The organism is Neorhizobium turbinariae, assembly GCF_023223505.1.
Classification (GTDB): Bacteria; Pseudomonadota; Alphaproteobacteria; order Rhizobiales; family Rhizobiaceae; genus Neorhizobium; species Neorhizobium turbinariae.
Window position 1 is genome coordinate 54,594 of record NZ_JALPRY010000015.1, and the last position, 54,967, is coordinate 109,560.

Here is a 54,967-nt window from a genome sequence, read left to right on the forward strand (position 1 = left end):
ATGCTGACGGCTTCGCCAGCGCGACGGATGGCGCTCGTGCCGATATTCTTGTCGCGCAGTACACGACGCGCATCCTGAAGCAGGCTCTGGACCCGCTCGTTGATCAGGTCGGTGCGGTCGACTTCAAGTACCAGATGCGAGCCGCCGCGAAGATCGAGACCAAGCGACACACGGCTATGCGGCAGCCAGGAAGGCAGGCGGTCGAGCGTCGACTGCGGGATGACGTTCGGCAGCGCCACCAGGATGCCGAACAGGATGACGATAAGATAGGTCGTCACCAGCCAGGGGGAGTTTCTCATGGATTTGTCCTGCTATGCCCGCACAAGTCTCAAACTGAGCGGCAGGCGGAAATTCTGTCAGATGCGAAAAGGCTTACGCTTGCACTGGCGGAGCGCGCGGAAGGGCTGCGTGCCAGTAGGAGGGAGCGAACGGAAGCGTCCGCCGCGGTCCCGTAACCGATCTATCGCCATAAAGTGTCGCCAGTTCATACCAGGCCGGCGCCAGAAGCGCGCCATTGCCAGATCCGTAAGGGCTGGAGGCGTCTTTGCGATCAGCCGCCGCAACAGCGCGAATCGGATCGCGCTTCGTCAGGTGAGGGACGTCTGTCCCTTTGTCCGATGCCTGCGCACCGCGGGACCAGTAGCCGTCCTTGACGACATTGGGGAGGAGGCCGAAGAACGCCGCGATCAGGATGGTCGCGGCAAGAATGGGCAATCGCGAGAGCGGCCAGGCCCTTTCGCGCTTCAACACTATCCGCTGCTTGCGCGGAAATGGCGCCATCCAGTCGAGCTCCGAAGCTTACCCATCCCGGATCGGTTGCCGAGGATGGAATGGCGCCTTCTAAAGGAGAGGGCCATCATGGTCAATCTGGAGGCGCTTTGTGCCACAAACACGGCGCCTCCAGTGAGGGCGTTAGCCGATGTTGCCCTGCAGGAGCGGCAGGACCTCGATCGCGCCGTGGTAGAGCATGTTCGCCGCGACATAAACGATAACGGCAAGACCCACATAGGCGATCCAGCGGAAGCGGTGCAGCATGTTGGCCACCAGGTTGGCGGCAATGCCCATCAGCGCGATCGACAGCATCAGGCCAATGATGAGGACGCTCGTGTGTTCGCGTGCCGCGCCGGCAACCGCCAGGACGTTGTCGAGCGACATGGAAACGTCGGCGATGACGATCTGCATGGCAGCCTGGGCGAATGTCTTCTGCTTGACGTTGAGCTCTGCAGCTTTTTCCTCAGTCGGGGCATGTTCCGCGGTGTTTTCGGCCGAGCGCAGCTCCTGCCACATCTTCCAGCAGACCCATGCGAGCAGCAGGCCGCCCACCAGCTGAAGCCCGACAATCCCGAGCAGATAGGCGGTGCCGGTCGCAAATCCGATACGGAGCACCGTTGCTGCCAAGATACCGACAAGGATCGCCTTTTTGCGAAGATCCGCAGGAAGTCCGGCGGCTGCCATGCCGATGACGATCGCGTTGTCGCCTGCCAGCACGAGATCGATGGCAATGACTTGAAGAAGCGCCGCGAAGCCGGCGGCGGTGAAAATTTCCATTTTTGATGGCCTGAATTGCTTACAAAGTTGAGATGACCTCTCTTAGCCCCAAGGTCTGCGGAAAGGTATATAAAATTTTACGACATCCGGTGACGGATGCTGATCTGCGCGGGTCGGATCTTCGTTTGGTCATGTCTCCGGCTAAAGTCTGCTTGCCGCGACTAGCGATGGTCCTATATGCGCGGCGTCGAAACTACCGACCAGCCAGGAGCACAAAATGCCTCAGAAGGCCGTCGTCCTTATTGTCGAAGATGAGCCGCTGATCCGCTTCGACACACTTGATGCCCTCGAAAACGTTGGCCACTCCGCTCTTGAGGCGGCCAATGCCGACGAGGCAATGGTGCTGTTTCGAAACCACAGCGACATCGACATCGTGGTAACCGACGTGAACATGGCAGGTTCCATGGACGGTATCCAACTGGCGCAGCGGATCCGCGCCATGCGGCCGAGCGTGCGGATCATCATCACCTCCGGCGTGGTTCACCTCGATCCGATGCTTCTTCCGGCCAATACGATCTTCATCCGCAAGCCCTACACCCATGAGGCCTTGCTCGCCTCGATCCACGAATTCCTCGCCTGACCTTCCCTGGTGGAACTGAAGCCCGGTCTCGTGACTTCTTCCGGAAATGAAGGAGGAGTTCGTCATGTTGAGCAAGTTGATCGCAATCGTGGGAATCGTTGCAGCCACTGCAACACCTGTGCTGGCCCAGGCACCGACCACAGTTGCACCCGGCACGGAAATGCAAGTGCCTGCAACAGACCCGGCGGGAAGCGCCGTGACACCGCCGCCTGGTGTTTCCGATCCGATGGCGACGAACAGCACCACAGGCACGGTGGATCATGAGGATCACTGCCAGCCGCCCGGCACGACGGCAAACAGCAACCCGAGCGCCGACAACCTGACCCTGCCGAGGCCGGACGCCGCTTGTAACTAACCTGCCGGAGACAGGCAGCACCTGAGTTGCTTTACTTGGCGTCCAATTGCCGCCATCAATGCCGGCTTGATTAGCCCGGAAGGAGAGAGCATGGCGGCGGCAGAGGAACGCGATATCGCGAAGATCCAGGAACAGGAACAGGCGTTGGTATTCGACAAGTTCGACCTGGGTACGGCCTTTGAGCTTGGCATGCTGTTGCGTGACATGGCGTTGGAAAAAGGTGTCGCGGTCGCGATTGACGTTCGCTTCCATTCAATGCCGGCCTTCTACCTAGCGATGCCCGGCACCACTGCCGATAACGAACATTGGGTGAGGCGCAAGCGCAACCTCGTGCTGCGCTTCTTCCAGTCCAGCTACGCGATTGGACGGAAGCTCGCCCACATGAATGACACGCTCGAGAACCGCTATGGTCTGTCGTCTGCAGACTACGCCAGCCATGGCGGAAGCTTTCCGTTGAAGGTGAATGGCGTAGGGTGCGTTGGCGCAGTGACGGTGTCGGGCCTGCCCCAGCGCGAGGATCACAACATGGTGGTGGAAGCGCTTTGCCGCATGCTTGGAAAAGACCTCGCCACGCTTCAACTGGAAAGGCAGTGACCATGGTTTCTGAAAGCAATGCCGCCGCGGAAGTCTACTCCTTCTGGTTCAAGGAACTGACGCGCAAGGACTGGTTCGTGAAGAACGAGGCTCTTGATGAGACGCTGCGAAGACGGTTTCTCGATACGCATCTGTCCCTGGCTCGCGGTGAAATCGAACCTTGGCGTAAGAAACCGCAGGATTGGCTTTCGGCGATTGTGGTACTGGACCAGTTTTCCCGAAACATGTTCCGCGGGACGCCACTCGCGTTTGCCGCCGACTGGATTGCCTTGCGGGAAGCGCGGCTTGCCGTGGAAGCCGGAGCTGACCGGCAGGTTTCAGCCGACGAGAGGGCGTTCTTTTACCTGCCGTTCGAGCATTCCGAAGACCTGGCGGATCAGGACCTTTGCGTTGAGCTGTTTGCGAAGCTTGGCGACGCGGAGTATCTGGACTATGCCGAGCGTCACCGGGCAGTGATCAGGGAATTCAGCCGCTTTCCGCACCGAAACGCGATCCTCGGTCGAGAATCGACAAACGCCGAGCTCGACTATCTAGCCAAGCCCGGCGCCGGTTTCTGAGGGAGATGCTTTATCGCCGGAACATTCGTGCCACGGCGATGAGGATGCAGGCACCAATAAAGCCAGCGATCAGGTAGCCGATCCAGCCGCCCAGCACGATGCCGAAGACGCCGAGAATCGCGTTCGCAATGATCGCGCCAACGATACCGAGAATGACGTTCATGATGACGCCCATGTCGCTCTTCATGAACTTCTCTGCGAGCCAACCCGCGATGCCGCCGATGATGATGGCGGCGATCCAACCGATACCAGCTTCTTCCATGGTCCTTACCTCCGTTGCTGTCTTTCGCTCAGAGAACGCGACGGAATGTTCCAGGTTCCGCAAATTGTTCCAATTCTGTTTGTGGGTCCTTGGCGCCTCCTTCTCTTCGCCCAGAAGTCGCTCTAGTTTCTGCCCGTCGATTCCGAACAAAGGACGAGCTTGACCTTGGGTAGATTCCATCTCGACCAGAACTCCCGCAGCCGCTGGCACCAGCGAGCCGTCATTCTCGCACTGCTTCTCGCGGTCCTGCACTCGTCTCTGCTTCCGGCCGCCCCGGCATTCGCTCAAGCGCTGCAGCAGGTCGAGGCACAGGAGACGGTGGACTCGATCAATGCGGAGATGCGTGACAAGGTCGATGCCATCCGCACCCAGCTTGAAGCCTTCCGCAACCGCATCGATAGCGATCCGAGGGACGACGCGCGTCTGGCGGAACTGCGCGTCGAGGTCGACAACATCGTCAGCCAGATGCGGGCGGCATCTGACGCGATGCGGGCGCGCGTCGAGCAGATCCAGGCACGGCTGCAGCAAATCGGCGAGGCGCCAAAGGAAGGCCAGCCCGAAGAAGCGCCAGCTGTCGTGCAGGAACGGCAGAAGCTGATTGCGGAGCAATCGCAGCTCAATCTCATCAGCGACGACGCGGCAGCGCTGGCAAACAATGCAACACAGCTTGCGACCTACATTACCAATCTCCGGCGTTCGCTGTTCACCCAGACCCTGTTTCGCCACACCGAGCTGACCGGCAGCCTGTTCACGGATGCCGGCAATGCCTTCGTCACGGAGGTGAAAAATTTCGGCTCAACCTTCGGCAGTTGGTTCACCTTCGTCTGGAAGTTCAAGAAGTGGCAGCTGCTGGGTGCAATCGCGCTGTCGATCGCCGCCGGCCTGCTCTTCCTCTCGGGAGGATACAGGCTGTTCGGTCGCTTCATCAGGCGCAATGGCAGCGGGGACCCGACCTATATCAAGCGCTTGTCGGTGACTTTCTGGTCGACGGTTATCCAGACGGCATCGATCGCCGCCTTTCTTCTGGCGTCGTACCTTTTCCTCGATGGCTTCAATGTCCTTCGTTCGGACGTTGCCTCCATCGTTGCGACCTTCTTTGGCTTCATCTGGTTGGTTTCCTTTGTCTGGAAACTCAGCAACGGCATTCTTTCTCCCAATGAGCCGCATTGGCGGCTTGTGCGCATCACCGATCGCGGCGCGCGGTTCCTGATAGTGGCCGTGCTGATGATGGCGATCGTCAACGGCCTCGACTACTTCCTCGCGGCAATCAGCGAGGCGCTGGGGTCGCCACTCGTCCTCACCATCGTCAAGAGTCTGATCGCATCGCTGGTCGTTGGTGCAATTCTCATCGCAATTTCCTTCATCAAGCCGCGCATTCGTGAAGGCGAAAGCGACGTGACCGATGTCGGTAATCCCTGGCCGCGGTTCTTCGCGATCCTGCTACGGGTCGTCGGTGGGCTGCTCATCCTCTCGGTACTGACGGGTTACGTGGGGCTGGCGCGGTTTGCATCGACGCAGGTCGTGCTCACCGGCGCCGTTTTCGTGCTCATCTATCTCGGCTTCCTGTCCGGCAAGGCGGTCTCCAAGCAGGGTGCCTTCCGCAATACCGGGGCCGGGCGAAGGCTTGCCGAGCGCTACCGGTTTGGCGAGGTTGCGCTTGATCAGGCAGGCCTTGCCGCCGGCCTCAGCTTCTATGCCTTCGCGCTGATCCTCGGTGTGCCCCTGATCCTGCTGACATGGGGCTTCCAGTTCGCCGATATCGAGGCGTGGATCTACCGCTTCTTTACCGAGATCCGCATCGGCAATGTATCGATTTCGCTCGTCGGCATCTTCGGAGGTATTGTCCTCTTCGGCATCGGCTTCGTCATCACCCGCTGGGTCCAGAAATGGGTGGATGGCAATGTGCTCGCCCGCAGCCAGGTCGATGTCGGTGTAAGAAATTCGGTCAAGACAGGCATTGGCTATCTCGGGATCTGCCTGGCGATCATCATCGGCGTGTCGGCAGCGGGCATCAATCTCTCGAGCTTCGCGCTGGTGGCCTCGGCCCTCTCGGTCGGTATCGGTTTTGGCCTGCAGAACATCGTATCGAACTTTGTGTCAGGGCTGATTCTGCTGGTCGAGCGACCGTTCAAGGTTGGCGACTACGTCGTCACCGGCACGACGGAAGGTACCGTGAAGCGAATCTCGGTGCGCGCAACGGAAATCGAAACCTCGCGCATGCAGTCGATCATCATGCCGAACTCGGAGCTGATCAACTCGCCGGTCGGCAACTGGACACATCGCAACCGCATGCAGCGCTCCGAGATCCCGGTGTCTGTCAGCTACGATTCGGCCCCGCAGAAGGTCATGGATGTGCTGCTGGAGCTTGTTGCCGAGATCCCGGAGGTCATGCGCAATCCGGAACCACACGTTGAGTTCCTGCGGTTCGGCGCCTCGTCGCTTGATTTCGAATTGCGATTCCACCTTGCGGACATGGGCGCGGGCATGCGGATCCGTAACGACCTGCGGATCGCCATCCTCAAGCGGTTCCGGCAGGAAGGCATCGAAATGCCGTTCCCGCAACAGGAGATCGTCATCCATAGGCCCAAGCCGGCACCGGTCGAGGACGATGACGTTCGGGGCGGCGCGTGACGCTGTGAAACGACACAGTCGCGTGGGAACGATCGGCATGTCGTAAACAGGCGTTTGAGCCGTCTCGAGGAATTGCATAGTCTGGCAAAGATTATGTGTGGCCGCAGGGCCAAGAGGGGTTCATTCGATGAAGACACATGCACGAGCCGTCGTGATCGGGGGCGGCGTCGTCGGCGTATCGACGCTTTACCATCTGGCAAAGAAGGGCTGGAGCGACGCCGTCCTGATCGAGCGCAAGGAACTGACATCCGGCTCGACCTGGCATGCCGCGGGTCTCCTGCCGCTCTTCAACCTGTCTTATTCGGTCGGCCAGCTTCATAAATATTCGGTGCGGTTTTATGAGGAGCTGCAGCAGGAAACCGGCATGAATGTCGGTTTTGCGAAAGTCTCCAACATCCGTCTCGCGCGCACCAAGGACCGCTGGGACGAATATATGTATTACGCCGGCATCGCCGAAACGATCGGTGTCAAGGTCAACATCCTGATGCCTGAGCAGGTGAAGGAGATCTGGCCGCTTTGTGAGACGGAAGGTCTGCTTGGCGCGATCCAGCATCCGGACGACGGCTACATCCAGCCTGCAGACCTCACCCAGGCGCTGGCCAAGGGTGCACGAGACCGCGGCGCTACGATCTACCGCAACACGACCGTGACGGCGATCGAACAGCAGCCTGACGGGCTCTGGAAGGTCACGACCGACAAGGGCGACATCACCGCGGAACACGTCATTTCCTGCACCGGAAACTTCGCACGCAAGACGGGCGAGATGGTCGGCATTAACGTGCCGGTCATTCCGGTCGAGCACCAGTACATCGTCACCGAGCCACACCCGGCAATTCAGGAGCGCCGCAAGCAGGGTCTGCCCGAGATGGGCGTGCTGCGCGAATCCGATAGCGCCTGGTACATGCGCGAAGAGGCAGGCGGCCTGATCCTTGGGCCATACGAAGTCGGCGCTCCCGTGTGCTACGTCGACGGACCCTCGGACGAAAGCGAATATGAGCTGTTCCAGGAGGAGCTGGACCGCTTGATGCCGCATATCGAGACAGCGATCGCGCGCGTGCCGGCCTTCGGCGAAGTGGGCATCAAGAAGGTGTATAATGGCGCGATCGCCTATACGCCGGACGGAAACCCGATTGTAGGACCCGCACCGGGTCTCAAGAACTTCTGGCTGAACGAAGGCCATTCCTTCGGCATCACGGCCGCCGGTGGGGCTGGCTGGCAGCTTGCCGAATGGATCGTTGATGGTGAGCCGACGGTCGATCTGATGGGCGTCGATCCGCGCCGCTTCGGCCCTTACGCGACGGAAGGCTACCTGATCGCCAAGAACGAAGAAGCCTATGCCAACGTCTTCACCATGCATTATCCGGATGAAGAGCGCGCGGCTGCCCGTCCGCTGAAGACGACACCGATCTACGACCGCCTGAAGAAGCTCGGCGGCGTGTTTGGCTCCGTTTATGGCTGGGAGCGGGCAAACTGGTTTGCGCCGGAAGGTTACGCGGTCCCGAAGGACCAACTCGGCGTTGGTGCGGATGTCATCACCAACCACAACTACGCGGCGGCGCTCGATGATGGACGCATCGTCGAAAAATGGTCGTTCCGCCGTTCGAACTATTTCGAACATGTCGGCAACGAAGTGAAGAACGTGCACGAGAATGTCGGCGTGCTCGACATGTCGCCGTTCGCCAAGATGGAAGTCTCCGGACCCGGCGCGCGTGCCTGGCTCGATTCGATCCTTGCCAATGCGGTGCCGAAGAAGCGTGGCCGCATCGCGCTGTGCCACGTGTTGACGCCGGTCGGTGGGGTGCGGGCAGAGTTTACCGTCTACGAATGGGCGCCCGGCCGTTTCTACCTCGTATCTGCCGGCGGACTTGAGGCCCACGACCACGACCTTCTCCACCGTCTCGCACCGACCAATGGCAGCGTCGTGCTTCAGCCGATCACTCAGAAATATGGCGTTCTCGTTCTTGCCGGACCGAAGTCCCGTGATGTGCTGAAGAAGCTCACCCGCACGAGCCTCGACAACAAGGACTTCCCGTGGCTGACGGCCAAGCCGATCTCCGTCGGTGTTGCCACCGCCCATGCACTGCGCGTCAACTTCGTCGGCGAGCTCGGCTGGGAACTGCATCATCCGATCGAGATGCAGGCCTACATCTTCGACAAGCTCATGGAGGCAGGGGCCGAGTACGGCATCAAGCCGTTCGGCATCCGGGCCATGGTTTCGATGGCGGCGGAAAAATCCTACCGCAACATGGGGCGTGAACTGTCGATCGAATACAATGCCTACGAGTCGGCGCTCGACCGCTTCATCCGCCCGGAGAAGTCGTTCATCGGCCGCGACGCGATGCTCGCCTATAAGGGAAAGGGCCTCAAGTGGAACTTCGTGACGCTGATCGTCTCTGGCAATGACGACGTCGATGCGCGTGGCTCCGAGGCGATCTACAATGAGGCAGGCGAACTTGTCGGTCGTGCCACGAGTGGCGGTTACGGATGGCGTATCGGCAAATCGGTGGCGCTGGCCATGGTCAAGCCGGACCATGCCGCCGAAGGCACCAAGCTCAAGATCAAGATCCTTGGCACCACCTATGATGCCGTGGTCGTGCCCGAAAGCCCGTTTGATCCGGAGAACGCGGTACTGCGGGCGTGAGATAAGCAGCCGCTAACCCATCGTTGACCTTAACGAGCGGTCGCAAGGCCGCTCGTCCTGTTTTGGGCCCGGGGCAGTTTCCGGATTAACTCATATTCAAACCGTCGGTCCTATTGCTGCTCCGGAAGGGGTCTTTCAAGCAATAGGGGCATCATGACTTTCCTCGGCATATCCGGGATGCAACATTCCGGCCAATCTCTGGCAAATTCCCGTATCCTGCTCGCGGAGGATTCGAACGTCTTCACCTCGATGATCGGTACGCGGCTCAAGGAGCTCTTCGGCATCGACATCGAGATCTGCCGCAATTTCGAGGAAATCCAGCTGGCCTACGACCGTTCCAGCGAACCGGTCACGCTCGCCATCTCCAACATCAACCTTCCCGGTGCCGAAAACGGCGAGGCGCTCGAATACCTGATCGATCTTTCGATCCCCACCATCGTCTTTACCGGCACCTTCCACGAAGAGACGCGCGACAAGCTGCTGACCAAGGAGATTGTCGATTACATCCTCAAGGACAATGTCTTTGCCGTGGAAATGCTCGCGGAATCGGTTTGCCGCTTCCTCACCAACCATCGCCATCACGTGCTCATCGTTGATGATAGCCCAACGGCGCGGGCGCTCCTCTCAAGCCGCCTGAAACGCTACAATTTCCGCGTCAGCCTGGCCGACAGCGGTGCAAAGGCGCTGGAGATCCTCAAGAAGAACCCCGATATCGGACTCGTCGTCACCGACTACAACATGCCGGACATTGACGGTTTCGAGCTGACGCGCCGAATCCGCTCGGTGCGCGGGTCGCACGAATTGCGCATCATCGGCGTTTCGTCTTCGTCCAACCGGCTGCTTTCGGCTAGGTTCCTGAAAGCCGGTGGTAACGACTTCATGCTGCGTCCGTTCATCGACGAGGAGTTCTATTGCCGCGTCAACCAGAACCTCGACACGCTGATCCAGATCCGCACAATGCAGGCGAAAAGCCAGGGCCGCCCGGTCAAGAACGTGGCCTGACACCGGAACTTTCGCATGCCGTATCTGCAAAGCCAGCACTTCCGTTCCGTGCAGCAACTGAATCAGTGGCTGAGCCCAAAGCCAATGGAAGGCGAGGGTGCCGCCGTCGACACCTTGACCGGACTGCCGACCTTGGGAGAGTTTTACCGGGCAGGCCCGGCACGTGTTGAAGATTGCCTCGCAAAGGGCATCGCCTGCGCCGTCGCAATCATCGATATCGATCATTTTCGAAGGCTGGTCGAAACGCATGGCGAGGAAGCCGCGGACAAGATTGTCCAAGCCATAGGTGCCCGTATTGGGGCGGCGATTGAGGGCACCTCGCATCTCCTGGCTCGGCTGGACGAGGAGGAGTTCGGGCTGCTTCTGATGGACATCGATACAATCGCGGCGACCGAGTTTTGCGACAATCTACGGGCGGAGATCGGTGAGGAGCCGATCCTGGTCGGCGATTGTGAGATTTCCGTTACGGTGTCCGTCGGGGTCGCAGAGGTTTGCGGGCCGGAGACCTTCGATAATTACCTGAATGGTGCCGAGCAGTTTCTTTTCATGGCAAAGAGCTACGGCCGCAACCAGGTTCTCTCGGATCACACCGTCGCTCTACAGGCCGCAAAATGATCCTCAGTTCCTGAGGCGAAGCTCATCCGTTTGCATCTGCAGTGAGCTGAGTGTCGACAGGAAGCTCATGCCCAGCAAGCTTTCACCGAGCCTGCCGTCTTCGGCGACCATGGCGCGAATATTCTTGCGTTCGATCGGGCCGATCGAGATACGCTCGAGACGAACCGGTGCCGCCTGGGCACGGCCATTTGCGGTCATGACCGTCACGCTGAAATCGAGCTTGCCCGGATCAATACCAATCGCACGGGCATCGTCATAAGACAGCACGACAGTGCTCGCGCCGGTATCCACCAGCATCGGGATCAGCTGGCCGTTGACGCGGACATTGGTCTGGAAGTGGCTGCCGCGTGTCTTGTGGATCACGACCTCGTTCTGGCCCTCGCTCGTTGTGACCACCACGGCGGTACCGGGTAATAGGCCCGCTGTCATACGGGCGGCGACATTGCGGGCATCATCGCGGTAGAGGTAGAGCGCCACAAGCGCGAGCGCGATGAGCAGCCAGATGGCGATGTTGCGCAGCACCTCTCCACCATTGCCGCGACGCCCGGCGAGAATGCCGACAGAGAGAAGGCCGAGGATAGGCAGCGAGTGAATCAGATGACCGAAGTCGTCATTGGCCATGCCGAACGTCTGGCCGTTGTCGTGGTTGAAGACCAGGAGCGCAAGGCCGGCGGACAGGAACAGAAGAACGAGGGTGAGACGGTTCATGCCGTGCCGCGCTCCTTTGCCAGTCGCTGACGCTTGGTTTCGCGTCGCGGACGCCGCTCCACCGTCTCGAGGCGCTGCGGCAGTCGCTCCATCAATTCGCGGCGCTCACCATCCGTGTAAGCCGTCCAGCTTGCGATCTCGTCGCGCGTGCGTCCACAGCCGAAGCAGTAGCCGGTTTTGTCATCGATGGCGCAGACTAGAATGCAGGGTGAAATCATAGACCTTATATCAAGGCTTCAGAGGGTGAGAGCAAGCGTGGCCAACATCACGATCTCGCTTATCTGCTGCGTGGCGCCGATCGTATCACCGGTATGGCCGCCGATTTTCGTGCGGACCCATCGGGTGAAACCGAGGGCCGTGATGCCAACGACGATCAACGAAAACAATGTCCTGGTCAGGCCGAAACACGGCACAAGGAGGAGCAGGGCAAGGACAATAGCGCTGAGAAGCGCCACATTGCGTGCACTTTCTTCCGGACTTCCGGCGCCGGCGGCGACACCGTTCACCCGTGCTGCGGCCAGGGCATGCCAGTGCGCCACCATGGCACCGCGGCTGACAACCGCAGCAGCGAGGAGGGCAAGCGCAGCAAAGCTCGAGTCAATCAGGATGATTGTCGAGAGGGCGGAAGCACGCAGGCCAAATGAGAGGATCAGTGCGACGACGCCGTACGCCCCGCTGCGGCTATCCTTCATGATCGAGAGCGCGTGCTCGCGATCGCGGCCGCCGCCAAGGCCGTCGGCGGTGTCTGCCAGGCCATCTTCGTGCAACGCGCCCGTCAGGACCGCCATCACCGCAAGAGCGACGAGACTGCTCAGCAATGCGGTTTCAGGACGGGCAATGAGCAGCAACACTAGGCCAGGCAGGGCGGCGATGACCAGGCCAGCCGCCGGGAAGGCGCGCACGGCACGCGACACGCTTCCGTCATATCCCTTGAAGAAACGGTTCGGCACGGGCAAGCGGCTCAGGAAACCAACGGAGCGGGCCAGTTCAGCAATGAATTCCGTCGCGTTTGGCAGTTGTCCCTCCTCGGCTACCCGACTATGAGAGGCACACAGAAGCGCGATTTGGCGCTGAACACAAGCGGCCATCAAGACGAAGCGGCCGGTGATGAGAGAGACTTTCCATGAGCGTGAGCGGCTTACCTTTCGATGACTTCCGAGTCCTGTTGCAGAACCTACCGGGCCCCGATCCGCATGCACTGGTTGCCGCCCGCGAGCGCGACTCGCAATTGACGAAGCCGCCGGGGGCGCTCGGCCGTCTAGAAGAAATTGCGTTCTGGCTGGCGGCCTGGACGGGCAGGGCTCCGGCGGTCAACCGTCCGCTCGTCGCCATCTTCGCTGGCAACCATGGCGTCACCCGCCACAACATCACGCCGTTTCCGTCGTCGGTCACGCAACAGATGGTGGAGAACTTTGCGGCCGGTGGTGCTGCGATCAACCAGATTTGCGTCACCCACGATCTCGGGCTGAAGATCTTCGACCTGGCGCTGGATTATCCGACCGGCGACATCGCAACCGAAGCCGCTCTTTCGGAGCGCGACTGTGCCGCGACCATGGCGTTCGGCATGGAAGCGATTGCCGGCGGCACGGATCTCCTGTGCATCGGCGAAATGGGGATCGGCAACACGACGGTCGCGGCTGCGATCAATTTAGCGCTTTACGGCGGTGAGGCCGAGGATTGGGTCGGTCCAGGAACTGGCTCCCACGGCGAACTTCTGGAGCGCAAGATTGCGGTGGTGAAGCAGGCGGTCGACCTCCACAAGGATCACCTCAATGATCCGCTGGAGGTTCTGCGTCGTCTTGGTGGTCGTGAGGTCGCGGCTATCGCAGGCGCTATCCTTGCGGCTCGCATGGAAAAGATTCCGGTTCTCCTGGACGGCTATGTCGTGACGGCTGCTGCCTCGATTCTGAAGGCGGCCAATCCCGCAGCCCTCGATCACTGCCTGATCGGCCACGTCTCGGGTGAGCCGGGTCACCTGCGCGCGATCGAGAAGCTTGGCAAGACGCCGCTCTTGGCGCTTGGCATGCGGCTGGGCGAAGGCACGGGCGCAGCGCTCGCCGCCGGGATCGTCAAGGCGGCTGCCGCCTGCCATTCCGGAATGGCGACCTTCGAACAGGCCGGCGTAACCAACAAGGAAAACGGCCACAGCCACTAACTGGTTGTTTCGAAACGAGTTGGGCTGTCGCGGCCGCAGTCGCTGCGCCGTTGGGATTGGCGAGTTAGAGCGACGCCTTGATTCTCTCGGCGACGTCTGCCGGAACCCACTTCGTCCAGATCTCAGGCATGGACTGCAGGAAGTGGCGGGCCGTCTCCTCATTCGAGCTCTTGTTATCCGACTGCCACGCGAGCAAGCTGTTGACGGTGGCGTTCGTCCACCGGCGCTTCTTGATGTAGTCCATCGCCGTCTCCGCCCGGTTCGCAAAGTCGCGCGTCACTATGCTGAAGGCCTGCGAGGTCGGGTAGGAGTTAATCTTTGGGCTCGCGCAATCCGGCACCACGGTGCAGGCATCCCAGTCACTCTTGTCGTGAGGTACGCTGAACGACAGCTTGACCATCTGGTATTTCCCGAGGATGGCCGTGGGCGCCCAGTAATAACCGAGCCAGCCGGTCTTGTTCGCAAATGCATTTGCAATCGAATCGTCCAGGGCTTCCGCTGACTCCGGCGACACCAGCTTGAAGCCCTTCTCGTCTGCGCCAAGCGCCTTGAACAGGTTCGCCGTCGAGACACGGCAGCTCCAGCCGGTGGGGCAACTGGTGACCGCACCGACTGCCGGATCATCTTCCGCGGGAAAGAGTTTGGGATTGGCCAGCGCCTGCTGGACGGTCTTGATCTCGGGATGGGCATCGGCGACAAACTTCGGGATCCACCACCCCTCGACTGCGCCATCCTCCAGGATCTCGGCGCCAATCACCAGACGAGAGTCTGCCACCGCTTTTTCAAGCTGCGGCCGAAAGGAATTCACCCAGAGCTCGGGCGCGATATCCGGTTCACCCTTCTCGTTCATCGCCTCGAAGGTGGTGATCGTCCCGCCCGGAACGAGCGTGACCTGGCAGCCATAACCCTTTTCGAGCACGATCTTGTCGAGATGCGCGGCAACCGCGGCGGAGCCCCAGTTCATCTCGGCGATGGACACCGAACCGCATTCAGCCTGGGCGTGCGCCGGATCAACATAGAGCGCGGCGGCAAGCAGCGTTGCGGCGGTCACCACGTTAAGTTTCAGAATGCGCGAGAGATGGCGCTGCAAGGCGAACTCCCTTGTAAAATTGGCCGCTTAGTTCTGCCGGCTCATATGTCGGGTAATGTAGCGGAGCGGCAGCATTTGCCAACCGCGCAGACCGCATCGGCGATCAGATTAACGTCAACGGCGTCGGGATCATCCCGTGTCCTGGGGAGGTGGCAGATCAGAATTTCGCTTCCGTGGATTTTTCTCGGGTCAACCCAATGCCGATAACGATCCGGTAACGATGTCGGGCTATTGGTGTGCGTGCAGGCAGTTGAGCCCGCACACGGCGCCGGTCTTAGGTATTGCGTACCGGCTCCCCCTGTCTCCGCTGGAGATAGTGTTGCCCCCGTCTTGTCTTTGGGGCAATTGACACTCATATGGAATGCCTGCACAGATTGCTGTGCAATGATCCAGAGCAAACGTCACCAACAGGGCCGGACGCCTCCTTATCTACGAATCGTCCGGCTTCCTCTGGCCAAGGCTTTCCCATGTTCATGACGCGAACCGGCCACGTCACGCTTGTCCTGGGCGGCGCTCGTTCCGGCAAATCCGCTTTCTCCGAGAATTTGGCGATCGAAACCGGACTTACGCGGCATTACCTGGCGACCGGGCGTGCCTATGACGACGAGATGCGCGAGCGAATTGCGCGCCATCGGGTCGATCGCGGCGAGGGTTGGCAGACGCATGAAGTGCCGATGGATGTTGCGAGCGAAATTTCCCGCATCGCGAAGCCCGACACGGTCATCCTGCTCGATTGCCTCACACTTTGGGTCACCAACCTGATGATGGAGGAGCGCGACATCGAGGCTGAAGCCGCCAAGATGCTTGGCGCGCTGGCGGAAGCAGAGGGACGCGTGATCCTCGTGTCGAACGAGGTTGGCCTCGGCATTGTGCCGGAGAACCGCATGGCGCGGGAATTCCGGGACCACGTCGGCCGGCTCCACCAGAAGATTGCGGCACAGGCAGACGAGGTCTTTTTTATCGCCGCTGGGCTGCCGCTCAAGATGAAGGGCTAGAAGCCCAGCCAGAGCCTCAAAGGATGCATGGGATCGGCGACAAGCTTGGTGGCCAGCGCCAGGCAGGAGATCACCAGCAGCGGCTTGATCAGCTTTGCCCCGCTGCGCATGGCAAGCCGTGAGCCAACCTGAGCGCCAAGAAATTGCGCTGCCCCCATCATAAGCCCGAGCTTCCAGTACACCGAACCCGCGACCGCAAACACCACGAATGACCCGAAATTGGAGCCGAGGTTGATGAGCTTCGTGTGCGCCGTCGCCTTCAGCATGCCGAAGCCTGCGAGAAGCACGAAGCCAAGCATGTAGAACGAGCCGGCGCCGGGGCCGAAAAGCCCGTCATACAGCCCGATCAGCGGCACGAAGGTGATTCCGAAAACGAACGGTGTCACCCGGCGGTGACGGTCGACGTCATTGAGGTTCGGCTTCAGGGCGAAGAACAGCGCGATTGCAATCAGCAGGAAGGGAATGGCCGCGGCAAGAAACTGTGCGGGAACCATCGCGGCGAGGACCGCGCCAATCGCTCCACCCACCACCGCCATGGCCGCCATCGGCAACTGCCGCTTCAGGTCGACATGGCCGCGCCTTGCATAGGCGATGGTCGCCGAGGCCGCGCCAAACTGGGATTGAAGCTTGTTGGTGCCGAGGGCCTCCAAGGGAGGAATGCCCGCGAGCAGCATTGCCGGGATGGCGATGAGACCGCCGCCGCCGGCGATCGAATCAACAAAGCCGGCAAAGAACGCTGCCGCAAGCAGCAGCAGGATCAGGTGGGGAAGGAGATCAGGCAAGGGAAGAACTCGGCAATGCGGGTATGCGGGATGGTGCGCGGCGCTTCTCGCACCGAATCGTCGCGTCCGCAACTGCCACGCTGGACGGCCTCACAGCGCCGACCGGGATTGCACTGACTGCGTTTGGCGTTATGGTGCGCGCCTCAAGAGGTCGCATAGGAATAGCACATGCACAAGGTCATTTTCGATACGGATCCGGGCGTCGACGATGCGATGGCACTGCTCTTCCTGCATCGCCACCCGGAGATCGAACTCCTGGGCGTCACCACCGTCTTCGGCAATGTCGGCGTCGACTTGACGACACGCAATGCCCAGTTCCTGCATCGCGAGTGGGAGATCACCGCTCCGGTCGCCAAGGGCGCTGGCGCAACACTCGATCAGACGCGCACCGACGACTGCGCCGCTTCGGTGGTCCACGGCGCTGATGGGCTGGGAAATATCGGCGTGCCTGACGTTGTTGAGTGGCCGCTCGATCCGCGCCCCGCTTATCAGTTCATCATCGACACCGTGCGGGAGAACCCGGGCGAGGTGACCCTGATTGCGGTTGGACGCATGACCAACTTGGCGCTTGCCGTGCAGGCTGATCCGGAATTTGCCGGGCTCGTGAAGGAAGTGATCGTTATGGGCGGCGCCTTCGACGTGAATGGCAACGTCACGCCGGCCGCGGAAGCCAATATTCATGGCGACCCGGAAGCTGCTGACCTGATCTTCATTACGCCGTGGAAGGTCACGATCGTCGGCCTCGACGTGACTATGAAGACGATCATGTCCAGCCAGGACCTTGCCGAGATGGTGGCTGCCGGCGACAAGTCGGTGAAGCTCCTGTCGGACCTCTCACAGTATTACATCGACTTCTACAGGAACCGCGTCGGAATCGACGGCATGGCCGTCCATGACAGCACCGCCTGTGTTTACCTGGTGCGGCCGGATCTCTTCACCGTCCGCAGCGGACCTGTTCGCGTGGTTTGCGGCGGACTGGCGGATGGCGAAACCATCCAGGCGCCGGACAGCGGCCGCAAGTTCCTTGGCACCGCCTGGGATGGACAGCCAAGCCAGTGGGCCTGCACCGGCGTTCAGGCGCAATCCGTGCTTGAGGTGATCCGGGCAGCCATTGTAGAGCAGCGAGCTTCAGCTGCCTGAGAGGCAGCCTGGACTGACGGGATTGTTGTGACCGCCTCTGGCGACCTCCATTGCTGAATTAGCAACAGGGGCCATGCAAATCTTGCCGCTTTGGCAGGAGGCCATTGGCATTTGGAAACGATTTCCCTATGTGGAACCTGATTTTCATATTCTAGAGGACATGGGCGTGACTGCTACATTCGACAAAGTTGCCGATATTATCGCTGAAACCAGCGAAATCGATCGCGAGACCATCACGCCGGAGAGCCACACGATCGATGATCTCGGCATCGACAGCCTCGACTTCCTCGACATCGTGTTTGCGATCGACAAGGAATTCGGCATCAAGATCCCGCTCGAGCAGTGGACGCAGGAAGTCAACGAAGGCAAGGTTTCCACAGAGGAATACTTCGTCCTGAAGAACCTGTGCACCAAGATCGACGAGTTGAGGGCGGCAAAGGCCTGATCGGTTTCGATCGCCTGCCGGCAATCTGATGTTGCTCGAATATTTCCAGATGATCGACCGCATCGAAGCGGTCGATCTGGGAGCAAAGACCTTGAAGGCGCGTTCCGTCGTGCCTTCGAAAAGCCCGGTGTTTGAAGGGCATTTTCCCGGCATGCCTTTGGTACCCGGTGTGCTTCTGATCGAAACCATGGCGCAGGCGTCCGGTATGCTGGTGCTGGCTGCTTCCGATTTTGCCGCCATGCCGTTTCTCATGTCGGTCGACAACGCCAAGATGCGCACATTCGTGGAGCCGGATGCCGTACTCGACATCGAGGCCTTCCTCGAGCATGAAGGTTCGGGTTACGCCGTGACCAAGGCCAAGATCACGAGCAACGGGAAGAAGGTCTGCGACGCGCAGTTGAAGCTTCGCACCATGCCTTTCAGTGAAATCCCGCTGGCTCCGGTCGTGCGCAAGCGCGCCGAAGAGGTCGGCTTGATGGACGCCATTGCCGCGAACGCCTAGAACCTATCCAAGATCAGGGTAGGCATAAGAGGACATGATGAAGTCTGACAATGATGTCGTGATCACCGGTGTCGGTATCGTCACCTGCCAGGGCGTCGGCAAGGAGCCGCATGTCGCTCTTCTTTCGGCGGCTGAAGTCGGCGCGCCGAAGGTTGAGACGGAGCGGTTTGCACCATACCCGGTCCATCCCATGCCGGAGATCGATTGGTCTGCACAGATCCCCAAGCGCGGCGACCAGCGCCAAATGGAAAACTGGCAGCGGCTTGGCGTGTTTTCGGCAGGTCTTGCTCTGGATGACGCCGGCCTGAAGACGGACGCCGAAGCCTGTGCCTCGATGGACATGATCGTTGCCGCCGGTGGTGGTGAGCGCGACATCAAGGTCGATTCGCTGATCGTCGGCGAGGCACTGAAGCGCAACGACCGCGAACTGCTGCTGAACGAAAAGCTGACGACCGAACTGCGCCCGACGTTGTTCCTGGCCCAGCTTTCCAACCTGGTCGCTGGTAACATCTCGATCGTGCACAAAGTGACCGGCTCATCTCGTACCTTCATGGGCGAAGAAGCCGCAGGCATTACCGCAGTCGAGACCGCATTCCACCGCATCAAGGCCGGCCAGTCCACGCATAGCCTCGTCGGTGGCGCCTTCGTCGCGGAACGCGCCGACATCATTCTGCTGGTTGAAGGCATTCGTGCGCATGCGACGGGTGAATGGCATCCGCTCTGGTCCCGTTCGGATGACAATGGCGGCGGCATGATGATGGGTTCCGTGGGTGCCTTCCTGGTGCTCGAGTCGCGCTCGCATGCCGAAGCGCGTGGTGCACATATCTATGCCGTCATCGACGCCATCGAAGGCGACCGTGGCAACCGCGACGAGGGCAAGCTCGAAAAGCGTTTGAGCCGCCTAGCTGCCCATGCCGGCGATCTCTCCAATGCTGATACAGTTGTTTTCTCCGGCGCCAGCGGCCTGCACGACATTACCAAGCGCGAAAAATCGCTTCTCGCATCGCAGCTTGATGGTGCACCGGTTCGCGGTTACGGCGGCATCACCGGCCACGGTATGGAAGCACAGTTCCCGCTCGGCCTGGCGCTGGCCGCCCTGACGCTGGATAGCGGCGCGACCGTCCCGATATTTGATTCGGAAAATGAGAAGCCGATGACGGCGCCGGCGAAACACGCCGTGGTGACGACAGTCGGTTACACGCGCGGCGAGGGGCTTGCCGTCCTATCGGTCGCGTAAAGGAGATTGCGATGAGCGAGACACGCTTCAAGGATCATCTGGGCCGCCCGATCGTCGCCGTCACCGGCATGGGCGTCATCACCTCGCTCGGCCAGGGCCTGCAGGATAACTGGGCGGCTTTGACTTCCGGTACGTCCGGCATCCACAAGATCACCCGCTTCCCGACGGACAAGTTGTCGACGCGCATCAGCGGCACGGTGGACTTCATCAAGGTGCCGGCCGAAAACTCGGTGGAGCGTTCCTTCGCCTTCGCTCGCGAGACAACGATCGAGGCACTGGCGCAGGCTGGTCTGTCCGGTGATTTCGAAGGCCCGCTTTTCCTTGCAGCACCTCCGGTCGAGCCGGAATGGTCCGATCGTTTTGCGCTGGCAGATCGCTCGGAACCGTCGAAAGCAGAAGGGGACGCTTACGACCGCTTCCTCGCCGCCATGCGCGTTCGGCCGGATCCGGTGTTTCTGGAAGCCGTGCAGTTCGGCTCGATCTCCGAGCGGCTGGCCGACACATTCGGCACCCGCGGCCTGCCGGTGACGCTCTCGACGGCATGCGCATCTGGCGCAACGGCTATTCAGCTCGGCGTTGAAGCCATCCGCCAGGGGCGCACGGATCGGGCGCTGACTGTCGCGACCGACGGCTCGGTGAGCGCCGAAGCTCTGATCCGCTTTTCGCTTCTCTCGGCGCTTTCGACACAGAATGATCCGCCGGAAAAGGCTTCCAAGCCCTTCAGCAAGGATCGCGATGGCTTCGTCATCGCCGAGGGCGCTGCAACGCTGGTGCTGGAATCACTGGAATCGGCGGTGGCGCGCGGCGCAAAGGTCCTCGGCATCATGAAGGGCGTCGGCGAGAAGGCCGATCACTTCCACCGCACCCGTTCGTCGCCGGACGGTGGACCGGCGATCGCGACCATTCGCGCAGCTCTGACTGACGCCGGCATGGAAGAAGGTGGCATCGGTTATATCAACGCGCACGGCACCTCCACACCGGAGAACGACAAGATGGAGTACGGCTCCATGCTCGCCGTATTCGGTGACAGGCTGAAGGACATCCCGGTGTCCTCGAACAAGTCGATGATCGGCCACACGCTGACGGCTGCCGGCGCGGTCGAAGCGGTCTTCTCGTTCCAGACCATGCTGACAGGCACGCTTCCGCCGACGATCAACTACAACAATCCCGACCCAACGATCGTGCTTGATGTGGTGCCGAACCAGAAGCGGGACGCGGCGCCGACAGCGGTTCTTTCGAACTCCTTCGGTTTTGGCGGGCAGAACGCCAGCCTTGTCATGACCGTGGAACCGTCTTAGAGACACCGCCATTACGAATAGACGAATATTTGGCGCCCTTGCGGCGAAGGATGAACTATTATGCGCGCTCTGCAACTGATCGACGACCGCAGGCTTGAAGCAGTGGATATTCCTGAGCCCGAGGCTCCGGGTCCGGGTGAGGTGACGCTTCGTGTGAAGGCTGTCGCTCTCAACCATATCGACGTTTGGGGCTGGCGCGGCATGGCATTCGCCAAGCGAAAGATGCCGCTGACGATCGGTGCGGAAGCATCGGGCGTGGTAGAAGCAATCGGTCCGGGCGTGTCGAACGTGCTGCCGGGCCAACTCGTTTCGATTTACGGTGCCCGCACCTGCGGCCTTTGCAAGCCGTGCCGCGAGAAGCGCGACAACCTGTGCGAAAATGTCTCCGGCGTGCATGGCTTCCACCTGGACGGTTTCGCGCAGGAGAAGACGAACCTGCCTGCGCGCCTGCTGGTCCCGGCACCTCCCGGCGTCGATGCGGTCGCTGCGGCACTCGCACCTGTGACCTTCGGCACGGTCGAGCACATGCTGTTCGACAATGCGAAGCTGCAGCCGGGCGAGACAATCCTCGTACATGCCGGCGGATCCGGCATCGGCACGGCGGCAATCCAGCTGGCGAAGAAGATGGGCTGTACCGTCATCACCACCGTGGGGTCTGACGACAAGATCGAGAAGGCCAAGGCCCTGGGCGCCGATCACGTCATCAATTACCGCACCGACCGCTTCGAAGGCGTCGTGCGCAAGCTGACGAAGAAGAAGGGCGTCGACGTTGTCTTCGAACACGTCGGCAAGGACACCTGGGCGGGTTCCATGCTCTGCCTAAAGCGTGGTGGCCGACTGGTGACATGCGGTTCCACCTCTGGTGTCTCGACCGAAATGAACCTGATGATGCTCTTCCAGCAGCAGTTGAAGCTGCTCGGCTCCTTCGGCTGCCGGATGGAAAACATGGCGGACGCGATGCAGAAGATGGCGCAGGGCATCGTGCGCCCGGTCATTGATACCGAAGTCACCTTCGCCGAGATCGACAAGGCGCTGGAGCGCATGGAAGGTCGCCAGATCTTCGGGAAAATCGTCCTTCGCATGGATTGAGGGAACCTCTCGTGAAGATGTTCCTCACCCGGATCGTGCTCAAGCTGCGCAACTTCCAGCAATGGCTGGTTGCGACGCTGGCGTTCGGCTTCCTGAATTTCCTCAAGATCTTCCCCGCTGACCCGGCCATCCGGTTCGCGGACAGGCTGGCGCGCCGGGTCGGGCCAAAGCTCGGGCGGCACAAGCTGATGCGGGTCAACCTGCGTAATGCCTATCCGGAGAAGACGGACGAGGAACTGGAGGAGATCGCCATAGCGAGCTGGGGCCATATGGGGCGGCTTGCCGCCGAGTATGTCTTCCTCGACCGGCTGTTCGACTTCGATCCGAAGCGCGCCGAGCCGGGCAGGGTGGAGGTGTCGGGCATCCCGATCTTCATGGATCTGCGCGACAACCCGCGGCCGTTTATCGTCTTTACCGCGCATACTGGTAACTTCGAGCTGTTGCCGGTCGCGGGCAAGGCGTTCGGCCTTGAGGTCACGGTGATGTTCCGGCCGCCGAACAACCCTTATATCGCCGACAAGGTTTTCGAGTTTCGCGCGAGCCGCATGGGCCAGCTTGTACCGTCGCATGCCGGATCGTCATTCGCGCTTGCGCGTCGGCTGGACGAGGGCGGCGGCATTGGCGTGCTCGTCGACCAGAAGTTTCGCAAGGGCATCAAGACGACCTTTTTCGGCAATCCCGTCCAGACCAATCCGCTGGTCGCAAAGCTCGTGCGGCAATTCGATGCGGAGGTTTATCCGGCGCGTTGCATCCGGTTGCCGAATAACCGTTACCGGCTGGAGATCGAGCCGAAGATCGAAGTGCCGCGTGACGCGGCCGGCAAGCTCGATCTGCAGGCGATGGGCCAGTTGCTGAACGACAAGGTCGAGGCTTGGGTTCGCGAATATCCGGAGCAGTGGCTGTGGTACCATGACCGCTGGCACATCAAGCGCTACCTATGATTCCGCAAAGCTGCGACCATTGCAGTAATTCATCGACTAGAAATTGCATCTCGACCGAGATGAAGCTTTAATCAGTATAGCTTTTGATTTGCCCAAGCCGCATGAACACACAGCGGTTGTGGCCCCGGATGTGGGGAGGGGGTTTTTGGAAGCACTGATCAATCTCTTCTGGGCGAAATACGCTGACCTGCACGGCGCGATCGGTCGGCAGGATCTTGCCACCATTGCCAAGCTGGATTCAGAGCTTGATCCGCTTCTGGAGGCGATCTTCTCGACCCAGGCTCGCGACCAGGCGAGCGTCCTCATCCAGTTCCGCTTTGCGCTTAAGCTCCTGAAGGAAGAGGCTGACGATCGCGGTTGCGTGCGCCGCAATGTCCACCTCATGCAGATGCTCGTGGAACGTTATCTCGCCGGCGAGAAGGCTGACGAGGCACAGGCCTCTGATGCGGAAGGCTGCGAGATCGCGAACATCGAGGATGCGACCGTCGATGGCTTCCTGGATGACGCCGTGCTTAACCGGCTGTCACAGCGGGTCATGGTTGTCACGCCGGGTTATCGGATCCTCTACACCAACGACACGAATGCGAGCCGCTTTGCCATCTCGCGCGAGCAACTGATCGGCAAGCATGTCGCCGAGTTCGTTGGTCTCCATTGCTTCCGCAACGAGTTCAAGTCGGCGGTAGACCGATGCCTTGAGGGCAAGAGCCTGCCGTTGACCTATGCGGTGGACCTCGACGGTGAAATCGTCGTCATGCGCTGCCGCATGTCGCCGTTTGCTCTCTCTCCATCGAAGCCGGCTTGCGCACTTGTCGTGATGGAAGAGGAAGCCGACCGCCGCAGGCGCCCGGCCGCTTGAGCGTCAGGCTTTACCCTCAAGAATAGCCTTCAACGCCATCAGATCCTTCTGGATATGGGCGGCATCGGCCTCGAAGGCTTCCTCTGTCATCTCCGGACGCTTCAAGAGCGTGAACATCACTTCGGCGCCGTCGACATTGGGTACGACGCGCAGGGGATTACCAACCACCGTGCCGTCTTCCATCGCGACTGTATGGTCAAGAATGCCGTATGGGTTCTCGGGTGAAAAGCGCACGCGGATCCTGCCGATCGGTCCGCCATCTCCGATCCATTCGTCGCCGTCACGCCTTAAGCCTTCAGCGAGGCCGGACGCCCAATACTGCATGTTCTCGGGCTTTGACGCATAGGCGTAGACCTCCTGCCATGGCCGATCGATGCTGACATGGATGATGCGCGCTTGGTAGGTTGCCATGGGTCTCCTCCTCGTCGTCTCTCAGTTGAACCAGCATAGCAATGGATGAGAACAAAACAAGATCGCGCATGGCCGGAATGATCAGACGTCGCTGAAATTTAATCGTTTCGCGTCGTCATCGGCTTGCTCACGACCTATATGGGTGTAACAACATCGCGCGAATCTTTAAATGGAGGCACATCCGTGGAACAGGCAGAAATCGGCCTAATCGGGCTCGGCGTCATGGGCTCTAATCTCTCGCTCAACATCGCTGAAAAAGGCAACAGGATTGCCGTGTTCAACCGGACCCCCGAGGCGACGCGCCAATTCTATGCGCATGCCGGCGACCTCCAGAAGCAGATCATCCCCTGCGAAACGCTGGAAGAGTTCGTTGCAGCCATCCGTCCGCCGCGGCCGATCATCATCATGATCAAGGCTGGCGATCCGGTTGACCAGCAGATGGAGCTTCTGCGTCCGTACCTATCGGCTGGGGACATCATGATCGATGCCGGCAACGCCAATTTCCGCGACACGATGCGCCGCTTCGATCACCTCAAGGATTCCGGACTTACCTTTATCGGCATGGGCGTTTCCGGTGGTGAAGAAGGTGCCCGCCACGGCCCTTCGATCATGGTCGGAGGCAAGGAAGAAAGCTGGAAGCGCGTTGAGAACGTACTGACGTCGATCTCTGCGAAGTTTAACGGCGACCCCTGCGTCGCCTGGCTCGGCGAGAATGGCGCAGGCCACTTCGTCAAGACGATCCACAATGGCATCGAATATGCCGACATGCAGATGATTGCCGAGATCTACGGCATCCTGCGCGACGGGCTTGGCATGAGCGCCGCCGAGATCGGCGAGGTTTTCGACAAGTGGAATAATGGTCGCCTCAACTCCTACCTGATCGAGATTTCCGCCACCGTGCTCAAGGCGGCTGACCCGATCTCCGGCAAGCCGATGGTGGACCTGATCGTTGACGCCGCCGGCCAGAAGGGCACCGGCAAGTGGTCGGTCATCGAGGCGCAGAACATGGGCGTTGCCGCGACAGCCATCGAGGCTGCGGTTGCTGGCCGTATCCTGTCGTCGCAGAAGAGCGAGCGCGAAGCAGCCGAAAAGATCTTCGGTCTTCCGAAGATTGCCGACCTGCCGAGCGACAAGGCGGCCTTCATCAACGATCTCGAAAACGCGCTGCTTGCTGGCAAGATCGGCGCTTATGCGCAGGGCTTCGCGGTCATGGCGGCTGCCTCGGCCGAGTACAAGTGGAACCTGCCGATGCCGACGATTGCCAGGATCTGGCGTGCCGGCTGCATCATCCGCTCGCAGTTCCTCGACGAGATCACGTCCGCCTTCACCAAGGATCCGGACGTCGCCAACCTGATCGTCACCCCGGCCTTCGCACAGATGGTCAAGGATACCGATGGCGCATTGCGTCGCGTCGTCTCCTTCGCAGCGCTCTCCGGTCTGCCGGCGCCGGCGCTGGCTTCCGCGCTGTCTTACTTCGACGCCTACCGTCGTGCCCGTGGCACGGCAAACCTCATCCAGGCACAGCGTGACTTCTTTGGCGCGCATGGCTTCGATCGCATCGACGGCGTCGACAAGCACCATGGCCCGTGGGGCAGCGGCCTCGGCGAGTTTGCCTGAGACACAAGTTCCAGAAGGGCTGCCCGCAAGGCAGCCCTTTGTTTTTTTTGCCCATGACATTCGAGGAGGGGACGCGATGAGCTGGCAGCCGGCCGCCAATCGTTATGAGACCATGAAATACAACCGCTGCGGACGCTCCGGCCTGAAGCTGCCGGCGGTCTCGCTCGGCTTGTGGCACAATTTCGGGAACGACACGCCGCATGAGCGCAAGGTTGCCATCTGCCGCAAGGCGTTCGACCTCGGCATCACCCATTTCGATCTCGCCAACAACTATGGCCCGAAGCCCGGCAGCGCGGAACTGGCCTTCGGCCAGATCCTGCGCGAAGACTTCAAGGGCTACCGCGATGAACTGATCATCTCGTCAAAGGCGGGCTACAACATGTGGCCCGGTCCTTATGGTGAGTGGGGCAGCCGGAAATACCTCATCGCGTCCTGCGACCAGAGCCTGAAGCGCATGGGCCTCGACTATGTCGACATCTTCTATTCGCACCGCTTTGATCCGGACACGCCGCTTGAGGAGACCTGCGGTGCGCTCGATCATATCGTTCGGTCGGGCAGGGCGCTTTACGTCGGCATTTCATCCTACAACTCGCGACGCACCCGTGAGGCGATGGCGATCCTGAAGGAGCTTGGCACGCCCATCCTGATCCACCAGCCCAGCTACTCCATGATCAACCGCTGGGTGGAGGAGGATGGGCTGCTTGATACGCTGGAGGAACTCGGCATCGGGTCGATCGTCTTCTCGCCATTGGCACAGGGCATGCTGACCTCGAAATATCTTGGCGGCATCCCGGAAGACAGCCGCGCTGCCCAAGGCAAGTCGCTGCGGCCGGCGTTCCTGAACGACCAGAACATCGCCAACCTGCAGGCGCTGAACGCCATCGCAGAGCGCCGCGGCCAGACGCTTGCCCAGATGGCGATTGCGTGGGTCCTGCGGGGCGGGCGCGTCACGACGGCGCTGATCGGCGCAAGCCGTGTGGAACAGGTGGAGGATTGCGTAAAGGCGCTTGATCGTCTGGACTTCACGGCAGAAGAACTTGCCGAAATCGACAGATACGCCACGGACGCCAACATCAACATCTGGGCCGCTTCCGCCGAACGTCCCGGCCCGTCGCGTAACAAGTGAAAACCAAGTCGTGCCCGGCGCCGGTGTGCCGGGCATCTTTTTCGCCCGATTCTGAGTTGCGTGCCTCAGGAGGAGAGACATGATCCGCAACCCCATCCTGCCCGGGTTCAATCCTGACCCGTCCATCTGCCGCGTTGGTGAGGACTATTATATCGCCACCTCCACATTCGAGTGGTACCCTGGCGTCCAGATCCACCATTCGCGCGATCTCGTGAACTGGACGCTGGTTAGGCGCCCTCTCGAGCGCGCGAGCCAGCTGGACATGCGCGGCAATCCGGACAGCTGCGGCATCTGGGCGCCATGCCTCTCCTATGCCAATGGCCTGTTCTATCTGGTGTACACCGACGTGAAGCGGCTCGACGGCAACTTCAAGGACGCCCACAACTACATCGTCACGGCACCCACTATCGAGGGTGACTGGTCGGATCCGGTCTATGCAAACTCCTCCGGCTTCGATCCTTCGCTATTCCACGATGACGATGGGCGGATGTGGTTCCTGAACATGCAGTGGAACCACCGCACCGAGAGTTATGGCGGAGCACCGAAGCACCCGGCCTTTGACGGAATCCTGTTGCAGGAATGGGACCCGCAGGCGAAAGCACTGAAAGGTCCGATCAAGAACATCTTCGCCGGCAGCCCGCTGGGTCTGGTCGAAGGCCCGCACCTCTTCAAGCGCAACGGCTGGTACTACCTGACGACGGCTGAAGGCGGCACCGGCTACAGCCACGCTGTGACGATGGCGCGTTCGCGCACGATCGACGGCCCGTATGAGATGCATCCGAACATCCACCTCATTACCTCCAAAGACGATCCGGATGCCGTGCTGCAGCGGGCAGGGCATGGGCAATATGTCGAGACGCCGGATGGACAGCCTTACCACACGCATCTTTGCGGCCGGCCGATGCCGCCCAGCCGACGCTGCACCCTGGGACGAGAAACCGCGCTTCAGAAGTGCGTCTGGAAGGACGATGACTGGCTGTATCTCGCTCAAGGTGGCGTCGTGCCGGATGTCGACGTTCCGGCGCCAACCGACGTGGAGCCCGCGGAGAAGCCACGCCGCATCGAGCGGCAGTTCAACGAAACAAAGCTGCCGGAAGAGTTCCAATGGCTGCGCACGCCGCATCCGGAGCGGATCTTCAGCCTGGATCAGCGGTCGGGCTACCTGAGGCTCATTGGCCGCGAAAGCATTGGGTCCTGGTTCGAGCAGTCGCTGGTCGCGCGCCGGCAGGAACATCATTCCTTCCGCGCCGAGACAGTCATCGAATTCGATCCTGAGACATACCAGCAGGCGGCGGGGCTGAGCCACTACTACAACCGGCACAAGTTCCATGCGATCGTCGTGACGCTGCACGAGAAGCTTGGGCGCGTCGTCACCATCTTCTCATGCCCCGGCGATTTTCCGCATGCGCGAATGATCTTTCCGGTGGGAAGCGGCGTCGCGGCTCCGCAGGGCGCACTGCATCTTGCCATGGAGATCCGCGAAAACGACCTGCAGTTCTTCTGGCGCGCTACGGGTGAGCAGCAGTGGCAGACACTGGGGCCGGTACTGGATGCCGGCGTTGTGTCCGATGAAGGCGGTCGCGGAGAACATGGCTCCTTCACCGGTGCCTTCGCTGGAATGTTTGCTTTCGATACGTCAGGCCGAGCCAAGCCGGCAGATTTCGAACACTTCGTCTACGAGGTGCTTTAGATGTTCGCAGGGTGCTTGAATAGGTCCCACTAACATACGATCTTCATTACGAAAACGTAATCTGAAATTCAGTTTGCGTTCATCGGCGAAAACCTAGTCTCCTGGTCGTGAAACATCAGGAGACAGTCATGAAAAAGTTCTTTGCCATCCTCATCTCCGCCACCGTTCTTGCCTCGCCGTTCGCGGCGCAGGCCCAGGATTGGCGGAACGGCCCGGATCGCGGTCGCCATGTCGAAAAGCAGATCGACAAGCGCGTCCATGTGAACAAGAAGGTCGTTCAGAAGAACCGCTGGGTGCGTGGCCAGCGCATCAAGGCTGCCGACCGTCGCCGGATGGCTGAGATCCGCGACTACCGTCGCTACCGGCTTTCCGCTCCGCCGCGCGGCCATCACTGGGTCAAGGTGGACAACAACTTCCTGCTGGTTGCCATCACCTCCGGCATCATCTCGAGCATCGTTGCCGCTCGGTAATCCTCTTGAGGACGCGGGACTCCCGCGTCCTCAACAATTCGGCCCGTCACATCCTCTATGACAGGCATTCCTTGATGGAGGCCGCCAGGCCACGCATCATCTCGAAATAGAGGTCGGGTCCCGCCTTCAGCGTTGCCGCTTCCGGATCAAGCGTGCCGGAGCGTGCCGCTGTTCCTTCCGTCACGACGGCAACCAGCTTGGGTTCAAACTGTGGTTCGGAAAACACGCAGGTCGCGCCGAGATCGGTAACCTTCTTCTGGATCTCCTTCAGCCGCTCCGCGCCCGGCATCATCTCCGGGCTGACGGTGATCGAGCCCGCGACCGTCAGGTCGTAACGTTTCTCAAAATACTGGTAGGCGTCATGGAAGACGATGAAGGCCTTGTCCTTCACGGGTGCGACCGTCGTCTTGATCTCGGCGTCCAGGGCATCGATCTGGCGCAGTAACTCGGCCGTGTTGGCCTGGTAGGCGCCTTCATTGGCCGGATCGACCTTGATCAGGCTCCGTTCGATCGCCTGCGCCATGGCTTTGGCATTAACCGGGTTCAGCCAGAGATGCGTATCGAATCTGCCGTGGTCATGGTCGTGCTCGTCATGGTTATGTGAATGGTCTTCGCTTGCAGCATGACCGTGGTCGTCATGATCCTCGTCGCCATGGCCATGAGCTTCGAACGGACCGCCTTCGCGAAAGGCAACCTTTTCGAGTCCCGGCGCGTCTTCAAGCGTGACGACTTCGGCCTCGGCGGCGAGGGCGCCTAGAGGCTTTTCCAGGAAGGTTTCCATGCCGTGGCCAACCCATACCACGAGATCTGCGTTTTGAAGTGCCCGTGCATTCGATGGTTTCATGCTGAACGTATGCGGCGAAGCAGCGCCATCCACGATCAGTTGTGGCTCTCCGACGCCTTTCATGATCGCGGCCGTTAGCGAGTGGATCGGCTTGATCGACACGACCACTTCCGGCGAAGCGAAGGCACTCGTGGCGCCGACGAGCGCGGTACCTGCTGCGGCGAAGAACGAGAGAGGCTTCATATTCAGCTTCCTATTTCTCGGGTGTAATGTTATTACATTAATTGCGTTACGCTATAACGTGTGCCATGACGCCTGACAACAGGGAAAGAATGAAAAGATGCTGATGAGCAATCGCGCCGCAGCGCAGGCGGCGCGCGACGAGCAGCTGGTTTCGCTGGTGAATGCCGGTGTGTACCGCGACGGGCGCTGGCTTGTGCGCGGCGTGGACCTGAACATCAACCGCGGCGAAGTCGTGACATTGATCGGCCCCAATGGCGCCGGCAAGTCAACAACGGCCAAGATGGTGACCGGTGTGCTCAAGCAGGACGAGGGCTCGGTGACACGCTCGTCCGACATGCGGATCGGCTACGTGCCGCAGAAGCTCGCGATCGACTGGACCATGCCGCTCTCCGTACGGCGATTGATGCGGCTCACAGGCTCGCTCTCCGACGCTGATCTCCTTGATGCGCTGGAGGCTACCGGCATCCGCCATCTGGTGGATTCCGAAGTGCGTCATCTATCCGGCGGTGAATTCCAGCGGGCACTCCTGGCGCGGGCGATCGCACGCAAGCCGGACCTGATGGTGCTCGATGAGCCGGTGCAGGGCGTCGATTTCGCGGGCGAGAGTGCGCTGTACGACCTCATCCGTTCAATCCGCACTTCAACAGGCTGCGGCATCCTGATGATTTCGCATGATCTTCATATGGTGATGGCCGGCACGGATACGGTGATCTGCCTCAACGGCCATGTCTGCTGCCGCGGCACGCCGGACACCGTCAGCCAGAGCGCTGATTACCTGAAGCTGTTCGGCAATACACGTTCCCTTGCCGTCTACAGCCACCACCACGACCATACACATCTGCCGGATGGCCGGGTGATGCATGGCGACGGCTCGATTACCGACCACTGCCATCCCGACGACGGTCACCACCACGGCCATGACCATGGGCACCATGACGATCATGACCACGATCACCCGGTGCACGATCATCACAGCCACACTCATCACCACGCCGCGACCGAAGACAGGCAGAACAATCATGCTTGACGACTTCTTTGTCCGCGCCCTGATCGCTGGCATCGGCGTGGCCTTGACCGCCGGGCCGCTCGGCTGTTTCGTCGTCTGGCGCCGCATGGCCTATTTCGGTGACACGATGGCCCATTCGGCCTTGCTTGGCGTGGCGCTGTCGCTGTTCTTCGAGGTGAACCTGCTGCTTTCGGTGTTCGGCATCGCCGTAGTGGTCTCGTTGCTGCTGCTCGGCCTGCAGCGCAAGCAATCGCTGTCCGCGGACGCATTGCTTGGCATCCTCTCCCATTCGGCACTGGCGATCGGCTTGGTTCTTGTTGCCTTCATGACCTGGGTGCGCATCGACCTTATCGCCTTTCTCTTTGGCGACATCCTTGCCGTCACCCCGGCAGACATCGCCTTGATCTGGGGCGGTGGTGCGCTGGTCGTGACTGCACTTGCCTTCCTCTGGCGGCCGCTGATCGCCTCCACCGTGAGCGAGGATCTGGCCGAAGCGGAAGGCATGAAGCCTGCCCAGGCGCGGCTGTTTTTCATGCTGCTGATGGCGCTGGTGATCGCGATCGCCATGAAGATCGTCGGCATCATGCTCATCACCTCGATGCTGATCATTCCTGCCGCAACGGCGCGTCGCTTCTCCGCAAGCCCCGAGGTGATGGCGGTACTCGCCTCGCTGATCGGCGTCCTTGCTGTCGTGGGCGGCCTGTTCGGCTCGCTGCACTACGACACGCCGTCTGGTCCTTCTATTGTGGTGGCGGCACTCTTACTTTTCATCCTGAGCCTGCTGCCTGCCGCCGGCAGAAAGACGTCCGGCCGCGCCGGCAGCAAGGGAGTATGATCCATGAACGCACCCGTGTCCTCGCCTTCGCTGACGAAGAACCAGACGCTGGTCTTTGACGTGCTGAGCCGCTCGGAAGCGCCCATGAGCGCCTATACGATCCTTGATAAGCTACGCGACCACGGCTTCCGGGCGCCACTGCAGGTCTATCGCGCGCTCGACAAGCTGACCGAGCTTGGCATCGTGCACCGGCTTGAAAGCCTGAACGCTTTCGTGGCTTGCGCTCATCGGGAAAGTACCTGTTGTGGCGCGGGCCATGGTCATGGCACCGTCGCCTTCGCCATCTGCGAAAGCTGCGGCCAAGTATCCGAGTTCCATGACCACGAGGTTGATCATCGCCTGGGCGACTGGGCCAGGGGCAGGGGCTTCAGACCCGCCAAGACCACCATCGAAATACGCGGGCTTTGCCGTGGCTGCGCCGCCTAGAGCGGACGCAGGTCGCGGGCGAAACGCTTCCAGTTCGCGACATACATCTCGGCAGACTGCCTGAGTTTTTCCACCGCCGCGTCGTCGAGCATCCGGATTGCCTTTGCGGGTGAACCGACGATGAGCGAATTGTCCGGAAATTCCTTGCCTTCGGTAACGAGCGCGTTTGCGCCCACCAGGCAGTTCTTGCCGATCTTCGCCCCGTTGAGGATCGTGGCGCCCATGCCGACCAACGAGTTGTCGCCAATCGTGCAACCATGGATGATCGCGTGGTGGCCGATCGTGCAGTCTTCGCCGATCCGAACGGGGTGGCTCGGATCCGTGTGGATCATCACCCCTTCCTGAATATTGGAGCGCGCGCCGACAACGATCGGTTCGTTATCGCCGCGCAGCACCGTGTTGAACCAGATGCCCACGTCCTCGGCGAGTTCAACGCGGCCAATAACGGTGGCGTTCGGTGCGATCCAGTACCGATCGGGCGTCGGCAGGCTCGGCTCGAATTCTCCCAAGGCATAAACGGGCATATTACGTCCTCCCCGAAAATATATTCAGCTGACGGTCAGCGACAGGGTGCCGATGCCGTCGATAGCGCAAGCGACCTTGTCGCCGCGCACCACTGGACCAACACCAGCCGGCGTGCCGGTCATGATCACGTCGCCCGGAGCGAGTACGAACAGTTTCGAAAGTTCTGCAATGATTTCCGGCAGTTTCCAGATCATCTGGTTTAGGTCGCCGCTCTGCTTGCGCTCGCCGTTGACCTCGAGCCAGATCGCCCCCATTCCAGGATAGTCGAGTTCGGTTGCCGGTACGATGGCAGACACCGGAGCAGACTTCTCGAAGGCTTTTGCAGCCTCCCACGGGCGGCTCATCTTTTTCGCGACGTCCTGGAGGTCACGGCGGGTGAAATCGATGCCGACGGCATAACCATAAACCTTGGACATGGCTTCGCTGACGGGGATATCCGATCCGCCATCGGCCAGTGCGACGACCAGTTCTACCTCGAAATGTACGTTGCTGGAGGCCGACGGGTAGGGGAAGGTGTCGCCGTTAAACAGATTGTCCGCGTTCTTCTGGAAAAAGAAGGGCGGCTCGCGGGATGGATCATGCCCCATTTCAATCGCATGGTCGGCGTAGTTGCGGCCAACGCAATAAACCCGACGCACCGGAAACTGCTCTGTCCTGTCTTTGACATCGAGCAAAACGGGTTCTGGAGACGGGATGACTGTGGCGCGCATGAATGGGTCCTGATCAACAATGGGGAGGGACATTCGGGGTCCTGCTTGAAGGCTGCCATGGATAGTCCCGTTCGGGCAAGCCGCACAATTGGCAGATCGGGCTGCTTTGAGGTATGGAGCCCGCAAAAAGGATTGAATGGATGTATGCTGAGGCGCTGAAAGACGGCCGCAAGATCTTTGCCGTGGCCCCGATGATCGATTGGACCGATCGGCACTGCCGTTTCCTGCATCGACAGCTGTCGAAGCAGGCCCTTCTTTATACCGAGATGGTGGTTGCCGACGCGATCATCCACGGGCCGCGCGAGCGCCTCCTGTCGTATTCACCGGAAGAACATCCCGTCGTACTCCAGCTCGGTGGCTCGGATGCCGGCAAACTGACGGAAGCCATCCGCATCGCCAGCGAATATGGTTATGACGAGATCAACCTCAATGTCGGCTGCCCATCCGACCGTGTGCAGTCCGGCACATTCGGCGCCTGCCTGATGCGCGACGGCGTGCATGTCGCAAGCCTCGTCGAGGCCATGAAGAAGGTGTCTCCCGTGCCGGTCACGGTGAAGTGCCGGATAGGCATCGATGACCAGGAACCGGCCGAGGTGCTGCCGGAATTCCTCAGCCGGATGATCGGCGCCGGCGCCGACGCGATCTGGATCCACGCCCGCAAAGCCTGGTTGCAGGGCCTGTCGCCCAAGGAAAACCGCGAAATTCCCCCGCTGGATTATGCGCTGGTGCACCGGATGAAACGCGAAAACCCGCACGTTTTCATCGGCATCAATGGCGGCATCGGCGATCTAACGCAGGCACGCGAACACCTGGCGGTGATGGACGGCGTGATGCTCGGTCGAGCAGCTTACCAGAATGCCGGACTGCTGGCAGGCGTTGATGATCTCCTTGGCTCGGGCGCGGTCGACGAACGCTGTAGGCCGGAGATTGATTGGTTGGCGCTGCGCGACACCATGATGGAATACGCGACAGGCGTGATCGCATCAGGCGGGCGGCTGCATCACGTCACGCGCCACATGGTGGGCCTGTTCCAGGGTTACGTCGGCGCTCGGCGCTTCCGGCAGATCCTCTCCACTGACGCGACACGCCCGGGTGCGGGTGTGGACGTGATTGCAGCCGCCTTCGCTGCCGTGGATATCGAAGGCGGCGTCAAGCGGCTCGCAAGCTAATCATCAGGTCCATCTGATTCGTTACCAAGCGGTTTTGCGCGTGCCGCGTTGTCCACAGGTCCTGGATCTCTAAACGACATGTGAACAAAAAGAGAAGATGAGACCCATTCCGCTTTAAAAACAGCTACATCACTGCCCCTTGCCAAATGAGAACAAAAAGAGTACATGTTCGTCATCGGCTGCTTCATTGCTTGCAGGGCGGCAATAACCTAAAGGTGGACCAAACATGGCACAGAACTCATTGCGGCTCGTAGAGGATAAAGGCGTGGACAAGAGCAAGGCGCTGGAAGCAGCACTTTCGCAGATCGAACGGTCCTTCGGCAAAGGATCGATCATGAAGCTCGGCGCAAACGAAAGCGTCGTCGAGATTGAAACAGTTTCGACGGGCTCGCTGAGCCTTGATATTGCGCTTGGCGTCGGTGGGCTGCCCAAGGGGCGCATCATCGAGATCTACGGCCCGGAAAGCTCGGGTAAGACAACGCTTGCATTGCAGACGATCGCGGAAGCCCAGAAGAAGGGTGGCATCTGCGCCTTCGTTGACGCGGAACACGCGCTTGATCCGGTTTATGCGCGCAAGCTTGGTGTCGATCTGCAAAACCTCCTGATCTCGCAGCCGGATACCGGTGAACAGGCCCTCGAAATCACCGATACGCTGGTGCGCTCTGGTGCCGTTGATGTCCTGGTCGTCGACTCGGTTGCCGCCCTGACGCCGCGCGCGGAAATCGAAGGCGAGATGGGCGACAGCCTGCCGGGTCTCCAAGCCCGCCTGATGAGCCAGGCGCTGCGCAAGCTGACCGCCTCGATCTCCAAGTCGAAGACGATGGTGATCTTCATCAACCAGATCCGCATGAAGATCGGCGTGATGTTCGGTTCGCCGGAAACCACGACGGGCGGTAACGCACTGAAGTTCTACGCTTCGGTTCGCCTCGACATCCGCCGTATCGGCCAGGTCAAGGAACGCGAAGAGGTGATCGGCAACCAGACCCGCGTGAAGGTCGTCAAGAACAAGATGGCGCCTCCCTTCAAGCAGGTCGAATTCGACATCATGTATGGCGAAGGCGTCTCCAAGACCGGCGAACTGGTCGATCTGGGTGTTAAGGCTGGCATCGTCGAGAAGTCCGGGGCTTGGTTCTCCTACAACAGCCAGCGTCTTGGGCAGGGCCGCGAGAATGCGAAGACCTTCCTGCGCGACAATCCTGAAGTGGCCCGCGAGATCGAAATGTCGCTGCGCCAGAATGCAGGGCTGATCGCCGACCGGTTCCTCCAGAATGGCGGGCCGGACGCAGACGACGGCGATATGGCTGCCGACCTGTAAGCGGTACCGCCGCACTCGGAGTTTACTCCACCGCTTACGGTCCAACCGGTCGTGCATGAAAATGCGCGGCCGGTTTCTCGTTTTGTCCGGGGCAGGGCGGCTGGACAGCTAAAGGTGTGGACGGTACAAGCCTTTGGTTTTTGAACATCCAGACGGCATCCGGCGGTAAAGGGCGTAGCATGAGCGGCGTGAATGAGATCCGGTCGACATTCCTCGACTACTTCAAGAAGAATGGACACGAGGCTGTCGCCTCCAGTCCGCTGGTGCCTCGCAACGACCCGACCCTGATGTTCACGAACGCCGGTATGGTACAGTTCAAGAACGTCTTTACCGGCCTTGAAAAGCGGCCATATACGACCGCCGCGACGGCGCAGAAATGCGTGCGCGCAGGCGGCAAGCACAACGACCTCGACAATGTCGGTTATACGGCGCGCCACCACACCTTCTTTGAAATGCTCGGCAACTTCTCGTTCGGCGACTATTTCAAGGAGCGTGCGATCGAACTCGCCTGGAACCTGATCACCAAGGAATTCGGGCTCGACGCCAAGCGTCTGCTTGTCACTGTCTACCACACCGACGATGAGGCGTTCGACCTCTGGAAGAAGATCGCCGGGCTCACGGACGACCGGATCATCCGGATCCCGACTAGCGACAACTTCTGGGCCATGGGCGATACCGGCCCCTGCGGTCCCTGCTCGGAAATCTTCTACGACCACGGCGACCATATCTGGGGCGGCCCTCCGGGTTCTCCCGATGAAGATGGCGACCGCTTCATCGAGATCTGGAACCTCGTCTTCATGCAATACGAGCAGGTCACGAAGGACGAGCGCATCGACCTGCCTCGTCCGTCGATCGATACGGGCATGGGCCTTGAGCGTGTAGCCGCCGTCCTGCAGGGCAAGCACGACAACTACGACATCGACCTTTTCCGCGCGCTGATCTCGGCCTCGGAAGAAGCAACGGGCGTCAAGGCTGAAGGCGACCGCCGCGCCAGCCATCGCGTCATCGCCGACCACCTGCGATCGTCTGCCTTCCTGATCGCCGACGGCGTCCTGCCGTCCAACGAAGGCCGTGGTTACGTTCTGCGCCGCATCATGCGTCGCGCCATGCGCCACGCCCAGTTGCTCGGCGCGCGCGAGCCGCTACTGTGGAAGCTGCTGCCGGCGCTGGTTCACGAAATGGGTCGCGCCTATCCGGAACTGGTGCGGGCGGAATCGCTGATTTCTGAAACCTTGAAGCTGGAAGAAAATCGCTTCCGCAAGACGCTGGAGCGCGGCCTGACGCTGCTGTCCGACGCCACGACGACGCTCGGCAAGGGCGACATGCTGGACGGCGAAACGGCCTTCAAGCTCTATGATACCTACGGCTTCCCGCTCGACCTGACACAGGACGCCCTGCGGGCCCGTGAGATCGGCGTTGATGTGGCAGGCTTCACGGATGCAATGGAACGCCAAAAGGCAGAAGCCCGCTCGCACTGGGCCGGCTCTGGCGACAAGGCGACCGAAACGATCTGGTTCGAGCTCAAGGAGAAGCTCGGCGCAACCGAGTTCCTGGGTTACGACACGGAGACGGCCGAAGGTGTGATCCAGGCCATCGTTCGTGACGGCCAGGCTGTCGAAACAGCGGCTGCCGGTGAGCAGGTGCAGGTCGTGGTCAACCAGACGCCGTTCTACGGCGAATCCGGTGGCCAGATGGGTGACACCGGCGTGATTTCTGCCGATGGCGCCAAGCTGACGGTGTCGGACACCCAGAAGAAGGGCGAAGGTCTCTTCGTTCATACGGCGGCTGTCGCCGAAGGCACGCTGAAGGTTGGTGATGCCGTCGCGCTGAAGGTTGACCATGCACGCCGTTCGCGGCTGCGTTCCAACCACTCGGCAACTCACCTGTTGCATGAGGCCCTGCGCGAAGTGCTGGGAACGCATGTCGCACAGAAGGGTTCGCTGGTCGCGCCCGAGCGCCTGCGTTTCGACGTGTCGCATCCCAAGCCGATGTCGGCAGAGGAACTGCAAAAGGTCGAGGATATGGCGAACGCCATCATCCTGCAGAACGCGCCGGTTACGACCCGCCTGATGAGCGTCGACGATGCGATCGCCGAGGGCGCCATGGCGCTATTCGGTGAAAAATATGGCGACGAGGTTCGCGTCGTTTCCATGGGTATCGCGATCGATGGCCCGAAGGCAGGCAAGCCTTACTCGATCGAGCTGTGCGGCGGCACCCATGTAAATGCTACGGGCGATATCGGCTTGGTTCGTGTTCTTGGTGAAAGCGCCGTTGGTGCCGGCGTTCGTCGCCTCGAGGCCGTCACGGGCGAGGCGGCACGCGCCTATCTTGCGGAGCAGGATGAGCGGGTGAAGGCTCTGGCCGGCGCGCTGAAGGTCCAGCCGGGCGAGGTTCTGTTGCGCGTCGAGGCCCTGCTTGATGAGCGCCGCAAACTCGAAAAGGAACTTGCGGATGCCAAGCGTCGGCTTGCCATGGGCGGCAGCACGGGCGGATCGGACAGCGACGTGCGCGAGATCGCCGGGGTCAAGTTCATGGGCAAGGCACTCACCGGCATCGATGCCAAGGACCTGAAGGGCCTGGCGGATGAAGGCAAGGCGAGCCTTGGCTCCGGTGTCGTGACGCTCATCGGCGTGTCAGAGGACGGCAAGGCAAGCGCCGTGGTCGCGGTGACAGCGGATCTTGTAGGCCGCTTCAGCGCTGTTGATCTGGTGCGTGTCGCTTCGGCTGCGCTCGGTGGCAAGGGCGGCGGTGGTCGTCCCGACATGGCGCAAGCCGGTGGTCCGGATGGCGCCAAGGCTGACGAAGCCCTCCAGGCAGTCGCAGCAGCGATCGGCGCGTAAGAAACAGACGAGCGGGTTTCAACGGCCCGCTCCTGATGTCGAGGATCAGCAATGGGCATCAATGCGGACATCGGGGATGACCTGGACGAGGTCATCGACGGGCTCGTTCCGGCGTTGTTCCGCAATGCTCCAAGCTCGGTTTCGTTCAACAAGCTCCGCAAGCGCCTGCTGCGGCAGGTCCGCCAGGCGTTCGATGACTTCGGCATGTTGTCTGGGCAGAAGCGTTGGCTGGTTGGGCTTTCGGGCGGCAAGGATTCCTATTCGCTTCTCGCGGTCCTGCTGGATCTGCAGTGGCGCGGCCTGCTGCCGGTCGAACTGATCGCCTGCAACCTGGATCAGGGGCAGCCCAACTTTCCGAAGCACATCCTGCCTGACTTCCTTTCGTCGATCGGGGTCAAGCATCGCATCGAGTACCGCGATACCTACTCGATCGTGAAGGAAAAGGTCCCTGCCGGCGCCACCTATTGCTCGCTCTGTTCCAGGCTTCGCCGCGGCAACCTTTACCGCATTGCGCGTGAGGAGGGGTGTGATGCCTTGGTGCTCGGCCACCACCGCGAAGACATCCTCGAAACCTTCTTCATGAATTTCTTCCATGGCGGACGCCTGGCGGGAATGCCGGCGAAGCTGTTGAATGACGACGGCGACCTGATGGTGCTGCGCCCGCTCGCCTATTGCGCCGAAGATGACCTGGCCAAGTTCGCGGCGGCGATGGAATTTCCTATCATCCCCTGCGACCTTTGCGGTTCGCAGGACGGGCTGCAGCGCAATGCCATGAAGCAGATGTTCTCCGATATCGAGACGCGTATGCCTGGCCGCAAGGACACGATGTTGCGCGCACTCGCGCACGTCAATCCGTCCCACCTGCTGGACCCCAGCCTGTTCGATTTCTCCGGCCTCCAGGCCAAAACGTCCGACTAAAGCACCTCCGAAAGATCCCCATGACCATGCCGCTCGACATTGCGAAGCTAGCCGACATCTTGCGCCTTGCTGCCAAGACCGAAATCCTGCCGCGTTTCCGCAGGCTTGGCGGCGGCGACGTCCGCTCAAAGAGCGAACCGAGCGATCTGGTGACCGAGGCCGATGAAGCGGCCGAGCGCCTGATCCGGCGTGAACTGGAAGCGCTTGCGCCCGACGCCTTGTTCGTCGGTGAAGAATCCGTTGCGGCCGATCCGGCACTGCTGGGCAAACTGGCCAACGTAGACTTCGCGGTGGTGGTGGATCCTGTCGATGGCACCTTCAACTTCGCGTCCGGTATCCCGGCCTTCGGCGTCATGGCGTCGGTTGTCTGGAAGGGCGAGGCGGTTGCCGGCCTCATCTATGACCCGATGGGCGACGATTGGGTGATGGCCGAAAAGGGAGCTGGCGCTTACCTGCGGCGGCCGGATGGCGAAGCAATCAAGCTTTCCGTCGCAGAGCCGCGCCCGCTCGAAGCCATGGTCGGCATGGCATCCCCCGGTTACTTCTTTGGTGAACGACGCGAGCAGATCCTGGCCAACCTCGCCAAGGTACGGTTCTTTGCCAACTACCGCTGCTCGGCTCACGAATACCGCACCTTCTCGAGCGGCCATGTTCAGTTCGTGCTTTACAACAAGCTGATGCCCTGGGACCACCTGCCGGGCACGTTGATCGCGGCCGAGGCTGGGGGCCATGTCGCTCGGTTCGATGGTTCGCCTTATCGCCCGCACCATGTGGATGGTGGGCTGCTTGTTGCAACCTGCAGGGACAGCTGGCAGATGCTGCGGCGAGAGATTATCGGCGACTAATCACCTCTCGTACGAGACAATGAAAGACCCGCACCACGACTGTGATGCGGGCCTTTTTGTTTGGTGCCGGAGCCTTGCGCCCTGGCAATACCGTCAGACGCGCGGGTTGTGCGGCTGGAAGACCTTGCCCTTCTCGCCGATCAGCACGAACACGAGCCCGATGATGGAGACGGTGAAGAAGCCAGCGACCATTGGAAGCGCTGTACCATCGAAGGCCTGGCCGATGATGACGCCGATGATCGAGCCACCAACCGTGCTCATGAAGCCGAGCACCGCGGATGCCGTTCCGGCAACGTGACCCAAGGGCTCCATTGCCAGGGAGTTGAAGTTCGAGCCGATCCAGCCAAACTGGAACATGGCAAGCGCGAAGAAGGTTAGGAACAGCAGGAACGGCATGGGCTGCGGTCCGAAGACCTGCACGAGCATCCAGATGAACGTCACGGTGATAAAACCGAACAGCGAGCCGTGCGACAGGCGCCGCATCCCGAAGCGACCGACGAAGCGGGCGTTGAGGAAGGATGAGGCGGACATGAAGACTGCCACCGCCGCGAACGCAACCGGGAACCAGGCGCCCAGATGGTAGATGCCCATGTAGACCTGCTGGGCCGAGTTGATGAATCCGAACAGCGCACCGAAGATGAAGGTGCTCGAGATCGTGTAGCAGAGCGCGATCCTGTTCGTCAGCACGATGCGGAAGGCGTCGAGGATGGACGACGGCGTGAACGGCCGTACGTCTTCCGGGTTCAGCGTTTCCGGCAGGCGCTTGTACATCCAGATTCCGATGGCCAAGGAGACGACCGCCATGAACACGAAGATCAGGTGCCAGTTGCCGAGGAACATGATGATCTGGCCCGTGCCCGGCGCAATCACCGGCACCACCATGAACACCATCATGATCAGCGACATGACTTCAGCCATGGCGCGTCCACCGAACACGTCACGAACGATCGACACGGTGATGACGCGGGTTGCCGCAGCGCCGGCACCCTGGATGAAGCGAAGCACGAGCATCAGGCCGAAGGACGGCACCAGCGCGATCGCCACGCAACAGATGATGTAGAGGATGATGCCGAAGATCATCGGCCGGCGACGGCCGAAGCGGTCAGACAGCGGCCCGAACAGCAGCTGTGCGGCGCCGAGCCCGAACACGTAGGAGGAGACGACATACTGGCGGTGGTTCTCGTTTTCGACACCGAGCGAAGCGCCGATCTCCTGGAGACCGGGCAGCATGATGTCAATGGCCAGTGCATTGAGGGCCATCAGCATGGCCATGAGGGCGATGAATTCCGCCCGGCCCATGCGCCCCAGACCTTGGGGAGTTGCGAGTGAAGGGTTTGTCACAATAGCTTCCTAAAACAATGCCAAAGGCGCCGCTCACGCGGCGCCTTGCAGAAAACGAAATTGAAACCGGAAAAGCTCCGGGAGCTGTTTAGGCCGCGCCGCGGACAGCGACGCCTTGCCCCTGCAGGTGAGTCTGCAACTCACCCGATTGGAACATCTCGCGCACGATATCGCAACCGCCAACGAACTCGCCCTTGACGTAAAGCTGCGGAATGGTCGGCCAGTTCGAGTAATCCTTGATGCCCTGGCGGATTTCAGCGTCTGCAAGAACGTTCACGCCCTTGTAGTCCACGCCGAGGTAATCGAGGATCTGCACCACCTGACCCGAGAACCCGCACTGCGGGAACTGGGGCGTGCCCTTCATGAAGAGAACGACGTCGTTCGTCTTCACTTCGTTGTCGATGAATTCGTGAATTCCGCTCATGTTCTTATCCTTTCACATGCGGTTTCAAGGACCGCTGCGCTTCGCGTTCCGCTTAGATAGCAATGCGCTCTGTCAAATTCCAGCGGAATAGTCGAAGCGGGGCGCTCGTGCCGCTGCTGATTTCCTGAAGGTTAGTCCTGTGGTGCGGAGGTCTGCAATGCGAGCGCGTGGAGCACGTTGCCCATGTTTCCCTTGAGCGCTTCATAGACCATCTGGTGCTGCTGGACGCGCGTCTTTCCGCGGAAGGCCTCGGCGACCACTTCGGCCGCGTAGTGATCCCCGTCGCCAGCGAGATCTCGGATGGTGACCTTCGCACCCGGGATTCCGGCTTTGATCATGTCTTCGATGTCGCCGGGTTTCATTGGCATGGTGGGAATCCTTCCTGCAGCATTTAAACGAATTTCTTTCGCACACTGCCTCAAACATCGGCGTTGGTCAAAGACCTCCGACACACGATCCCCAGCCACGGGAGAGGAGGCTCAATACCTTGCCGATACAGCCTTTCGCCCGCTCCCCACGGGCGCAGCACCCTGCCGGCGCGAAAAGCGGAAGAGCCAGATGGCGCTCATCACCAGCACCATGAAACCGTATGATTCCAAAAGCTCCTCGGCAAAAACGATATCGAGTTTCTCCGCCACCTGGCTCGCACCGAGCACGATCGCGGTGAAGGCGAGCGGCCAGGAGAGGCGAGGGTGGATGGCGCGCAACATGCCCCCGCGATGCCGCAACTCAAACAGCGCAGTTGCGATCAGGAGCAGGCTGGCGATGACCGCGATGGCGATTGGCAGCATCATCTTGGACACACAGAAGAACGACGTGTCGGCACGGCAGATCGGCATTTCGCGCATGAAGAAGATGGCGGCGATGCAGGCGGTCGTGATGGCAACGTAGCGGGCGAGGATGCTGAGCCTCAGCGCCGCGATTCCGGCCACGACGGCCGCGACGGCGAGCGACAGCGACTGGAGGTCCTCGATCGGTCCATCTTCCAGGAAGATTTCATGGACTGAGAGCCCGATGGCCCAGGCCGCCAGGAAAGCGACGAGATTGATGACAGCGGTGGCCACGAGCGCGTCGAGCCAGATACGACGATAATGCCAGGTTGGGCCAGACGACCACAACCAGCCCTTGATAGACTTCAGCATGTTGATTGCCCGACTCTTGAACGACAGCTGCGATAGTAACTGGCCCGGCGAACGCTTCAACCGGGACAAGTTCTCGGCAGTGACCTGATCAGGCCATGAAGTTCGGGAACCAGCTCTCGTGTGCGATCATCAGGTCGGCCACGGATACCGATACGACGTCATCGATCTTCAGCGTATCGCCTCCGACCTTGCCGAGCTTGCGGAACGGCACGGCCGCACCTTCCGCTGTGGCCTGCACGAAGTTCGCAAGATCCGCCTTCACGGCCAGCACATAGCGGGCCTGGTCTTCTCCGAACAGAAGTGCGTGAAGCGGACCCTTCTGCTCAGATAGGCTGACCGTCATTCCCTTGCCCGAAGCCATTGCCATTTCGGCGAGCGCCAGCGCGAGGCCACCCGAGGAGATGTCGTGGCACGCCGTGACCTGACCCGCCTGGATCAGCGAACGCACGAAAGTGCCATGGCGGCGTTCGGCATCGAGATCGACCTCTGGCGGTGGGCCGTCGAGCGAGTCGAGGATGTCGCGAAGGTAGATCGAGGAGCCGAGATGGCTTCCGTCGACACCGATCATGATCAGCACGTCGCCCTCGTTGGCAGAGCCTACCTTCGCCATCTTCTGCCAGTCGGGCAGCAGGCCGACGCCGGCAATCGTCGGGGTGGGCAGGATCGCGACACCATTCGTCTCGTTGTAGAGCGACACGTTGCCGGAAACGATCGGGAAGCTGAGTGCTTCGCAAGCCTCGCCGATGCCCTTGATGGCGCCGACGAGTTGGCCCATGATTTCGGGCTTCTCAGGGTTGCCAAAGTTGAGGTTGTCGGTTGCGGCCAGCGGCTCCGCGCCAGTAGCGACAAGGTTGCGCCAGCATTCCGCCACGGCCTGCTTGCCGCCTTCATAAGGATCAGCCTCGACGTACCGCGGGGTGACATCCGAGGAGAAAGCCAGCGCCTTGCTGTGATGGTGTTCGATGCGCACGACGCCGGCATCGCCGCCCGGGCGCTGCAGAGAGTTGCCCTGGATGAGCGTGTCGTACTGCTCCCACACCCAACGGCGGCTGGACTGGTTGGGCGAACCGACGAGCTTCAGCAGCGTTTCGTTGTAGTCGGAAGGTGCGGGTACCTTCGACGCCGGAAGCGGCTCGCGCGGCGTGGAGGCAACCCACGGGCGGTCATATTCCGGTGCCTGATCGCCCAGTTCCTTGATCGGCAGGTTCGCGACTTCCTCGCCCTGGTGCAGGATGCGGAAGCGCAGATCGTCAGTCGTCTTTCCGACGATGGCAAAGTCGAGGCCCCACTTGACGAAGATCGCCTTGGCTTGCTCTTCCTTTTCCGGCTGGAGAACCATGAGCATGCGCTCCTGGCTTTCAGACAGCATCATCTCGTAGGCCGACATGCGCTCTTCGCGCACCGGGACCTTGTCGAGGTCCAGTTCGATGCCGAGGTCACCCTTGGCGCCCATTTCCACGGCAGAGCAGGTGAGGCCAGCCGCGCCCATATCCTGGATTGCGATCACGGCGCCCGTTGCCATCAGTTCGAGGCAGGCTTCAAGCAGGCACTTTTCGGTGAAGGGGTCGCCGACCTGGACGGTCGGACGCTTCTCTTCGATCGACTCGTCGAATTCGGCAGATGCCATGGTCGCGCCGCCAACACCATCACGTCCGGTCTTTGCGCCCAGATAAACGACGGGAAGGCCAACGCCCTTCGCTTCCGACAGGAAGATCGCGTCGGATTTTGCAAGGCCGGCTGCAAATGCATTAACGAGGATATTGCCGTTGTAGCGTGCATCGAACTCGACTTCGCCGCCGACAGTCGGCACGCCGAAGGAGTTTCCGTATCCGCCAACGCCGGCAACAACACCGGAGACGAGGTGCTTGGTCTTCGGGTGGTCAGGTGCACCGAAGCGCAGCGCGTTCATGGCAGCGATTGGCCGTGCGCCCATTGTGAAGACATCGCGCAGGATGCCGCCAACGCCCGTTGCCGCGCCCTGGTAGGGCTCGATGTAGGACGGATGGTTGTGGCTTTCCATCTTGAAGACGACGCAGTCGCCGTCATCGATGTCAACGACGCCGGCGTTTTCGCCAGGTCCCTGGATGACCCGCGGGCCCTTGGTCGGCAGCGTGCGAAGCCAGCGCTTGGAAGACTTGTAGGAGCAGTGCTCGTTCCACATGGCGGAGAAGATGCCAAGCTCGGTGAAGGTCGGCTCGCGTCCGATCAGGTCGAGGATCCGCTGGTATTCGTCCGGCTTCAACCCATGGGAAGCGACGAGTTCGGGCGTGATCGCGATGCTGTTCGGAATGGTCATGTTCTTCTCTGGATTGAAGGGGGCCAAGCTCTAAGCGGGGTCTTTAGCCTATGTCGCCGGATGGCGCGACAGGAAAATGCTGCTGTGCACCTTCGTCTTTAGGGCCGGAAACGAGAAGCGCCGGACTGAGCCGGCGCTTGAGTATGCGTAGGTGCTGCTGGCCTCAGAACTTGTAGCCGACAGCCAAGCCTGCATAGCTCAGGCCATCGTTCTCGTCGCAAAGATCTGCGTTGGACGAGTGTTCGATAGTCGCCATCACGCGCCAGTTCTGGTCGATGTTGTAGCCGAGAGCGGCTGCTTCATGGAACTGCAGGCGGCAGCCAACCACCGGACGCTTGTTCGGATCATCGAGGCTGGCGTCCGTCACTGAACCGCCGAAGCTCAGGTCGAGGAAGAACTTCTCGGTGAAGTTCGCGGTCCAGGTGAAGCCGGCAAAAGCCTGGTTTGCGCCGCCGGTCGTGGAGACGATCGCGCCGACATGGACGCGCGGCCGCAACACGTGGTCAAGAAAGGTGGTCGCACCGCGCTGGTCGAAGGGGTCGAAGAAGACGGTCGCAGACGGGAAGACGCCTGGTTCGAACGTTTCCTTCTCCTGAATGGAGGCCGAAAGTCCGAAGCGGACTTCGTCAAAAATCTGTTCCTGTGCCGATACCGGCGACGACAGCAGTGCGGCTGCAGCCACTGCTCCCGCGACCGATCCCCAAAGTGCCCTGCTCATTCCACTGCTCCCCTCGGCGCATGCGCTTGCCCGAACACCAAAACCGGCTCAGGTCACCTGAGTCGATTGGTACAATGGGACATGACAATCGTCCAGACACCGCCGATTCAACCGCTGGTCGGGTGTAAAAAAACGACAAAGATTCGGGAAGTAGGTGCAGAGCTGCAACAGCTACGGGAGGTTGAAGGGGCCGGGCGGCCCTCAGCAGGCGCTGTCGCCACCGGCCCAGCGCATGACGTCGCGCTTGATGCGTTCTCCATCCGGGCCGTTCATCAACGGTCCGAAAGCATCGAGACGCGCCGGAGTGCCTTCAGCCTGCACCACCAGCATCGGCCGTGATTCCGGGCTGTTGCGCGGCACTGCGAGGATGCGGGGGCGACCGGAGAAGGAGTTCAGTTCCGGTGCCAATCGGTAAGGCTTGAACGTCGCATCACCCGACTTGAACCAGCAGGCATTTGCCGCAAGGGCAACCCGCTCCATCGTCGGCAGGACTCCGCGGTTGGTAGCCACCGGGGCAGGGCGTTCCGGTTTGCATGCCGACAGGGCGAGCACGGCGGAACAGGCGAGCACGGAAACCGGGAGGCGATGGCGCAGCATTTTCTTGTCCTGGGCCTGAAGGCCGGGATGGAGGATGATGACGTAAGGCGAGGGCGGCGTTAAGCGGTTGCCGCCACCACATCGAGCGCGGAAGCAAAGATGCCGCGACCGTCGCTGCCGCCATGGGCAGATTCGATCAGGTTTTCCGGGTGAGGCATCATGCCGAGCACGTTGCCCTGGCGGTTCATGACACCGGCGATGTCGCTCAGGGAACCATTGGGATTGGTGCCTTCGGCATACCGGAACACGACTTCGCCGCGGTCTTCCATGCCGGCCAAGGTCTCCGGATCAACGAAGTAGTTGCCGTCGTGGTGGGCGACCGGGCAGCGGATGATCTGGCCCTTGGCATAAGCGCGGGTGAAGTCTGTATCAGCGTTTACCACCTCAAGCTTCACTTCCTTGCAGACGAACTTGAGCGAGGTGTTGCGCATCAGGGCACCGGGCAGCATGCCCGCTTCGACCAGGATCTGGAAGCCGTTGCAGACGCCGAGCACCTTCACGCCCTTGTCCGCCTTCTCCTTGATGGCCTGCATCACCGGCATGCGGGCGGCAATGGCGCCGCAGCGGAGGTAGTCACCGTAGGAAAAACCGCCGGGAATGACGATGAGATCGACGTTATCCGGGATCTCGGTTTCGGTCTGCCAGATGGTGATGGGGGCCTTGCCGGAGATCTTCGTCAACGCCGCGATCATGTCGCGGTCACGATTGAGGCCGGGGAGTTGGACGACAGCGGACTTCATGGGTGTGGTTCAAACCTTGGCTGTGCCTCGCCCAGCTCGCGCCGCTCAAGGCTATTGTCGATCAGGTCGAGCGCCTCGTGCCCGGCCTGCGTCATGTCGATCCTGTCGCTCCGCTCACGCATCGTGTCGCAGTTGAGGCAGGAGGCATCCGTGACATCGGCCACCGCTTGCGCGGCAAGCGTCAGTCGATCGCGATAGTGTAATTCTCGATAACCGTGTTTGCCAGAAGCTTCTCGCACATGGCTTTCAGGTCCGCCTCGGCCTTCGCCTTGTCGGTGCCGTCGAGTTCAAGATCGAAAACCTTGCCCTGACGAACCTGGCCGACGCCGGAAAAACCAAGGCTGCCGAGTGCGCCTTCGATGGCCTTGCCCTGCGGATCGAGAACGCCGTTCTTCAGCGTGACAGTCACGCGTGCCTTAATCACTGATCTACCCCCAGCTTACTTTACCAGAACCGGGCCGGTGCCACGGATTGGTTCGTTTTCATTGATGATGCCCAGACGGCGTGCGACCTCGGAATAGGCTTCCAAGAGGCCGCCCATGTCGCGACGGAAACGGTCCTTGTCCATCTTCTCCTGGGTCGTGATGTCCCACAGGCGGCAGCTATCCGGCGAGATCTCGTCAGCAAGGATGATTCGCATCATGTCGCCTTCAAAGAGGCGACCGCACTCGATCTTGAAGTCGATCAACTGGATGCCGACGCCGAGGAAAAGCCCGGACAGGAAGTCGTTGACGCGGATGGCAAGCGCCATGATGTCGTCTAGTTCGGCGGGGTTTGCCCAGCCGAAAGCCGTGATGTGCTCCTCGGAGACCATCGGGTCTGCGAGCTGGTCCGACTTGTAGTAGAATTCGATGATCGAGCGCGGAAGAACCGTGCCTTCCTCGATGCCGAGGCGGGTCGAGAGCGAACCCGCAGCGACGTTGCGCACAACGATCTCGAGCGGAATGATTTCCACTTCCTTGATCAGCTGCTCGCGCATGTTCAGTCGACGAATGAAGTGCGTCGGAATGCCGATCTTGTTGAGATGCGTGAAGAGGTATTCGCTGATGCGGTTGTTCAGCACGCCTTTTCCGTCGATGACGTCATGTTTCTTCTTGTTGAAGGCGGTCGCATCATCCTTGAAGAATTGTATCAGCGTCCCTGGCTCCGGTCCTTCATACAGGATCTTGGCCTTGCCCTCGTATATACGGCGGCGACGGTTCATATCAGCTTGTCTCATTGTTGGCGCCGTCAGAGGCGCAAGTGGTAGTTCTGCGGTCCCTTATCGGAAAAGAACGCGTTTCACAATGCGGCGTCCTGCGGCGGTTCCTTGAAACCGGCCGATCGGGACGTCGCTCCGGCAATTGCCCTGTGGGCAGCCATGCGCGGCGCTTTGCCTCGCCTCACCTCACTTAAATCCTCATCGGCGCTAATTGAACTTCCATTGTGTTTTGATTATGGGGTCGGGCAGCACCTACATTGGGAGACTTGGCATGACCGGTATCAGCGATCGCGAGAAAGCTTTCGAAAACAAGTTTGCACACGACCAGGAACTGAAGTTCAAGGCGCTCGCTCGACGCAACAAGCTGCTGGGCCACTGGGCTGCCGGCATCATGGGCAAGGCTGATGCCGAAGCTTATGCCAAGGAAGTCGTGGCCGCCGATTTCGAGGAAGCTGGCGACGAAGACGTCTTCCGCAAGATCCGCACCGATTTCGATGCTGCCGGCGTCGCGGTCTCCGACCAGGACATCCGCACGAAGATGGTCGAACTCCTGGGCGAAGCGGTAGCCCAGATCGAGAAGCAGTGAGTACGTTCCCGGCGCCGCCAGCAGATGCTCGCGGCGCTGGTTCAACACACGCCGGTCAAACTTTCAGGCGACTCAAGAACTGGGCGAACACCATCGTCCCTTCGGGCCAGGGTCCGTGACCGGATTCCGCATTGATGTGGCCCGATTCTCCGGCATCGATCAGCAGCGATCCCCAGGCAGCAGCAACATCATCCGCGTGTTCGTAGGAACCGAACGGATCATTGCGGCTGGCGATCGTCAGTGACGGAAACGGCAGCGGTTCGCGCGGGTAGGGGCCGAAGGTCATCAAATGCTTTGGCCGGATTTTCGGGTTCTCCACCTCAGGCGGCGCGACGAGGAACGCACCGGCCACCGGCTTGCGAAACTCCGGCACGGCGTGCATGACCGCAGCCACGCCCAGCGAATGCGCGACGAGAACCACCGGCTTCGTCGCGGCGTTGACCTCTTCGATTACCCTTGCGACCCAATCCTCACGGACCGGCTTCGACCATTCCGCCTGCTCCACCCGACGGGCAGTCGTGAGCTTCTGCTGCCAGCGGCTCTGCCAGTGGCCCGGCCCGGAATTGGTATAGCCGGGAACGATCAGTATTTCTGCTTCTGATGCTTTCATGCCGGCTATCTGGGTCCAATCGCGTGCGATATCAAGCTTCGCCGAAGACGCGGCGGAAGATCGTATCGACGTGCTTGGTGTGGTAGCCGAGATCGAATTTCTCGCGGATGACGTCTTCCGATAACGCTGCGCGCACTTCCTGGTCGGCCAGAAGCTCCTCCAGGAAGTCCTTGCCTTCTTCCCAGACCTTCATCGCGTTGCGCTGCACGAGGCGGTAGGCATCCTCACGCGACACACCGGCCTGGGTGAGGGCAAGAAGCACGCGCTGCGAGTGAACAAGGCCGCGGAACTTGTTCATGTTCTTCATCATGTTCTCGGGGTAGACGAGAAGCTTGTCGATGACGCCCGTCAGGCGCGCCAGCGCGAAGTCCAGCGTCACGGTGGCGTCAGGGCCGATCATGCGCTCGACGGACGAGTGGGAGATATCCCGCTCATGCCACAGCGCGACGTTCTCCATCGCCGGCATGGCGAAGGACCGAACCATGCGCGACAGACCGGTGAGGTTCTCGGTGAGGACCGGGTTGCGCTTGTGCGGCATGGCCGACGAGCCCTTCTGGCCCGGCGAGAAATACTCCTCGGCCTCCAGCACTTCCGTGCGCTGCAGGTGGCGGATTTCGGTCGCGAGCCGCTCGATGGACGAAGCGATGACGCCAAGCGTTGCGAAATACATGGCATGGCGATCGCGCGGGATAACCTGGGTGGAAACCGGCTCTGCCTTCAGTCCCATGGCGGCCGCGACATGTTCTTCGACGCGCGGGTCGATATTGGCGAAGGTACCGACAGCGCCGGAGATGGCGCATGTCGCGATCTCGTCGCGCGCAGCCAGCAGGCGCGTCTTGTTGCGATCGAATTCGGCATAGGCCTGCGCCAGCTTCACGCCGAATGTAGTCGGCTCTGCATGGATGCCGTGGCTGCGGCCGATGGTGACTGTGTTCTTGTGCTCGAAAGCACGACGCTTGAGCGCTTCCAGGAGCTTGTCCATGTCTGCCAGCAGAAGATCGGTCGCGCGAACAAGCTGCACGTTGAAGCAGGTATCGAGCACATCCGACGAGGTCATGCCCTGGTGGATGAAGCGGCTGTCCGGACCGACAAACTCGGCCAGGTGCGTCAGGAAGGCGATGACGTCATGTTTGGTAACGGCTTCGATCTCGTCGATGCGCGCGACGTTAAACTCGGCCTTGCCGCCCTTTTCCCAGATGGTCTCGGCCGCTGACTTGGGGATGACGCCGATGGCTGCGAGTGCATCGCAGGCATGTGCTTCAATTTCAAACCAGATGCGAAACTTGGTTTCCGGAGACCAGATGGCCACCATCTCGGGCCGCGAGTAACGGGGGATCATGAATTATCGTTCCTGTGGATTTCAGCGCCGCTGTAGCAAGAAGCGCCGGTAAGCTCAAGTTTTGAGAATCAACGTGTGGGTGGAGCAGCCGTCTTGATCGGCACCGCGATCCAGCGACCGTCAGGCCCTTCGAAGCCGGCGCTGAGCACCATCACGAGCGCCACCTCGACCGTGCCGCCACCAGTGGTTTGGCCAGCGACAATGCCAGCAAGCCGGTATCCGCTGACACAACCGCGGGAATTCGGGATGCGTTCGTCGTCGTACACGACATCGTTTGCGGCCTTGCCATCCCGCTCGGTGAACCGCAGGCGGAACGATACCTTCTGCTCGATGACGCCTTCGCAGGCCGGATCCGGCGGCTCGGGAATCTCTTCCAGCACAAGGGTGCTCGGCTCCTCGATCGGCGGCAGTGCCGAGACATGCCGGTAGCGGATCTTCAGCGCGTCAACATCCGACTCGGTGATCGGATTGAAGGCGAGAAATTCCGCCGGCTGATTGTCTATCTCATGGGCATCGAGCAGCGTTTCCGCGGCGCTCTGAACCTTCCATCGCGCCTGGGCAAGGCTTGCTCCGTCCTCCTCCAGCCGGGCGCGGAACGGCGTGCCGGGAAGGTAGGTGTCTTTATTGAGGTCAACCGTATAGATGCTGGCATAAGGAAAGCCGGAGCCATCCTGGATGCCGTATTCCTCGAAGGCGAAGACCGCGCCATCTGGCGAAAAACCGATCGGTCGGATGCTTGCGATATCGCCTGCCTGCGCGGGCGCGGCGGCGAGGGCTACGACTGCGCCGAGAACAGGCAGGCTAAGCAGGTGGCGCTGGCTTCTCATCCTCGACCATCCCCTGCAGCTTGCTTGAGGCGCGCGATATTTTCGCGATAGGCGGTGACGCCGTCACCCTTGTAGACCGCGGAGCCCGCCACAAAGACATTCGCGCCGGCAGCCGTGGCGGCCCCAATGGTATCCGCCGTGATCCCACCATCAACCTCCAGCTCGATCGTTCGCGCGCCGATCATCGCCTTGGCAGCACGAATCTTGTCGAACATCGCAGGGATGAATTTCTGGCCGCCGAATCCTGGATTGACGCTCATGATCAGGATGAGATCCACGTCGTCCAGCACGTTCTCGATGACCGAAAGCGGCGTTGCGGGGTTGAGCGTGACGCCAACCTTCTTGCCGAGGCCACGGATCGTCTGGAGCGAGCGGTGAAGATGCGCACCGGCTTCGGCATGCACCGTGATGCCATCGCAGCCGGCCTTGGCGAAGGCTTCAAGATACGGATCAGCCGGCGAAATCATCAGGTGGCAATCGAAGAAGGCGGAGGTGTACGGCCGCAGCGACTTGATGACGTCTGGCCCGAAGGAAATGTTGGGCACAAAATGCCCGTCCATCACGTCGAGATGCACCCAGTCGGCCCCGGCGTCGACCACATCCTTGACCTCTTGGCCAAGCCTGGAGAAGTCCGCGGCAAGAATGGACGGTGCGATGCGAATGGGCAGGGTCATCAACGTGTTCTCCGGTTGTTGGCGCCCTCTACCATCCAGATGCGAGAGGAACAACGGCTAGTCGGTTGCGGCTGGTGACAGCACGAAGCCCGAGCCGCGCCATTCAAGCAAACGGAACGGGTTGTCGGCAAGCTCGTGGTTCTCATCGAAGCGGATTGGTCCAATAGCGGTGCTGAAGCTCATGCCCGCGAAAGCCGCGACAGGCTCTTGTCCGGCTGTCACCGCCTGGTGAGCAAGTTCAACCGCTGCGTAAGCCGGCAGCATATAGCCTTCGACCTCAAGCCCTTTCGCGCGAAGTGCAGCGACGGCCGGTGCAGCAGAGGGAAGCGACGCGTAATCAGGAATGGCGATCGCCAAGACACCATCAGGTAGCGGAACGGGGCGGTTGGGGCCGCGCAACGTGTCACCGCCGAGCAGCGTCAGCGGCACGTTCTCGGCTGCTGCATCGCGCGCAATGATCGCGGCATCGTTCCGGTCCCCGCCGAACAAGGCATGGGTGATGCCCGCCTTGGCGAAACGGCGAACAAGCGCGATCTGCTGTTCCTGCCCAGGACGGAACGTGTCGGTGAAGGCCGGCGTCATGCCTTTGGGTTCGAGTTGCTGGCGGACCGCTCCCACAAGCTCGCGTCCATAGATCGTACCGTCTTCGATGAAGGCGACCGGCTCTGCTTTCCACAGGCGCAGGATCGTTTCGGCAAGCTGCTCTGCTTCCGCGCCTTCGGCTGGCGCCATCCGGAAGAAGGGCCAGTTGTTGCGCAAGGCATCTTCCATGAGGACTTTCGAGCGCACGGAGACCGTGATGGAGGGGATCTGCGCGGCCTTAAGGGCAGGAAGTGCCGTGGTCAGCGTCTCGACGCAGAGAAAGCCGACTGCAGCGGCAACCTTGGCGTCGGCAAGCGCCTTGGCAACCGACGCTCCATCTTTCTCTTCGCAGCTCTCTTCGACCTCGACCAGCGTATCACCAACGGCCTTGGCGGCAGCGCGTGCACCCTCGAAGATCTGCGTGCCCAGCAGTGCGTAAGGTCCGGAGCGAGGTGCAACAACGCCGATCACCGCCGCGGCTGCGGGCTGAGAAGAGCCGATCACGGCCAAAAGACCGGCGATGATGAGACGTCTGGCTGTCATGCATTCCCTGCCATTTCACCTGTCTCGACATTTACCCCTCTCGGCCCAGCCGTCAAAGAGATTCCTGTCGGTAGCGGATTTGCGAGCGGCTGCGTAGACTTCATGCCTCCGCCTCACCATATTGCCTGAACACGCCGAAGGTGATCTGTTTCGCTCGCTATCCCGTTCGCGGGAGATCAAGCTCCGCTCCGGCCAGGAGGAAACGCCGGCTGCGGATCAACAGGTTGCCGTTGAGGGAATATTTCATGCCAGACGACACCATGCGCGCTCTGCCTGCCTCGATCGATGAAACCATCGCCATGCTCGGCGCTGAGGATTATCTCGCCGGGCGGGCTCTCGGCACGGTGGTTTTTCTGGCGCTGAAGATGAAGCGGCCGCTGTTCCTGGAAGGCGA

The 54,967-nt window shown here is 60.8% G+C and carries 61 protein-coding genes (2 of these 61 only partly in view); 32 read left to right on the forward strand and 29 right to left on the reverse strand.

What is annotated here, in order from left to right:
• The 3 genes from secD to M0654_RS13665 all read right to left on the reverse strand — a co-directional run.
• A protein-coding gene (gene secD / locus M0654_RS13655) for a protein translocase subunit SecD (RefSeq protein WP_248683612.1) crosses the window boundary here: on the reverse strand, positions 1–299 show its 5' portion. 2,227 nt of this gene lie to the left of the window's left edge; the window shows 299 of its 2,526 coding nt (coding positions 1–299); the start codon lies at positions 297–299; its stop codon lies beyond the left edge, outside the window.
• Between the two features lie 73 nt (positions 300–372).
• The gene (locus M0654_RS13660; RefSeq protein ID WP_248683613.1) at positions 373–780 is read right to left on the reverse strand and encodes a hypothetical protein; all 408 of its coding nucleotides are present in this window, start codon (positions 778–780) and stop codon (positions 373–375) included.
• A gap of 132 nt (positions 781–912) precedes the next feature.
• On the reverse strand, positions 913–1,548 hold the full coding sequence (locus tag M0654_RS13665) for a TerC family protein (protein ID WP_248683614.1): 636 nt from the start codon (positions 1,546–1,548) through the stop codon (positions 913–915).
• Between the two features lie 217 nt (positions 1,549–1,765).
• Between M0654_RS13665 and M0654_RS13670 the strand changes: the two genes are divergently transcribed.
• From M0654_RS13670 to M0654_RS13685, 4 genes are all read left to right on the forward strand, one after another.
• On the forward strand, positions 1,766–2,128 hold the full coding sequence (locus tag M0654_RS13670; protein WP_248683615.1) for a response regulator: 363 nt from the start codon (positions 1,766–1,768) through the stop codon (positions 2,126–2,128).
• 64 nt (positions 2,129–2,192) lie between these two features.
• Positions 2,193–2,483: a hypothetical protein gene (locus tag M0654_RS13675; protein ID WP_248683616.1), complete on the forward strand. Its 291-nt coding sequence runs from the start codon at positions 2,193–2,195 to the stop codon at positions 2,481–2,483.
• Between the two features lie 90 nt (positions 2,484–2,573).
• A complete protein-coding gene (locus tag M0654_RS13680) occupies positions 2,574–3,077 on the forward strand; it encodes a heme-degrading domain-containing protein (RefSeq protein ID WP_248683617.1) in 504 nt (167 codons plus the stop codon).
• 2 nt (positions 3,078–3,079) lie between these two features.
• Positions 3,080–3,634 (forward strand): DUF924 family protein, encoded by a 555-nt coding sequence (locus M0654_RS13685; RefSeq protein ID WP_248683713.1) that lies wholly within the window; start codon positions 3,080–3,082, stop codon positions 3,632–3,634.
• A gap of 10 nt (positions 3,635–3,644) precedes the next feature.
• Here the strand turns inward: M0654_RS13685 and M0654_RS13690 are convergent, their stop codons facing one another.
• Positions 3,645–3,896 carry a GlsB/YeaQ/YmgE family stress response membrane protein gene (locus tag M0654_RS13690; RefSeq protein WP_118849627.1) on the reverse strand — a complete coding sequence of 84 codons (252 nt, stop codon included), beginning with the start codon at positions 3,894–3,896 and terminating at the stop codon, positions 3,645–3,647.
• A 165-nt stretch (positions 3,897–4,061) separates the two neighbouring features.
• On the opposite strand from M0654_RS13690, the gene M0654_RS13695 reads away from it, so the two are divergent.
• The 4 genes from M0654_RS13695 (at position 4,062) to M0654_RS13710 (ending at position 10,785) form a co-directional block, all read left to right on the forward strand.
• Complete coding sequence (locus M0654_RS13695; RefSeq protein ID WP_248683618.1) at positions 4,062–6,527, forward strand: mechanosensitive ion channel family protein; 2,466 nt, start codon at positions 4,062–4,064, stop codon at positions 6,525–6,527.
• Positions 6,528–6,654: 127 nt separating this feature from the next.
• Entirely contained in the window at positions 6,655–9,168 is a 2,514-nt protein-coding gene (locus M0654_RS13700) for a GcvT family protein (protein WP_248683619.1), read from the forward strand.
• A 153-nt stretch (positions 9,169–9,321) separates the two neighbouring features.
• A complete protein-coding gene (locus M0654_RS13705; protein WP_248683620.1) occupies positions 9,322–10,170 on the forward strand; it encodes a response regulator in 849 nt (282 codons plus the stop codon).
• Positions 10,171–10,185: 15 nt separating this feature from the next.
• Positions 10,186–10,785: a GGDEF domain-containing protein gene (locus tag M0654_RS13710; RefSeq protein WP_248683621.1), complete on the forward strand. Its 600-nt coding sequence runs from the start codon at positions 10,186–10,188 to the stop codon at positions 10,783–10,785.
• A 3-nt stretch (positions 10,786–10,788) separates the two neighbouring features.
• On the opposite strand, the gene M0654_RS13715 is transcribed toward M0654_RS13710, so the two are convergent.
• The 3 genes from M0654_RS13715 to M0654_RS13725 are packed head-to-tail and all read right to left on the reverse strand — an operon-like array spanning position 10,789 to position 12,581.
• The gene (locus M0654_RS13715) at positions 10,789–11,493 is read right to left on the reverse strand and encodes a retropepsin-like aspartic protease family protein (protein WP_248683622.1); all 705 of its coding nucleotides are present in this window, start codon (positions 11,491–11,493) and stop codon (positions 10,789–10,791) included.
• The gene (locus M0654_RS13720) at positions 11,490–11,711 is read right to left on the reverse strand and encodes a DUF1289 domain-containing protein (protein WP_248683623.1); all 222 of its coding nucleotides are present in this window, start codon (positions 11,709–11,711) and stop codon (positions 11,490–11,492) included. Before M0654_RS13720 ends, M0654_RS13715 begins: the two co-directional genes overlap by 4 nt.
• An 18-nt stretch (positions 11,712–11,729) precedes the next feature.
• Positions 11,730–12,581, reverse strand: coding sequence for an adenosylcobinamide-GDP ribazoletransferase (locus M0654_RS13725; RefSeq protein WP_390920278.1), 852 nt, complete (start codon positions 12,579–12,581; stop codon positions 11,730–11,732).
• Between the two features lie 35 nt (positions 12,582–12,616).
• Here M0654_RS13725 and cobT point away from each other — a divergent pair, with 35 nt between their 5' ends.
• Positions 12,617–13,648, forward strand: coding sequence for a nicotinate-nucleotide--dimethylbenzimidazole phosphoribosyltransferase (gene cobT / locus M0654_RS13730; RefSeq protein ID WP_248683625.1), 1,032 nt, complete (start codon positions 12,617–12,619; stop codon positions 13,646–13,648).
• Between the two features lie 64 nt (positions 13,649–13,712).
• Here cobT and M0654_RS13735 read toward each other — a convergent pair whose 3' ends face one another.
• Positions 13,713–14,714, reverse strand: coding sequence for a glycine betaine ABC transporter substrate-binding protein (locus M0654_RS13735; protein WP_390920332.1), 1,002 nt, complete (start codon positions 14,712–14,714; stop codon positions 13,713–13,715).
• Positions 14,715–15,211: 497 nt separating this feature from the next.
• On the opposite strand from M0654_RS13735, the gene cobU reads away from it, so the two are divergent.
• On the forward strand, positions 15,212–15,733 hold the full coding sequence (gene cobU / locus M0654_RS13740) for a bifunctional adenosylcobinamide kinase/adenosylcobinamide-phosphate guanylyltransferase (RefSeq protein WP_248683715.1): 522 nt from the start codon (positions 15,212–15,214) through the stop codon (positions 15,731–15,733).
• Here cobU and M0654_RS13745 read toward each other — a convergent pair.
• Positions 15,730–16,515, reverse strand: coding sequence for a TSUP family transporter (locus M0654_RS13745; protein ID WP_248683626.1), 786 nt, complete (start codon positions 16,513–16,515; stop codon positions 15,730–15,732). The two genes, cobU and M0654_RS13745, sit on opposite strands and share 4 nt — an antisense overlap.
• A gap of 168 nt (positions 16,516–16,683) precedes the next feature.
• Here M0654_RS13745 and M0654_RS13750 point away from each other — a divergent pair, with 168 nt between their 5' ends.
• The 8 genes from M0654_RS13750 to M0654_RS13785 all read left to right on the forward strand — a co-directional run bounded on the left by M0654_RS13750 (position 16,684) and on the right by M0654_RS13785 (position 24,023).
• Positions 16,684–17,655, forward strand: a complete 972-nt coding sequence (locus tag M0654_RS13750; RefSeq protein WP_248683627.1) for a nucleoside hydrolase — start codon at positions 16,684–16,686, stop codon at positions 17,653–17,655.
• A gap of 160 nt (positions 17,656–17,815) precedes the next feature.
• Positions 17,816–18,100: an acyl carrier protein gene (locus tag M0654_RS13755; RefSeq protein WP_248683628.1), complete on the forward strand. Its 285-nt coding sequence runs from the start codon at positions 17,816–17,818 to the stop codon at positions 18,098–18,100.
• A 28-nt stretch (positions 18,101–18,128) separates the two neighbouring features.
• A complete protein-coding gene (locus M0654_RS13760; RefSeq protein WP_118849638.1) occupies positions 18,129–18,602 on the forward strand; it encodes a 3-hydroxyacyl-ACP dehydratase FabZ family protein in 474 nt (157 codons plus the stop codon).
• A gap of 34 nt (positions 18,603–18,636) precedes the next feature.
• A complete protein-coding gene (locus tag M0654_RS13765; RefSeq protein ID WP_248683629.1) occupies positions 18,637–19,839 on the forward strand; it encodes a beta-ketoacyl-ACP synthase in 1,203 nt (400 codons plus the stop codon).
• Positions 19,840–19,850: 11 nt separating this feature from the next.
• Entirely contained in the window at positions 19,851–21,137 is a 1,287-nt protein-coding gene (locus M0654_RS13770; protein ID WP_248683630.1) for a beta-ketoacyl-ACP synthase, read from the forward strand.
• Between the two features lie 60 nt (positions 21,138–21,197).
• Positions 21,198–22,226, forward strand: coding sequence for a zinc-binding dehydrogenase (locus M0654_RS13775; protein WP_248683631.1), 1,029 nt, complete (start codon positions 21,198–21,200; stop codon positions 22,224–22,226).
• Positions 22,227–22,237: 11 nt separating this feature from the next.
• Positions 22,238–23,167, forward strand: a complete 930-nt coding sequence (locus M0654_RS13780; RefSeq protein WP_248683632.1) for a lipid A biosynthesis lauroyl acyltransferase — start codon at positions 22,238–22,240, stop codon at positions 23,165–23,167.
• Between the two features lie 145 nt (positions 23,168–23,312).
• Positions 23,313–24,023 carry a PAS domain-containing protein gene (locus M0654_RS13785; protein WP_248683633.1) on the forward strand — a complete coding sequence of 237 codons (711 nt, stop codon included), beginning with the start codon at positions 23,313–23,315 and terminating at the stop codon, positions 24,021–24,023.
• A 3-nt stretch (positions 24,024–24,026) separates the two neighbouring features.
• Here the strand turns inward: M0654_RS13785 and M0654_RS13790 are convergent, their stop codons facing one another.
• A complete protein-coding gene (locus tag M0654_RS13790) occupies positions 24,027–24,434 on the reverse strand; it encodes an SRPBCC family protein (RefSeq protein ID WP_248683634.1) in 408 nt (135 codons plus the stop codon).
• A gap of 183 nt (positions 24,435–24,617) precedes the next feature.
• Here M0654_RS13790 and gndA point away from each other — a divergent pair, with 183 nt between their 5' ends.
• The 4 genes from gndA to M0654_RS13810 all read left to right on the forward strand — a co-directional run bounded on the left by gndA (position 24,618) and on the right by M0654_RS13810 (position 29,337).
• The gene (gene gndA / locus M0654_RS13795; RefSeq protein WP_248683635.1) at positions 24,618–26,051 is read left to right on the forward strand and encodes an NADP-dependent phosphogluconate dehydrogenase; all 1,434 of its coding nucleotides are present in this window, start codon (positions 24,618–24,620) and stop codon (positions 26,049–26,051) included.
• 76 nt (positions 26,052–26,127) lie between these two features.
• On the forward strand, positions 26,128–27,177 hold the full coding sequence (mgrA, locus tag M0654_RS13800; RefSeq protein ID WP_248683636.1) for an L-glyceraldehyde 3-phosphate reductase: 1,050 nt from the start codon (positions 26,128–26,130) through the stop codon (positions 27,175–27,177).
• A 79-nt stretch (positions 27,178–27,256) separates the two neighbouring features.
• Entirely contained in the window at positions 27,257–28,867 is a 1,611-nt protein-coding gene (locus M0654_RS13805) for a glycoside hydrolase family 43 protein (protein WP_248683637.1), read from the forward strand.
• Positions 28,868–28,995: 128 nt separating this feature from the next.
• Positions 28,996–29,337 (forward strand): RcnB family protein, encoded by a 342-nt coding sequence (locus M0654_RS13810; RefSeq protein ID WP_248683638.1) that lies wholly within the window; start codon positions 28,996–28,998, stop codon positions 29,335–29,337.
• Positions 29,338–29,392: 55 nt separating this feature from the next.
• On the opposite strand, the gene znuA is transcribed toward M0654_RS13810, so the two are convergent.
• Positions 29,393–30,364, reverse strand: a complete 972-nt coding sequence (znuA, locus tag M0654_RS13815) for a zinc ABC transporter substrate-binding protein ZnuA (RefSeq protein WP_248683639.1) — start codon at positions 30,362–30,364, stop codon at positions 29,393–29,395.
• A gap of 97 nt (positions 30,365–30,461) precedes the next feature.
• On the opposite strand from znuA, the gene M0654_RS13820 reads away from it, so the two are divergent.
• From M0654_RS13820 to M0654_RS13830, 3 genes are read left to right on the forward strand one after another with little or no spacing between them, the layout of a single operon-like run.
• On the forward strand, positions 30,462–31,391 hold the full coding sequence (locus M0654_RS13820) for an ATP-binding cassette domain-containing protein (RefSeq protein WP_390920283.1): 930 nt from the start codon (positions 30,462–30,464) through the stop codon (positions 31,389–31,391).
• Positions 31,384–32,205, forward strand: coding sequence for a zinc ABC transporter permease subunit ZnuB (gene znuB, locus M0654_RS13825; protein ID WP_118849650.1), 822 nt, complete (start codon positions 31,384–31,386; stop codon positions 32,203–32,205). Before M0654_RS13820 ends, znuB begins: the two co-directional genes overlap by 8 nt.
• Before the next feature lie 15 nt (positions 32,206–32,220).
• A complete protein-coding gene (locus M0654_RS13830) occupies positions 32,221–32,631 on the forward strand; it encodes a Fur family transcriptional regulator (protein WP_118851527.1) in 411 nt (136 codons plus the stop codon).
• Here the strand turns inward: M0654_RS13830 and M0654_RS13835 are convergent.
• Positions 32,628–33,155, reverse strand: coding sequence for a gamma carbonic anhydrase family protein (locus M0654_RS13835; RefSeq protein WP_248683641.1), 528 nt, complete (start codon positions 33,153–33,155; stop codon positions 32,628–32,630). The two genes, M0654_RS13830 and M0654_RS13835, sit on opposite strands and share 4 nt — an antisense overlap.
• Before the next feature lie 24 nt (positions 33,156–33,179).
• Positions 33,180–33,866 (reverse strand): fumarylacetoacetate hydrolase family protein, encoded by a 687-nt coding sequence (locus M0654_RS13840; RefSeq protein WP_248683642.1) that lies wholly within the window; start codon positions 33,864–33,866, stop codon positions 33,180–33,182.
• 140 nt (positions 33,867–34,006) lie between these two features.
• Between M0654_RS13840 and dusA the strand changes: the two genes are divergently transcribed.
• From dusA to M0654_RS13865, 5 genes are all read left to right on the forward strand, one after another.
• Complete coding sequence (gene dusA, locus M0654_RS13845) at positions 34,007–35,035, forward strand: tRNA dihydrouridine(20/20a) synthase DusA (protein ID WP_248683643.1); 1,029 nt, start codon at positions 34,007–34,009, stop codon at positions 35,033–35,035.
• Between the two features lie 226 nt (positions 35,036–35,261).
• Positions 35,262–36,350 (forward strand): recombinase RecA, encoded by a 1,089-nt coding sequence (gene recA, locus M0654_RS13850; RefSeq protein WP_118849654.1) that lies wholly within the window; start codon positions 35,262–35,264, stop codon positions 36,348–36,350.
• Positions 36,351–36,529: 179 nt separating this feature from the next.
• Positions 36,530–39,190 (forward strand): alanine--tRNA ligase, encoded by a 2,661-nt coding sequence (alaS, locus tag M0654_RS13855; protein WP_248683644.1) that lies wholly within the window; start codon positions 36,530–36,532, stop codon positions 39,188–39,190.
• Between the two features lie 51 nt (positions 39,191–39,241).
• Positions 39,242–40,108, forward strand: a complete 867-nt coding sequence (gene ttcA, locus M0654_RS13860; protein ID WP_248683645.1) for a tRNA 2-thiocytidine(32) synthetase TtcA — start codon at positions 39,242–39,244, stop codon at positions 40,106–40,108.
• 20 nt (positions 40,109–40,128) lie between these two features.
• On the forward strand, positions 40,129–40,953 hold the full coding sequence (locus M0654_RS13865; protein WP_248683646.1) for an inositol monophosphatase family protein: 825 nt from the start codon (positions 40,129–40,131) through the stop codon (positions 40,951–40,953).
• A 93-nt stretch (positions 40,954–41,046) separates the two neighbouring features.
• Here the strand turns inward: M0654_RS13865 and M0654_RS13870 are convergent, their stop codons facing one another.
• From M0654_RS13870 to purC, 11 genes are all read right to left on the reverse strand, one after another.
• Entirely contained in the window at positions 41,047–42,294 is a 1,248-nt protein-coding gene (locus M0654_RS13870; protein WP_390920290.1) for a multidrug effflux MFS transporter, read from the reverse strand.
• 88 nt (positions 42,295–42,382) lie between these two features.
• Positions 42,383–42,718, reverse strand: a complete 336-nt coding sequence (gene grxD, locus M0654_RS13875; protein ID WP_118849659.1) for a Grx4 family monothiol glutaredoxin — start codon at positions 42,716–42,718, stop codon at positions 42,383–42,385.
• A gap of 131 nt (positions 42,719–42,849) precedes the next feature.
• The gene (locus M0654_RS13880) at positions 42,850–43,086 is read right to left on the reverse strand and encodes a BolA/IbaG family iron-sulfur metabolism protein (protein ID WP_248683647.1); all 237 of its coding nucleotides are present in this window, start codon (positions 43,084–43,086) and stop codon (positions 42,850–42,852) included.
• Positions 43,087–43,197: 111 nt separating this feature from the next.
• Positions 43,198–43,860 (reverse strand): hypothetical protein, encoded by a 663-nt coding sequence (locus M0654_RS13885; RefSeq protein WP_248683648.1) that lies wholly within the window; start codon positions 43,858–43,860, stop codon positions 43,198–43,200.
• A gap of 88 nt (positions 43,861–43,948) precedes the next feature.
• A complete protein-coding gene (purL, locus tag M0654_RS13890; protein ID WP_248683649.1) occupies positions 43,949–46,156 on the reverse strand; it encodes a phosphoribosylformylglycinamidine synthase subunit PurL in 2,208 nt (735 codons plus the stop codon).
• Positions 46,157–46,319: 163 nt separating this feature from the next.
• The gene (locus M0654_RS13895) at positions 46,320–46,874 is read right to left on the reverse strand and encodes an acyloxyacyl hydrolase (RefSeq protein ID WP_248683650.1); all 555 of its coding nucleotides are present in this window, start codon (positions 46,872–46,874) and stop codon (positions 46,320–46,322) included.
• Between the two features lie 201 nt (positions 46,875–47,075).
• Positions 47,076–47,471: a hypothetical protein gene (locus M0654_RS13900; RefSeq protein ID WP_248683651.1), complete on the reverse strand. Its 396-nt coding sequence runs from the start codon at positions 47,469–47,471 to the stop codon at positions 47,076–47,078.
• A gap of 59 nt (positions 47,472–47,530) precedes the next feature.
• Complete coding sequence (purQ, locus tag M0654_RS13905; RefSeq protein ID WP_248683652.1) at positions 47,531–48,211, reverse strand: phosphoribosylformylglycinamidine synthase subunit PurQ; 681 nt, start codon at positions 48,209–48,211, stop codon at positions 47,531–47,533.
• Positions 48,208–48,375, reverse strand: coding sequence for a hypothetical protein (locus M0654_RS13910; RefSeq protein WP_248683653.1), 168 nt, complete (start codon positions 48,373–48,375; stop codon positions 48,208–48,210). Before M0654_RS13910 ends, purQ begins: the two co-directional genes overlap by 4 nt.
• A gap of 17 nt (positions 48,376–48,392) precedes the next feature.
• Complete coding sequence (purS, locus tag M0654_RS13915; protein ID WP_118849666.1) at positions 48,393–48,635, reverse strand: phosphoribosylformylglycinamidine synthase subunit PurS; 243 nt, start codon at positions 48,633–48,635, stop codon at positions 48,393–48,395.
• Between the two features lie 15 nt (positions 48,636–48,650).
• The gene (gene purC, locus M0654_RS13920; RefSeq protein WP_118849667.1) at positions 48,651–49,415 is read right to left on the reverse strand and encodes a phosphoribosylaminoimidazolesuccinocarboxamide synthase; all 765 of its coding nucleotides are present in this window, start codon (positions 49,413–49,415) and stop codon (positions 48,651–48,653) included.
• Positions 49,416–49,683: 268 nt separating this feature from the next.
• On the opposite strand from purC, the gene M0654_RS13925 reads away from it, so the two are divergent.
• Positions 49,684–49,998, forward strand: coding sequence for a DUF1476 domain-containing protein (locus M0654_RS13925; RefSeq protein ID WP_248683654.1), 315 nt, complete (start codon positions 49,684–49,686; stop codon positions 49,996–49,998).
• 55 nt (positions 49,999–50,053) lie between these two features.
• Here M0654_RS13925 and M0654_RS13930 read toward each other — a convergent pair whose 3' ends face one another.
• From M0654_RS13930 to M0654_RS13950, 5 genes are all read right to left on the reverse strand, one after another.
• Entirely contained in the window at positions 50,054–50,608 is a 555-nt protein-coding gene (locus M0654_RS13930) for an RBBP9/YdeN family alpha/beta hydrolase (protein ID WP_248683655.1), read from the reverse strand.
• Positions 50,609–50,639: 31 nt separating this feature from the next.
• Positions 50,640–51,947 carry an adenylosuccinate lyase gene (gene purB / locus M0654_RS13935; protein ID WP_118849670.1) on the reverse strand — a complete coding sequence of 436 codons (1,308 nt, stop codon included), beginning with the start codon at positions 51,945–51,947 and terminating at the stop codon, positions 50,640–50,642.
• Between the two features lie 68 nt (positions 51,948–52,015).
• Positions 52,016–52,774 (reverse strand): DUF2259 domain-containing protein, encoded by a 759-nt coding sequence (locus M0654_RS13940; protein WP_248683656.1) that lies wholly within the window; start codon positions 52,772–52,774, stop codon positions 52,016–52,018.
• Positions 52,771–53,448, reverse strand: a complete 678-nt coding sequence (gene rpe / locus M0654_RS13945) for a ribulose-phosphate 3-epimerase (RefSeq protein ID WP_248683657.1) — start codon at positions 53,446–53,448, stop codon at positions 52,771–52,773. Before rpe ends, M0654_RS13940 begins: the two co-directional genes overlap by 4 nt.
• A gap of 57 nt (positions 53,449–53,505) precedes the next feature.
• On the reverse strand, positions 53,506–54,573 hold the full coding sequence (locus M0654_RS13950; protein WP_248683658.1) for an ABC transporter substrate-binding protein: 1,068 nt from the start codon (positions 54,571–54,573) through the stop codon (positions 53,506–53,508).
• Between the two features lie 245 nt (positions 54,574–54,818).
• On the opposite strand from M0654_RS13950, the gene M0654_RS13955 reads away from it, so the two are divergent.
• Positions 54,819–54,967, forward strand: the 5' portion of a protein-coding gene (locus M0654_RS13955; protein WP_248683659.1) for an AAA family ATPase. Its footprint extends 778 nt past the window's final position; only the first 149 of its 927 coding nucleotides appear in the window; the start codon lies at positions 54,819–54,821; the stop codon falls past the right edge of the window.

What these genes read in the sequence shown, in the direction of transcription:
- M0654_RS13660 (WP_248683613.1), bottom strand. Translation starts at nt 780, where the DNA reads ATGGCGCCATTTCCGCGCAAGCAGCGGATAGTGTTGAAGCGCGAAAGG.
- M0654_RS13665 (WP_248683614.1), bottom strand. Translation starts at nt 1,548, where the DNA reads ATGGAAATTTTCACCGCCGCCGGCTTCGCGGCGCTTCTTCAAGTCATT.
- M0654_RS13670 (WP_248683615.1), top strand. Translation starts at nt 1,766, where the DNA reads ATGCCTCAGAAGGCCGTCGTCCTTATTGTCGAAGATGAGCCGCTGATC.
- M0654_RS13675 (WP_248683616.1), top strand. Translation starts at nt 2,193, where the DNA reads ATGTTGAGCAAGTTGATCGCAATCGTGGGAATCGTTGCAGCCACTGCA.
- M0654_RS13680 (WP_248683617.1), top strand. Translation starts at nt 2,574, where the DNA reads ATGGCGGCGGCAGAGGAACGCGATATCGCGAAGATCCAGGAACAGGAA.
- M0654_RS13685 (WP_248683713.1), top strand. Translation starts at nt 3,080, where the DNA reads ATGGTTTCTGAAAGCAATGCCGCCGCGGAAGTCTACTCCTTCTGGTTC.
- M0654_RS13690 (WP_118849627.1), bottom strand. Translation starts at nt 3,896, where the DNA reads ATGGAAGAAGCTGGTATCGGTTGGATCGCCGCCATCATCATCGGCGGC.
- M0654_RS13700 (WP_248683619.1), top strand. Translation starts at nt 6,655, where the DNA reads ATGAAGACACATGCACGAGCCGTCGTGATCGGGGGCGGCGTCGTCGGC.
- M0654_RS13705 (WP_248683620.1), top strand. Translation starts at nt 9,322, where the DNA reads ATGACTTTCCTCGGCATATCCGGGATGCAACATTCCGGCCAATCTCTG.
- M0654_RS13710 (WP_248683621.1), top strand. Translation starts at nt 10,186, where the DNA reads ATGCCGTATCTGCAAAGCCAGCACTTCCGTTCCGTGCAGCAACTGAAT.
- M0654_RS13715 (WP_248683622.1), bottom strand. Translation starts at nt 11,493, where the DNA reads ATGAACCGTCTCACCCTCGTTCTTCTGTTCCTGTCCGCCGGCCTTGCG.
- M0654_RS13720 (WP_248683623.1), bottom strand. Translation starts at nt 11,711, where the DNA reads ATGATTTCACCCTGCATTCTAGTCTGCGCCATCGATGACAAAACCGGC.
- M0654_RS13725 (WP_390920278.1), bottom strand. Translation starts at nt 12,581, where the DNA reads ATGGCCGCTTGTGTTCAGCGCCAAATCGCGCTTCTGTGTGCCTCTCAT.
- cobT (WP_248683625.1), top strand. Translation starts at nt 12,617, where the DNA reads ATGAGCGTGAGCGGCTTACCTTTCGATGACTTCCGAGTCCTGTTGCAG.
- cobU (WP_248683715.1), top strand. Translation starts at nt 15,212, where the DNA reads ATGACGCGAACCGGCCACGTCACGCTTGTCCTGGGCGGCGCTCGTTCC.
- M0654_RS13750 (WP_248683627.1), top strand. Translation starts at nt 16,684, where the DNA reads ATGCACAAGGTCATTTTCGATACGGATCCGGGCGTCGACGATGCGATG.
- M0654_RS13755 (WP_248683628.1), top strand. Translation starts at nt 17,816, where the DNA reads ATGGGCGTGACTGCTACATTCGACAAAGTTGCCGATATTATCGCTGAA.
- M0654_RS13760 (WP_118849638.1), top strand. Translation starts at nt 18,129, where the DNA reads ATGTTGCTCGAATATTTCCAGATGATCGACCGCATCGAAGCGGTCGAT.
- M0654_RS13765 (WP_248683629.1), top strand. Translation starts at nt 18,637, where the DNA reads ATGATGAAGTCTGACAATGATGTCGTGATCACCGGTGTCGGTATCGTC.
- M0654_RS13770 (WP_248683630.1), top strand. Translation starts at nt 19,851, where the DNA reads ATGAGCGAGACACGCTTCAAGGATCATCTGGGCCGCCCGATCGTCGCC.
- M0654_RS13775 (WP_248683631.1), top strand. Translation starts at nt 21,198, where the DNA reads ATGCGCGCTCTGCAACTGATCGACGACCGCAGGCTTGAAGCAGTGGAT.
- M0654_RS13790 (WP_248683634.1), bottom strand. Translation starts at nt 24,434, where the DNA reads ATGGCAACCTACCAAGCGCGCATCATCCATGTCAGCATCGATCGGCCA.
- mgrA (WP_248683636.1), top strand. Translation starts at nt 26,128, where the DNA reads ATGAGCTGGCAGCCGGCCGCCAATCGTTATGAGACCATGAAATACAAC.
- M0654_RS13805 (WP_248683637.1), top strand. Translation starts at nt 27,257, where the DNA reads ATGATCCGCAACCCCATCCTGCCCGGGTTCAATCCTGACCCGTCCATC.
- M0654_RS13810 (WP_248683638.1), top strand. Translation starts at nt 28,996, where the DNA reads ATGAAAAAGTTCTTTGCCATCCTCATCTCCGCCACCGTTCTTGCCTCG.
- znuA (WP_248683639.1), bottom strand. Translation starts at nt 30,364, where the DNA reads ATGAAGCCTCTCTCGTTCTTCGCCGCAGCAGGTACCGCGCTCGTCGGC.
- M0654_RS13820 (WP_390920283.1), top strand. Translation starts at nt 30,462, where the DNA reads ATGCTGATGAGCAATCGCGCCGCAGCGCAGGCGGCGCGCGACGAGCAG.
- znuB (WP_118849650.1), top strand. Translation starts at nt 31,384, where the DNA reads ATGCTTGACGACTTCTTTGTCCGCGCCCTGATCGCTGGCATCGGCGTG.
- M0654_RS13835 (WP_248683641.1), bottom strand. Translation starts at nt 33,155, where the DNA reads ATGCCCGTTTATGCCTTGGGAGAATTCGAGCCGAGCCTGCCGACGCCC.
- M0654_RS13840 (WP_248683642.1), bottom strand. Translation starts at nt 33,866, where the DNA reads ATGCGCGCCACAGTCATCCCGTCTCCAGAACCCGTTTTGCTCGATGTC.
- dusA (WP_248683643.1), top strand. Translation starts at nt 34,007, where the DNA reads ATGTATGCTGAGGCGCTGAAAGACGGCCGCAAGATCTTTGCCGTGGCC.
- recA (WP_118849654.1), top strand. Translation starts at nt 35,262, where the DNA reads ATGGCACAGAACTCATTGCGGCTCGTAGAGGATAAAGGCGTGGACAAG.
- alaS (WP_248683644.1), top strand. Translation starts at nt 36,530, where the DNA reads ATGAGCGGCGTGAATGAGATCCGGTCGACATTCCTCGACTACTTCAAG.
- ttcA (WP_248683645.1), top strand. Translation starts at nt 39,242, where the DNA reads ATGGGCATCAATGCGGACATCGGGGATGACCTGGACGAGGTCATCGAC.
- M0654_RS13865 (WP_248683646.1), top strand. Translation starts at nt 40,129, where the DNA reads ATGACCATGCCGCTCGACATTGCGAAGCTAGCCGACATCTTGCGCCTT.
- grxD (WP_118849659.1), bottom strand. Translation starts at nt 42,718, where the DNA reads ATGAGCGGAATTCACGAATTCATCGACAACGAAGTGAAGACGAACGAC.
- M0654_RS13880 (WP_248683647.1), bottom strand. Translation starts at nt 43,086, where the DNA reads ATGCCAATGAAACCCGGCGACATCGAAGACATGATCAAAGCCGGAATC.
- M0654_RS13885 (WP_248683648.1), bottom strand. Translation starts at nt 43,860, where the DNA reads ATGCTGAAGTCTATCAAGGGCTGGTTGTGGTCGTCTGGCCCAACCTGG.
- purL (WP_248683649.1), bottom strand. Translation starts at nt 46,156, where the DNA reads ATGACCATTCCGAACAGCATCGCGATCACGCCCGAACTCGTCGCTTCC.
- M0654_RS13895 (WP_248683650.1), bottom strand. Translation starts at nt 46,874, where the DNA reads ATGAGCAGGGCACTTTGGGGATCGGTCGCGGGAGCAGTGGCTGCAGCC.
- M0654_RS13900 (WP_248683651.1), bottom strand. Translation starts at nt 47,471, where the DNA reads ATGCTGCGCCATCGCCTCCCGGTTTCCGTGCTCGCCTGTTCCGCCGTG.
- purQ (WP_248683652.1), bottom strand. Translation starts at nt 48,211, where the DNA reads ATGAAGTCCGCTGTCGTCCAACTCCCCGGCCTCAATCGTGACCGCGAC.
- purC (WP_118849667.1), bottom strand. Translation starts at nt 49,415, where the DNA reads ATGAACCGTCGCCGCCGTATATACGAGGGCAAGGCCAAGATCCTGTAT.
- M0654_RS13925 (WP_248683654.1), top strand. Translation starts at nt 49,684, where the DNA reads ATGACCGGTATCAGCGATCGCGAGAAAGCTTTCGAAAACAAGTTTGCA.
- M0654_RS13930 (WP_248683655.1), bottom strand. Translation starts at nt 50,608, where the DNA reads ATGAAAGCATCAGAAGCAGAAATACTGATCGTTCCCGGCTATACCAAT.
- purB (WP_118849670.1), bottom strand. Translation starts at nt 51,947, where the DNA reads ATGATCCCCCGTTACTCGCGGCCCGAGATGGTGGCCATCTGGTCTCCG.
- M0654_RS13940 (WP_248683656.1), bottom strand. Translation starts at nt 52,774, where the DNA reads ATGAGAAGCCAGCGCCACCTGCTTAGCCTGCCTGTTCTCGGCGCAGTC.
- rpe (WP_248683657.1), bottom strand. Translation starts at nt 53,448, where the DNA reads ATGACCCTGCCCATTCGCATCGCACCGTCCATTCTTGCCGCGGACTTC.
- M0654_RS13950 (WP_248683658.1), bottom strand. Translation starts at nt 54,573, where the DNA reads ATGACAGCCAGACGTCTCATCATCGCCGGTCTTTTGGCCGTGATCGGC.